Source organism: Cupriavidus sp. 21MJTG02-4 (genome assembly GCF_057798975.1).
Genome location: NZ_JBYOJP010000002.1, coordinates 57,136 through 112,001, shown reverse-complemented (window position 1 = coordinate 112,001; position 54,866 = coordinate 57,136). Strand labels below are relative to the sequence as shown.

Below are 54,866 nucleotides of genomic sequence, written 5' to 3'. Positions count from 1 at the left end.
GCTCCGTGAACGGGCGCTGCAGCTTGGGATGTTTCGCTTGCGCCAGCCATGCACGGATGGTGCGGTCGTATTCCCCCACCGTCATGCCGCTGTTGGCCACGGCGATCAGCGACAGCAGCGCCTTCTCGTTGCGCATCAGGGCCTGCATGTCGTTGGCCATCAGCGCCTTGAAGGCGGGATTGTTCTTCCATTCCGGATGCTGCGGCGCGGCCGCCCTGACCTGGTCGAGCAGGAAGAAGAACTGGAAATAGAGCGGCTGCTCGCTCCACAACGTGCCGTCGTTGTCGAACACGGCGACGCGATCGTCGGGCGCCACGAAGGTCGGCGAGCCCGGACGCGTGATATCGGCCACGAACTTGATCAGCGCCTGCCTGGCCGCGCCCTCGCGCCAGGAAGGCAGCGCTTGCGCGGCGGCCTCGGGCGCCTGCGCCGATTGCGCGCCCGCCGCGGCGCCGCCCTCGGCCGGTGCCGCGCATCCGCCCACGCCGGCACCGGTGAACGCCAGTGCAGCCAGGCACAGCGCGGCCAGCGCGGGACGCAACGCATTGCGCGCGGGCGGCTTGAAGGTGGAGGGTTCCATCACGCGTACTCCGGTCATCGGGAAGGGGCGCAGGGGGGGCGCGGCTATCGCGCCATGGCCAGCGGCTGCTGCTTGCGCTGTTCGGCCCAGCGGCTGTCGTCCATCACCAGCCGGAAGCCGAGATGCGACATGCTGTTGTACGGGTCGGTGCCGCGACGGGCGCTGGGCCGGTAGCTCAGGCAATAGTCTTCGTTGCAGAGGAAGGAGCCGCCGCGCGTGACGCGCTTGGGCGCGGTGACGGGCACGCCGGGCTCGCTCGGATCCCACGACGCCACAGGGCCCGCCGGGTCCGCGATCAGCTTGCCCAGCGCGGCCTCGCGCCGGAACTGGTCCGCGCGGTACCAGTCCGCGACCCACTGCCACGCGTTGCCGGTCATGTCATAGAGGCCGTAGCCGTTGGCCGGGAACGTGCCGACCGGGCTGGTGCCGAGCGCGCCGCCCGCCTTTGCGCTGACCACCGGAAACGGCTGGCCCTGCTGGCCTTGCCAGACATTGGCCATCTGCTTGCCGTCCGGCGCGAATTTCTCGCCCCAGGCGTAGGTGGCCTGCTCCAGGCCGCCGCGCGCGGCGAACTCCCACTCGGCCTCCGTGGGCAGGCGCTTGCCGGCCCACTTGGCATAGGCCTGCGCATCTTCATACGAAACCTGCACGACGGGGTGGTTGTCCTTGCCTTCGATCGACGTGCCCGGGCCGCCCGGATGACGCCAGTCGGCACCGGGCACGTAGCGCCACCAGCGCGAATAATCCTGCAACGGCACGGGGCGCGCGGTGCCCACGAACACCATGCCGCCCGCGACCATCGCGCTGTCGGGCGGGCGCGGCGTGCCGGGCGGCAGCTGGACTTTCAGGGTTTCCCAGTCGGGCGCTTTTTCCGCGGTGGTGACGTAGCCGGTGGCCTCGACGAACTTGCGGAACTCGGCGTTGGTGACGTGGCGCTGGTCCATCCAGAAACCGTGGATGCGCACCTGGTGCGCAGGCTTCTCGTTGGCCTGCGCCATCTTGCTGTCGCTGCCCATGAGGAATTCGCCGCCGGGGATGTGGACCATGCCGGCCGGGCCGCGCACGCCATCACCGACCACGATGTCCTGCGGCTGGCCGCCGTCGCGGCCATGCATCGTCCACCAGGTCGCGCCAAAGCCCGCCGCGACACCGGCGCACACGAGCATCGCGATCATGGCCCCACGCCAACGGCGCGGCGCGGCGGCGACCGCTGTTGCAGCGGAAATCCCGCGCTTCTTGCCCATGGCTCTTCCTCCGCAAAGCACAAGTGGTGCGTAAAGCGCACCGCGAAGCTATCGTTGCAGAAGGAAAAGCGAAACGGAATTCAGTTTTCTTGGCACGTGATTTTAGATATTTCGCATCGACAATCACGCGAGTCTCTGCCAGGCCCGACGCGCCACCGAATTCAACGCTGTGTGCAGCAATTCGGCGAGGCGGCCCGAATTCTTGCGCGGCTGCGCATGCACGTCGGTTGATATGCTGCGATCTGCACACAAACGCCAGGTATGGGACAGGAGCATTTGTCCCATCAACGGGCCGTCGACAGGGCCACGTGGAAAGGGCGCGACAGACAAAGGTCGCGCCCCGAAGCCTGCATTGGCCTTGCCAGTTTCAGTTCGTGCTGGCGTCCAGCGCGCCGGCGCGCGCCGTCATGGTGCGCTTGGCGATATTGAGCTGGTGGATCTGCGTGGTGCCTTCGTAAAGCCGGAACACGCGCACGTCGCGGTAAAAGCGCTCGGCAACCGTGCGCGCCATGTAGCCGCTGCCGCCGAATACCTGGACTGCCCGGTCCGCCACGCGCCCGGTCATTTCGGAAGCAAACATCTTGCACATCGATGCTTCCATGGTCACGTCCTCGCCGTTGTCGCGACGGCGCGCGGTTTCGAGCACCAGCGCACGCGCGGCGTGAAGTTCGGTGTTGCTGTCGGCAATCATCTGCTGCACCAGTTGGTACTCCGAGATCGGGCGTCCGAACTGTTCGCGCGCGCGGGCATAGCGCACCATCTCGTCGACCAGCCGGATCGCCGGGCCGATGCACAGGCCGGCCAGGTTGATGCGTTGCTTGTTGAGCGCCTTCATGGCCGTGGTGAAGCCGCGCCCCGGCTCGCCGCCCACAATGGCGCTGGCGGGAACCCTGCAGTCCCTGAGGATCACGTCACCGACGGGCGAGCCGTGCTGCCCCATCTTGCGCTCGGGCTCGCTGGTGTCGAGGCCCGGGGTGCCGCGCTCGACGAGGAATGCACTGATGCCGTGCGCGCCAGGCGTATCCGGCTCGGTTCGCGCAAAGACGGTGAACAGGTCCGCCAGCGGTGCATTGGTGATGAAGCATTTGGTCCCGTTGAGCACATAGTGGTCGCCGTCGCGCGTCGCGCTGGTGCGCAGCGACGTGGCGTCCGAGCCGGCCTCGGGCTCGGTCAGCGCAAAGCACCCCGTGATCTCGCCGGAGGCCAGGCGCGGCAGGTAGCGCGCCTTCTGCGCGGCCGTGCCATCGACGACGAGCGACTCCGAGGCAATGCCGGTGTTGCCGCCGAAGCGGGCGCGGAACACCGTGGCGGCCTGCGACACCTCGATGTTGACCAGCGTAAGTTCTTCCGATGTCAGCCCCGCGCCGCCATAGGCTTCGGGGATGCTGTGCCCGAACAGGCCGAGCTGGCGCATGGCGTCGACCAGCGGTTCGGGAATGCAGTCGTCGTGATCGATCTGTGCTTCCTGCGGAATGCAGGTTTCAAGGACAAACTGGCGCAGGGTGGCAAGCAGTGCCTGCAGGCGGGCGGGATTCTGGATCATGGCGGTAACAGGATGGGTCGGAAGATAGGGGGACAGCGGGCTTACTGCGAGGCAATGCCGGCCGTTTTCAGCACCCCGGTCCACTTGCGGGACTCGCTGGCGATGTAGCGGTCGAAGGCCGGCGCCGATTGCGGCGCGACGTCCATGCCCAGGTCTGCCAGGCGCCGTGCGATGTCCGGATTGGCGACGGCCTGGGCGACGGCATCGGCAAGCTTCTTCACCAAGGCATCCGGCGTCTTGCGCGGCGCCACCAGCCCGAACCATGCGCCGACCTCGTAGCCGGGAATGCGGGCCGCCTCCGCGACCGTGGGGACGTCCGGCAGCGCCGGCGAACGGCGCGCCGACGTGACGGCGAGCGCGCGCAGCTTGCCGCTTTGCACCTGCTGCCTGGCAATGGCGATGGTCAGCGCCATCATCGACACGCGCGCGCCGAGCAGGTCCGACAGCGCTTCGGGCTGCCCCTTGTAGGGCACGTGCGTCAGGCTGACGCGGGTCATCTGCGCCAGCAGTTCGCCGGAAAGATGGTTCGAGGTACCAACACCCGCGCTCGCATAAGTGACCGCGCCGGGCTGGTTGCGCGCGGCACTGAGCAAGGCATCAAGGCTCTTCGCCGGCGACGCGGCCGGCACGACGATCACGTTGGGGATGAACCCTAAGCCGGCGATGGAACGGAAATCCCGTTCCGCATTCCAGGTGATGGCGCTGTTCAGCAGCGGTCCCACCACGTGGCTCGGACTGACGGCGAGCAGTGTGTAGCCGTCCGGCGCGGACTTGGCGACGAAGTCGGTGCCGATGGCGCCGCCCGCGCCGGTCTTGTTCTCGACGATGACCGGCTGCCGCAGGATCTGCGCCACGCGTTCGGCGACGATGCGGGACACCGAATCCACCACGCCGCCGGCGGAGAACGGCACGATGATGCGGACCGGGTGCTCCGGAAAGCGTGCGGCGGCCGGCTCCTGCGCGGCGGCCATTCCGGCGGCGCACAGGCACAAACCCGCCGCCATGCGTGCGATTGCGCCGGCAAAACGGTGCCGGCTCCAAGCCTTGCTGCTGTGCATCACGTCTCCTTGTCGGGTGCCCGCCGTCTTCGTGAACGACAGGTCAGGTTGCCGTCGCGGCGCCCCGGGGACGTGGCTCCACGACTGCTATCGTGCGCAGGCCAGTTCGATCTGCCGAACGGCCTCGGTCAGCTTTGGCGCCACCTCGCGAACCAGCAGGTCGCCGGCATCGCGCATGGCCGACACCGTGCAGTTCAGCGCGAACGCGTCCTGCTGGAGCGACTGCCGGATCGGGGCGGCAATCGCATGGATCTCGCGCCGCCATTCGCCGCGGCTCACGCAGAAGCCGTGTTCCGCGAAATGCTTCTGCTCGGCGACCCACATCGGCTTCTCCGCGGCGAAGCGCTCCGGGTCTTCGACCCGCAGCCGGTTCAGCACGGCGGTGCGCTCTTCGCGCTCGCAAGCCAGCAGCAATGCGCGGCCGATCGAACTGCTCAGCAGCGGGCGCGTGCTGCCGATGTCGGGCTGGTAGAAGTTGGCCGGGTCGAGCCGGCAGCTATCCACGTACACCACCGACAAGCGCTCGCGCATGCCGAGGTTGACGGTGCAGCCGGTCTCGCGCGCCAGCGCTTCCATGTGCGGCCTGGCCACCTGCCGGATGGCCAGCCCCGCCAGCATCGGGTACGCCAGCGCCAGCACGCCCGCGCCCAGCCGGTACTTCTGGTTCGACGCCACGCGGCTCAGGAACCCGAGCAGGCACAACGTGTACGTCAGCCGGGACACTGTCGCCTTGGGCAGCCCGGTGCGTTCCACGATGTCCTGGTTGCCCAGCACGGGACGGTCCGGCGAGAACGCCCTGAGCACATCCAGGCCGCGCGCCAGGTTGGTGGCGAACTGGCGATCCACGGAGAGTTCATCGGAACTCGCGAGGCCTGGCAGCGGGTGGCGTTCCATTTCCGGTTGGCGTTGCGTGCTTTCCATGCTCGTGTCCGCAAGGGGGGAAGTCAACGTTGTATCACGACGGTTTCGCTGTGCGGAACCGTGCTTGCGCACAGCGCCGAGGGCTGCCACCTTGCCTGGAAGCCCAACCACAGGTCATTCCCATGCAGGCATCTCAGGCAGTACCAACGCCCCGTTCCACGCCCTCTTCCGCAGACTGTTCCGCTTCCACGCAAGGCCCGCTGGCCGGTGTGCGCATCCTCGACATGGCGACGGTGGTGGCCGGCCCGTTTGCCGCGACCTTGTGCGCCGACATGGGCGCCGAAGTGGTCAAGCTGGAACTGCCCGACGGCAGCGATCCGCTGCGCACGCTGGCGCCGGTCAAGGACGGCAGCCCGCTCTACTGGAAGGTCACCAATCGCGGCAAGCGCGGTATTTCGCTCGATGTGCGCACGGCCCGCGGCCGCGAGATCTTCCTGCAACTGCTGCCGCGGTTCGATGTGCTGGTCGAGAACTTCCGCACCGGTACGCTGGACCGGTGGGGCCTGGACATCGGGACGCTGCGCGCGGCGAATCCGCGGCTGACCGTGCTGCGGCTGACCGGCTTTGGCCAGACCGGCCCCGCCGCCACGCGACCCGGTTTCGCGCGCATCTTCGAAGCCATGAGCGGTTTTACCAACCTGGCCGGCACGCCCGAAAGCGGCCCGCTGCACATGAACTATCCGGTTGGCGACATGATCGCCGGCCTGTTCGGCGCCTTCTCCATTGCCACCGCCGTGGCCGAGCAGCGCAGCGGACGCGACACCGCGGCGCGCGAAATCGACCTGGCCGCCACCGAGGCCGTGTTCCGCCTGCTCGACCCGCTCGCGGTCGAATACGAACAACTGGGCCAGTCCCGGCAGCGCGCGGGCAATCGCACGACCTATGCCGCGCCATCGAATATGTATCGCACCGCGGATGATGTGTGGGTCACGGTGGTGGCCTCTTCCGACGCCACCTTCGCGCGCCTGGCGCAAGCCATGGATCAGCCAGAACTGGCCGCCTGCGCCGACTACGCCGGCAACGTCGAAAGGGTGCGCAACATCGACAGGCTCGATGCCATCGTCGCCGGATGGTTCGCGCAACACGACCATGCCGCGGCCAGCGTGGCGCTGGAGCGGCACGGCGTGCCGTTCAGCAAGGTTTTCGGCATGGCAGACATCCTGGCCGATCCGCACTTGCGCGCCCGGAACGTGGTAACGCGGCTGCCCGACCCGGATTTCGGCTCGCTCCCCGCCCCGTGCGTCGTGCCGAGGTTCTCCGGACATATCTCGCCCGCGCCCCGCACCGGTCCGTCCGTGGGGGAACACAACGCGTCGATCTACGGCGAACTGGGTCTTGGCGCGGAAGAACAGGACGCGTTGCACCAGGCGGGGATTATCTGAACGCCCCCATATTGCATACAATTATGGAATACAATGACTCTTCTTGAACCATGCCCGGACAGGAAGAGACCATGACATCGCACCAAACCAGCCCGACCACCCAGCACGTTGCCGCACTGGAGCCAGTAGAGAGCTACCTGAAAGGCCATGCGACCGGCAAGGGCGAGTACATCCGCAAGGCGTTCCACGCCGATGCGCGCATCCAGTCGTTCCGTGAAGGTGTGTATTACAGCCTGAGCGTCGAGGAGTTTATCGCCGCCCGATTCCAGGGCGAGCCCGCCGCGGACGAGGCGCAGCGCAAGCGCTTCATCACGCAGTTCGATGTGACCGGCAACGCCGGCACGGCCAAGGTGGTGCTGCAGTATCCGGGCGTGACGTTCACCGACTATTTCACGCTGCTGGAGATCGATGGCGTATGGGGTATCGCCAACAAGACGTTCAGCGCAGCGACGCCGGCGTAAGCCACGTGACTGTCGCCAGGCGCGTGCCGGTGGCGCGCGCCTCGGGCCGCGCCAGACGGGCCTTGAGTTCGGCGCGTTCGCTGAAATGTGGCGCGGCCAGCCACGCGCCGAGTTCATCGCGCCAGTTCTCCCAGGCGTTTTCGTCGAACTCGAATTCCTCGTCGAGCCGCCCGCCGTCGCGCAAGTAGAAGCCCGCCACGCTGGTGCCGTTCCAATAGGCGACGGCCACGTCGGAGAAATCCGCGGTGGTTCCCGCTGGCATATCGCGCAGCAGCATTGCCAGGGTTGCCTTGAACGGTTTGAATTCGACGGTGGGCATGGCGGCCTCCGCTGCATGGTAGGACGATACCAACAGGGTGCTCCTGTTCTCCTGGCCCGTCAATTTACTGAGTGGCCTCGGCCACGCGCTGTCGATGTCGTGCATAACCGCTGCGCGATGATTCGCAATGGCCTGACGACGCCCGCTTGCTGTTGACACATTCCTCGTCAAGAATGGGGCAATGCCCCTCTTCCACCTGGAGTTGCCGACCATGCCCGAAGCCAGCATCACCGCACATCTTCCGACGATGGATATCGAACTCATGCGGCACAGGCTGCCCGAAGAGAATACCGATGTCATTTCCGTTCTGATCCGCGCTACGCCGTCGTTCGCCGCCATGGAGCACTGGCTGGCGCAGTCCCCGCCGCTGCCCTTCGAAGATGTCATGCAGTGGTGGGCCGACATGGTGCGCGCGACATGGCAGCCCTGGCTGGCGCTCAATCCCGCGCTGGCGCTGATGCTGCCGCCGCCGCAGCCGGACGCGCTGGTGGACGCTCCGTCGGACAAATAGCCGTCCCGCCACCGGGTCTTTGAGCTTGATCCGGCACTCGGGCTGACCTAGACTGAACTCCGGCGTTCTGCGCCGTGCACCTTCCGCGGCCGTCGCACAGCCAGCGTTCCGTCACCGGGCTGGCGTCCGGCCGCGCCCTGCCAGGAGACAAGCGATGCTGCAAACATCCATTTCCGAGCGGGCGCTGTCCCGCGGGTTGCTGGACGTGCTGATTCGCGCGGGGCTGATCGCCACGCTGGTGATCTTCTGCTTCGAGATCTTCCACCCGTTCTTCGACCTGGTGGTCTGGGCGCTGATCCTGGCCGTCACGATCTATCCGCTGCAGGTGCGGCTGCGCGGGCGCATGGGCCTCAGCGAGGGGCACATCGCCACGCTGATCATCGTGCTGTCGATCCTGATCATCCTGGTGCCGGCGTACCTGCTGGGTCTCGCCGTGTTCGAGTCCGTGGAGCGCGCGATCGAGGTCGTCAAGGGCGGAAACCTGCGTATCCCACCGCCGTCCGACGCGGTGTCCCAGTGGCCGCTGATAGGCCAGCAGCTTTACGGATTCTGGCAACAGGCCGCCAACGACCTGAGTGGCCTGCTGATGAAAGTCGCGCCGCAACTGAAGGAGTTCAGTGTCCTGATGCTGGGCAAGCTCGCGGGCGTCGGCACGGGGCTGCTTGTCTTCGTGTTTGCGTTGATCATCGCCGGCATCATCATGGCGTACGGCGAAATGGGCACGCGCAGCGCGCAGCGGATTGCGTCGCGCATTGTCGGGCCGGACCGTGGCCTGCGCATCGTGGAGTTGTGCACCGCGACCATCCGCGCCGTGGCGCAGGGCGTGGTGGGCATCGCCTTTATCCAGATGCTGCTGATCGGCGTCGCGTTCATCATGAAGGGCATTCCCGGCGCCGGCCTGCTCGCGCTGGCCGTGCTGCTGCTAGGCATCATGCAGCTGCCCGCGACGCTGATCACGATACCGGTCATTGTCTACGTCTTCGTCACGGAAGGCGCCAGCGTCACGACGATCGTCTTCGCCGTCTATGTGTTCGTGGCCGGTCTTGCCGACAACGTGCTCAAGCCGCTGCTGCTGGGGCGCGGCGTCGACGTGCCGATGCCGGTGGTGTTGATCGGCGCGCTCGGCGGCATGATCAGCGGCGGCATCATCGGGCTGTTCATCGGGCCGGTGATGCTGTCGGTCGGCTACCGCCTGTTCTGGCTGTGGGTCGACGAGCCTGCCGCGGCGCCGGTCGAAGCCGTGGAGCCCCAGCCGGCCGAGACGCTGTCGCCAGCGCCGCCGCGCGTGAGCTGAAGCCGGCCGCCGCCCGGCGGCCGCATCAGCGTTGTTCCCCGCCCTGGCGTGCCAGCAGGTCCGCCATGTCATCGGCGTGCTCTTCCTCCACGGCAAGGATCTCTTCCATCATGCGGCGCGAGGTCGGATCGCGATCGCCGAGGAACTTGACGATCTCGCGATAGCTGTCGATCGCAATGCGCTCGGCCACCAGGTCTTCGCGGATCATGTCGGTCAGCGTCTTGCCTTCGACATACTCGGCGTGGGAACGGCTGGTCAGCCCGTTGGGCGCGAAATCGGGCTCGCCGCCGAGCTGCACGATGCGCTCGGCAATCTGGTCGGCATGGCCCTGCTCTTCATTCGAGTGCGCGAGGAATTCATCGGCCACACTCTTCGAGTTCGGCCCCTTGGCCATGAAGTAGTGGCGCCGATAGCGCAGCACGCAGACCAGCTCGGTGGCCAGCGCGTCATTGAGCAGCTTCAGCACGGTGTCGCGATCCGCCGCATAGCCGGCCGTCACCGCGCCATCGTCGATATGCTTGCGCGCGCGCTCGCGCAGGGTCTTTACGTCTGTGAGGAAGGGTGTTGTTGTCGTCATCACGGGCTCCTGTACGGATGGCGCGCAGGGGGACGCGCAGTCCGGGGTGGGATGAATGGGAGTGTGACGCGAAAAACATGCCAAGCGGGCGACCCTGGTTCATCAACGTCGTAGCGGCCACGCGGCATCGCGGCGTGCAAAAAATGCACGCTACGCGACGGGAAGGGTGACGAGAAATTGCAAACCGTCGCGCGTGCCTTATGCCGCCACGCGCATCCGCTCGACTACGTTGGTGTAGAACTTCTCGCCCAGCGCCGTGAGGCACGGCCGCGGCCGTGTGATGCCGCGCTCTTCCCACTGGATCATGCCCTTGCTCGCGAGCTCTTCGAGTTCCAGCGTATTGGTCGCCTGGTATGGCGCGTTCCGCACAAGAATCAACGCCGAAACTTCGTGGTGAGTGAGCATCTTGTCTCCGATTCTGCATCCTGGCCTGCACCACTGGGGGTGTGCGGCCTGATCCTCGATCTTCTCGCTGCGTCGGCCGCTTTCGCGCACCGGCAACTGCGGCGGCGCATCGACACGCCCCGGGCCGTGTCGCCCAGACAGCGCCGTCCGGACAGGTTGCTATTCTGGTAAGGGAAGGCGCCTGCGCAAAGCAATGATTGGCGATGCCGCCATAACGAAAATTCAAGGCAAGACCGGGCGCCACGGACGAGTGCTGCGGACGACATGAGCCAGCTTGACCCGCTTTCCCTGCAACTCTTCATCCATGTGGTGGAACAGGGAACGATTGCCGCGGCGGCCGAGCGCGAACACATCTCGGCCGCTGCCGTCAGCAAGCGTCTCAGCGAGCTGGAAAGCCAGTTGCGGACCCAGTTGCTCGTGCGCACCAACAAGGGCGTGGAAGCGACGCCCGCCGGCCAGGCACTGCTGACGCTGGCGCGCAGTGCGTTGCATGAGCTCGATCAGGTGTGGGCGCAGATGCAGAGCTTTGCGGCCGGCGTGCGGGGCGTGGTCCGTATCTGCTCGAGCCTGTCGGCGATCCTGCAGTTCCTGGCGCAGCCGCTGCAATCGTTCTCAGCGCAATACCCGACTGTCCAGCTCGAGCTTGAAGAGAGGACCAGTTCGCAAGTCCCGAAAGCCATTGCGGAGAATGCGGCCGATATCGGCATCTATGTGCCGATCCTGCCCGTGCCGGGACTGCAGACCTTTCCTTTCCGCCGGGACCGCCTCGTCGTGATTACGCCGGGGGGACATGCCCTGTGCGATCGACCTCATGTCACGCTGCGCGACCTGCTCAAGCATGAGCTGGTCAGCATGCACACCGGCAGCGCCATCGATGTCGCCCTGTTGCGCGCCGCACAGGACCTGCACTGCCCCCTGAAACTGCGCATCCGCGTGACCAGCTTCGACGCCTTGTGCGTGATGGTCAGCGCCGGGCTTGGCATCGGCATCCTGCCGGAGGCGATCGCCGAACGTAACCGCGCGACCATGCCGCTTTGCATCGTGCCGATCGCCGATGCGCTGGCCATGCGCGAGTTCCTGCTGGCCGTGCGCAGCATGGATGCCCTACCCGTGGCCGCGCAGTTGCTGGTGCGGCACCTGCTGGAGTCGGGAGGCGGCACGGGTACTGACTGATCCCTTTCCCTCGCGCCATCGCAAGCCTGTTGTGCGCGAGCAATACCGGCGCGTCCTAAACCATCGGAATTCTCCTAAAACACTAGTCCGTTGATCTGAAATCAAGTTTGCTTGCAGCCCTCTCCCTAGGATCGGTCCGCCTTACCAAGACCACCCAACCAGGAGAATTCGATGCGAGCCATTCCATCCCAGATCGCCATTGCCGCGCTTGCGGCGTGCGCGTTGCTGAGTGCCTGCGGAGGCGGAGACGATAGCGGCAATAGCGGAGGCGCCACGCCTGCGCCGAGCACAACGCCAAGCCCGTCGCCCACCCCGTCGCCCACCCCTTCGCCAGCACCTTCCCCCGATCCTTTGCCTGCACCGCGCAAAGGCGAAGCATTACCGAGCCTTTCCGCCCCTCAGACCGGCTCCACGGCCGCGGTGGGCAATGGCAGTGAAGGCATCTGGTCCGAGTCCATGGGTGCAACATTCATCGACAATGCCGGTCGCTTTGTCCGTGGCGATCGGCTTGGTGCGATGAGCGGAGGCTTCCGGATCGCCGGGGCAACCTGGAATTTCACGCCGGATACGTTGGCCAATCTCGGCTCGATCGACTACGTCACCGGCTCAGGCACCATCACGCCGAAAAACAGGCTGGACGGCTTCTATCAGGCGACTGGATCGGACGCGCAAACGCCCATCCATCTCATCTACGATGCGGCAAACGCACTGGCCGTGGAACAAGCAAGCATTCAGGGAGACTGGAAACAGAATGACTTCGATATCTCGGTTGACGACCAGGGGAATGTCAATGGCACCTACACAAATGACACCAAAAATTGTGTGTTGACGGGTACCGCCGTGCTGGCGGAGCCTGGCTCGGCCAAGAACTTCTACCGTGTCAGCTTGACCGCGTCCCTTCCGACACAGCCCGCTGGCGCCATCTGTCCCATTGACGTTGGCGTCCCCCTCCAGGGCTATGCAGCGATCCGCTTCGTGCCTGCCGATGGCAGCAACCTCATCACCAGCAAAACGTTGTACAGCCGCTCTCTGACTATGGTCGCGACCACTAAGGACGGTGGCTACCTCAGAACCCAGATGCTCAAGAAGTAACTGTGCAGACACTGGGGGAGGCGCGCATTGCGCCTTCCCCCCGATTGGCAGCTCGCATCTTGCCGCAGGCCTTGATGCCCCCGCGCAGCAGCGCTCGGCGATAAGGCACTATCTCGCACCCCGTTTCAACACAGCCTTGCCGAGACTCCTCTCCATCGCGCCCGACCCCGCAGCCCTGACCAGCTTGCGGAACGTCGGACACTCCGCATGGCTCGGCGCCGGGCACTCCGCCGCGTGCCGCAGCCCGTGGCTCATTGCCCGCAGCCGCTTGATCAGCGCGTCGATCTCGTCGGCCTTGTCCCGCAGCAACTGCCGGTCGATGTGCGGCCGGCCATCGGGCGAGAACATCGAGCGGATCTCGTCCAGCGAGAGCCCCGCCGTCTGTCCAAGGGAAATCAACGCCAGCTGATCCACCACGCCATCGGCAAACCTGCGCCGCGCGCCTTGCGGACCCAGCGACACGATGAGCCCCTTCTTCTCGTAGTAGCGCAGTGTCGACGCCGGCACACCGGTGAGCTTTGCGACTTCGGATATATCCATGAGACGGCCCTTGACTTGAAGTTGACTTCAACTTCTATAGTGGCCACATCGTTTCCGCAAGTCAATCGCAAGGGGCTCTCATGACACGCCTGCCAGAAATCGCAACAATCATTGCCATCGGGATCGGCGCCACCGCTTTCATGGACGTCTGGCTGACGTTCCTCAAGCGCATAGGCGTGCCGACACTCAATTTCGCATTCATTGGCCGGTGGGTCGGGCACCTGTTTCACGGCACTTTCGCGCATGCATCCATCGGGCAGGCGCGGCCGATTCCCGGCGAACGCGCGCTGGGCTGGCTCACGCACTATGCGATCGGTATCGCTTTCGCGGGGCTGCTCATGGCAATCCGTGGGATGGACTGGGCGCAAAGCCCTACGGTGCTGCCGGCAGTGCTTGTCGGCATGGCCACCGTCGCGGCGCCGCTGTTCGTGATGCAGCCGGCAATGGGATCGGGCTTTGCAGCATCGCGGACGCCGACGCCACTCAGGAACTGCCTGCGCAGCTTCGCCAACCACACCGTCTTTGGCTTCGGCCTGTACCTTGCCGCGCTCGCCGTCGCCTGGGCGCAATGAGCGCAAGCCCGCCGAAGCCCACACAACGCCAACTGGAGTGATCCAATGAAGAAACTCGCCATCATCTATCACAGCGCCCACGGGCACACCAAACACATTGCTACTTGTGTGCAGGAAGGCGCAGCAGGCGTGGCCCACACCGAAGCCAGGCTACTCCCGGCCAGGGACCTCACCGAAGCTCCGGAGGAACTGCTCGGGTATGACGCCTATATCCTCGGCACGCCAACCTACCTCGGCGGTGTCTCCGGTCCCTTCAAGACCTTCATGGATGCCACCGGGGGCCTGTGGCGAACGCAGCAGCTCAAGGGCAAGCTCGCCGCCGGCTTCACCGTGTCGTCGCTGCCTGCCGGCGACAAGCAGTCGACGCTGATGTCGATCTTCGTGTTCTCCATGCAGCACGGGATGTTATGGGTCGGCAACCCCATCCTTCCCGAGCAGCACGCCGGCGTTCCCTATGACGAGGCCGCCAACCGGCTGGGATCTTGGTCCGGACTGATGGCCCAGTCCGCGCACTCGGCCGCGCCGGATGCGTTCGCTCCCGGCGATGTGAAGACCGCCCGGATGTTCGGCAGGAACTTCGCCGAGACGCTGCACCGCATCCTCTGAAGCTGCGCATGCTTCGTCATGAACAGGAGGAACTTCGATGATCCCGAGGAAATACAGCGCGCCGCTATTCAGCCTGGTGCTGTCCGGGCTGATGTCCCTGATCGTTGCCGGCATCTCGACGTATCGCGCTGTCGGCCTGGTGCCGGACTTTGCCGGCATGTGGGCCAGCGCATGGCTGACGGCATGGCCCGTTGCGTTCCCGGCCGTTTTGCTGCTCACGCCGGTTGCGCGCAAGGCTGTGCAAGCCCTTGTCGTGAAGGAGTAGCAATGCAACGGCTGTTACCAGCCGTGCCCACCTTTCACTTGCCTTTCCACCGCGGCGGCCGCTTGCCCACGAAGGCTTCCACCCCTTCGCGGAAGTCTTCGCTGCCATAGCACTCCCGCACCAGGTCATCCGTATCCGCCACCGCCTCCACAGTCTGGCGCCGCAATGATTCCTTCACGACCCGCTGCGTGACCGGCGCCAGTGCTGCGAGCCGGTCGCACAGGTCCCTGGCCGCGCCGTCCAGCGCTTCAGGCGCATATACGCCCTCCAGAAACCCGCACGCCAGCGCCGCATCGGCATCGAGTATCTGCGCGAGCAGCAGCATGCGGCGCACGGGCTGCAGCCCCCATGCCGCACGCAGCTTGGCGAGATTTTGCGCGGACAACGTATTGCCGAGCGTCTTCGCAATCGGCACGCCGAAGCGCGCTTTGGGCGTCGCCACGCGGAAGTCGCATGCGGTGGCAATTGCCAGTCCGCCGCCGACTGCCCAGCCTTCGATAACTGCCACGGTCGGCATCGGCAATCGCTCGACCAGCCCGATGCCTGCGTCGATGCGCGCTTCGTAGCCCACCCCATCGTCACCGCCGGAGAACTGCTGGAACTGGGCGATATCCGTGCCCGCGACAAAGGCTTCGCCGCCCGCGCCGCGCATGACCACCACGCGCGCGCCAGCGTTGCCCTCGGCGGACAGCGCGCGGCAGTGCGCGGCGAGTTGCTCGTACATGGCCCACGTCATCGCGTTGCGTGCTGCCGGGCGATCGAAGGTCAGCGTTGCAACCTGCCCTTGCATCGCGAGCGTGACCCGCCCCTCATCTGACTGGGCGGTACTCATGCGCCGAACGCGCCGGCCGCCGCCAGCGACTGCTGTTGATCGCGCGAAATGCCAAGCTCGGCCAGGATTTCCTCCGTATGCTGGCCCAGCAGCGGCGGCGGGCGCCGTACCTGTTGCGGCGTGCCGCCCATCTTCACGGCGAAGCCGATATTCGGCACCTTGCCCTCGATCGGATGATCGATCTCGATGCGCATCTGGCGGTGCCGGCCATGCTCGCTGTCGAAGGCCTGCGGATAGGTCAGGATCGGCCCCGCCGGGATGCCGACCTCAAGCAGGTGTTCGATCCAGTAGTCGCTACCCTGCGCGGCGAAGCTCTCTTCCAGCGCCGCGATCAGTGCCTTGCGGTTGTTCAGCCGCAGCGCCACGGTGGCAAAGCGCTCATCGGCCAGCAAATCCGGACGGTCGATGGTCTTGCACAGCAGCTGCCACAGCTTCTGGTTGGTCGCGCCCATGACGAAGTAGCCGTCGGCGGACTTCATCGCCTGGTACGGCGCACTCATGCGGTTGGCCGTGCCCAGCGGCTCGGGCTCGCGGCCGGTGCCCCAGTATTCGCAAGTGTCCCAGATCGAGAACGCCAGCGCGGAATCGAACAGCGACGCATCGACATACTGCCCCTTGCCCGTTGCCTTGGCCCCGATATACGCGGACAGCATGCCGTAGGTCGCGAACAGCGCGCAGCCGATGTCGGCCACCGGCACGCCCGCCTTGACCGGCGCGCCGCCCGGATAGCCGGTCACGCTCATCACGCCCGACATGGCCTGCGCCATCAGGTCGAAGCCCGGCCGGCTGGCCCACGGGCCGCTCTGGCCGAAGCCGGAGATGCTGCAGTAGACCAGTTTCGGATTGATCTGGCTGAGCGTCTCGTAGTCGATGCCGAGGCGCTTCATCACGCCCGGGCGATAGTTCTCGACCAGGATATCGGCCGTCTGCGCCAGGCGATACAGCACCTCGCGGCCCGACTCGGTCTTGAGATCGAGCGTGACGCTGCGCTTGTTGCGGTTCATGTTGAGGAAGCCCATGCTGTCCGGCCCCTTCATCTTGAACCCCATCGATCCGCGCGTCTGGTCGCCACCCTCGGGCGGTTCGATCTTGATCACGTCGGCGCCAAGGTCGGCCAGCAGCATGCAGGCATAAGGGCCGGCCATGACCTGGCTGACGTCGAGCACGCGCACGCCGGCCAGCGGCAATGGGCGCGCGGACGCCTGGTCGCGAGGTTCGCTGAAATCTGTCATCGGGTACTTCCTGGAGAGATAGTTGGAGCGGCGTGCGAGGTTTCGGCGCCGCGCGGCCATCAGGCCTCTGCCTTGACGCCGGCGTCCTTCACGACCCTGGCCCACTTGGTGGACTCGGACGCGATGAAGGCGGCGAATTGCTGGCTGGTTCCGCCGGAATCCTCGGCACCAAAGCTCTTGAGGCGTTCGACCACATCGGGCATGGCCAATGCGCGGTTGACGTCCTCGTTCATGCGCTGCACCAGCGCCGGCGCCATGCCCTTCGGGCCCACCAGGCCGTACCACGAGGCTGCATCCAGCCCGGGAAAGCCGGACTCCGCCAGCGTCGGCACATTGGGGTGGCTGGCCGCGCGCTTCAGGCGGGTCTGCGCAATCGCGATCACCTTGCCCTGCTGGATAAACGGCGTGGCGGCGGTCATCGTGTCGAAGGCATAGTCGATCTGGCCGCCGAGCAGGTCCGCCACCAGCGGGCCCGAGCCCTTGTACGGCACATGCACCACATCGAGCTTCGCCTGCATCCGGAACATCTCCAGCGCCAGATGCTGCGCCGAGCCGATGCCCGAGGAGCCGAATGAAATCTTGCCCGGGTTCTTGCGGCACAGCGCCACAATGTCCGCCACCGTGCGCACCTTCTGCTCCGGACGGCAGGTCAGCATATTGGGCGTGACGCCGACCATCGAGATCGGCGAGAAATCGGTGCGCGGGTCGTACTTGACGTCGAGCAGCGCCGGGGCAATGGCATGGCTGTTGACGTGGGCCATCAGCAGCGTGGTGCCGTCAGGCGGCTGCTTGGCCACATAGGCGGCGGCAATCGCGCCGGTGGCGCCCGGCTTGTTTTCGACCAGCACACTGGTGTTCCACATGACCCCGAGCTTCTGCCCGATCACGCGCGCCAGCACGTCCGTGCCGCCGCCCGGCGCAAAGCCGACCACGATCCGTACCGGACCATGCACCTCGACTGCGGCCCGAGCAAGGCCGGGCACCGCCAATCCGGCCGCAGCCGCGAGAATGAATTGCCTGCGCTGCATTGCGTGTCTCCGTCCTGTGTCTGGTCGTTATGGAGCCCATGATGCGCAATGCGCCCGCCGCGGGCTATCGCTATTTGGACGATCCAGGTTTCGCGTTTTGCGCAAGCACCGCCAGCACGCCCCGCGCGGCCGACGACAGCGCGCCTTCGGGCCGGTGGCACAGCACGAACTGCCGCGCCGCCCAAGGCCCGGCGATGGGCAGCCGCAGGAACCGGCTGCCGGCAGCCACCTCGGCCGCGATCGCTTCCGGCATCACGCCACCGCCGAGGTTCTGGGCGACCAGCGCGGCGATGCTATCGAAGCCCCCTACGCGCATGCGCATCCGCAGCACGCGGCCGGCCTCCTCCGCCAGCCGCTCCAGCCCGATCGAGATCGCCGAACTCTCGCCGAGCACGATCAGGTCGCAGTCCAGCACATCGTCCGTCGTGACTTGCTTGCGCCGCGCCAGCGCATGGCCGCGCGCCACCACCAGCACGAGCCGGTCGGCGCGGTACGGCTCGGTCGGCATGTCGATCACGCCGAGGCTGCTTTCGTAGATGCCGATATCCACCGTGCCACGGCGCAGGCATTGCTGGACCTCCTGGCTGTTCATCTCCTGCAGGTCGATGCGGACACCGGGGCAGGCGGCGGCGCAGCGCTGGATATCGAACGGCAGGAACTGGATCACGGCCGACTTCGGCGCCGCCACCCGCACCACGCCGAGATCGCCGCCGATGAACGAAGACGCATCGTCCTGCATCCGCTGGACCGTGTGCGTGATGCCGCGGGCGTGGGCCAGCAGCGCGCGGCCGGCTTCGGTCAGGGCCATGCCGTGCGGCAGGCGTTCGAAGAGCGAGACGCCGAGCTGGGATTCCAGTTCGAGGATGCGGCGCGACGCGGCGGCGGCGGCCAGGTGCAAGCGCTCCGCGCCGCGCGTGATGCTGCCCTGGTCGGCCACGGCGATAAAAAGCTGGATGGTGGTGAGGTCGAAATGGAGGCGGGGGTTGCGCGAGTAGGCGGAGGACGTCAAGGTGATCTGCGCGCGGTGGGGCGCCGTTACAGGGGCGAGCTATGGATGAAGGTTAGTAAAGCCACCATGCATCCTGCGAAAGATTGCGTTGGCCGCCGATTATCGGCTTGCGCCCCGGCTCCGGCAATTGCGGATTTCCCGCGGCCCATGCGCATGTCTGGGCGGCATGGAACGGGGCCAGTACAACAGCCGCCGCTGCCTTGCTTTTGTTCCTCGGCGAATTGCAGGGACGTCGTGCTTGGCAGACGCGGCTGTTTCACCAGGCTCTCTGGCAATGATCGGGTTGCCGTGCTTGGCAAGCGCCGCTGTTTCGCCGGCGTAGCCGGCGACCTACTTTCTTGTCCGAGCGACAAGAAAGTAGGCAAAGAAACGCGTCGCTTACCCTAACGGGCGAATATTGATCGTAGTGTGCGAGAAATTTCGTACGGGTATTCGCTTCAGAGTCTGCCCCGCTGCCTGCCGCGTGGAGCGCGTCCGCATGCAGGCTCTCCGGCAATGATTGAACCAGCCCCGAAACTGTCCGTGGCCCGACACTGCCACCGTTATCGCATCATCGCCTTCGGCTGCTGCGCGGCTCAGTAGTCGGCAAGCGGGACGATATCAACAGCGCAGATGCTGGTGCTTCCGTTTCCTTCCTTGCCTTCCCTTCCCTTCCCTCGGTTTCACTGAATGCGCGCAGCGCAGCCGTCCCGGCTACGCCGGCGAAACAGCAGCGCCTGCCAAGAACTACATCCCCGCAATTCAGCGACGAACTCTATTGCTTCGAGTAGTCGCCCCGAATCGTCGCCACATAGCGCTGCACCGCCACAACCACCGCATGGACCATGCGAGCCTGGTTCCCCGGATCACTGACATAACCCTCGTCAGTCGGGTCCACGATGACCCCCGCCTCCAGCAGCACGGCCGGCATGACGGTTTGCCGCAAGACAACCAGATCATCGAAGCGATAAATGCCGATATCCGGCGCCAGCAGTTCCCGCGATTCCCCGGCGATGGGCTCCGCATGGTGCAGCGTCGGCGCCCGGCCCAGCTTGCGCATCTCCTCGCCCAGCATCTGCGCAAACGCATAGCTCTCGGCGAAGCGTGGATTGCGTTGCGACACGAAGATCGAATAGCCGGCGATGGGCCGCGTAGTCCGATACGCGTCGAGATCGCCCGCCTTGATTTTTTCGAGGTACTGCAACTGCGCCGAGTCGTGGTGGATCGCCAGGAACAGGGCCGCCTGCCGCGCATTCGCGTACTGCGCCCGCCCTTCGAGCGATACGTTCTCGGTCGGGCCACGGGTCAAGGCGACATCGAAGCCCGCCAGCGAAAGCGCCTGTACCAGCCGCGCTGCCAGCCGGTCGTTGTATTGCACCTCATGGACACCGCGTACGCCCAGCGCGCCGCCCAGCGACGGCGTGTGGCCGGGATCAATGACGATGCGGACCGGGCGCGGGCCAGCCGGCGACTGCGACGCGCAGGCGACCGCAGAAAGACCAGCCACCAGCCCCGCCACCACCGCGCGGCGGCCACGAGAGATCGCCCGCGTCATCGGATCAGTTCCAGGACTTCTTGCTGATCATGTCGTTACGGCAGGTGCCTGCCTTGCACTCGCGCACGCGGTCGCGCAAGTACTCGGCGCGGTCGCGGTTGACGCGATAGTTGCAGTCAACATCGATGGCGCCGCTCGCTTCGCAGGACGCGTTGCGGTACTTGATCCATTCCAGCTGGGTATCCTTCAACTGCTGCTTCACGCTATCGCCGACCAGGCCGCGCAGGTCGTTGTAGCTGGTATTCAGTTCCTTGTCGGATTCGAGGAACAGTTTGGCGAAGCAATACGTCTTGTCGTAGCTGGTGCGGTACTTGTCGCATTCATTGGCGGCGTGGGCGGCAACGGGGGCCAGCAGGGCGAGGGCCAGGGCGGAGAGGATGGCTTTCATGGGTTCCGGATAGGGCAGGGAAAAATCGACTGCCGGCGGCCAAGCCGCCGACATGCATCGCGAAGCACAGCGCAGCAGTGTATCTGTGGAAACCGACGCCCGCATTTCTTTTCTCGGACAAAGAGGCGCGCTTCGCCGGGGGCTTCGGTGCAAGGCGCGGGGGCACAGATGAAAGATTTACCCGCCAGAGCTCATCTGATTCTCGAAATTACTTGACCATCACAATGCTTCCAGCCGCGCTGAGGGAGCTAAGCCCCAAATGCCGCCTGTAGAAGCCATGGAGAGCCCGCGCTGGCAATCCAGGCACAAGTAGTGCTTCCTACCTGTCGGCTGACGGAGGGCAGCATGCCCGCCGCGTAAGGGTCCGGCGCTAACCCGTAGACAGGAGATCCACATGGAAGAATTCGGAGACACCCGGCGCCGCGCCATCCTGGAAGAGCCACCATCGGCGTCGTCACTTGGCAGCGCAGTATCGTGGGGGGCGATTCTCGCGGGCGCGGTCGCTGCTGCGGCGTTTTCCCTCATCCTCCTCATGCTCGGATCCGGGCTTGGCCTGTCGGCAATCTCGCCCTGGGCGCCCCGGGGGGAAAGCGCCGCACGATTCGGCATCGCGGCTGTTGTCTGGATTTGCGTGACGCAGATCCTGGCTTCCGGACTTGGTGGCTACCTGGCCGGCCGGTTGAGAAAACGCTGGGTCACGGTCCATGCGGACGAGACCTTTTTCCGGGATACCGCGCACGGCTTTCTGAGTTGGGCAGCGGCAACGCTCGTGACGGCGATCCTGATCGCGTCTGCCGCGTCGGGGCTTTTTCACACCACGGCGCAAGCGGCGTCGGCCGGTGCAGCGGGTAGCGGACTGGGCACCATGAAGGACCGTGGGAATGCGTCCGCCGCGGTCGATACATGGCCGATGGGCTATCTCGTCGATGGCCTGTTTCGCGAGCCAGACGCTGCGGCGGCTACCCCCAATGCCAGCCCCGAAGGAAGGGCTGCAGACCGGGAAGAAGTCGTACGCATATTCCTGAACAGTCTGGCATCGGGCGGCCCGTTGTCGTCCACGGACACTCGCTATGCCGCGCGGCTGGTTGCCAGGCGAACAGGGTCCTCACCGGACGCCGCGCAGACCCGTGTCACGACCACCTATTCGCAGCTTCAGCAAAGACTGGCGGACGCCAAAGCCGCCGCAAAGGCTGCAGCCGACAAAGCGAGAAAAGCCGGTATCTACGCATCACTCTGGCTTTTCGTTTCGCTGCTGATGGGCGCGTTCGCGGCAAGCCTTTTGGCCACGATCGGCGGCCGGCAACGCGACCTTTGAATTCCATCTATCCAACGGGAGACAATCATGCGTTCCATCCTCCTCTTCCTGCTTGGCGTACCCATTCCTCTCATCATCCTGATCGCGCTGTTCTCGCATTAGCCAGAAGTTCAAGGCGCCTTGAACCCTTCGAATGAGGATCCCTTGCGTCGAGCAAGGGTATCCGCGATGGGCAAGAACCGACCTGAATGGCCCACAACGAAGGTGGCGCCCGCGGACGCTCCTACGCTGCGGGAGCTGACCTCGCTCATCACCGCGGTTGTGGTCATCTGCGCCCTGGATCTTGGCCGTGATGTGTTGATGCCCGTTACGCTCGCGGTGCTGCTCAGTTTTCTTGTCGCGCCGCTGGTGGACATTCTGGCGCGGCTCAGATTTGGACAAGTCCCTTCGGTTGTCATTGCGGTGTTGCTGGCGCTGGCAGTCATGGGCGGAATCGGGACACTGATCGGCGCGCAGGTCGCGCAGCTCGCCGCCGACCTGCCGCGTTACCAGGCTACGATCGAGAAAAGAGTCCAGTTCGTCCAGCAGGCCACGGTCGGGCGGCTTGACGATCTCCTGGCGAGTGCATCAAACCTCATCAAACGGCCGGTTCACGCTCCGCATATTGCTGGCGGCGCGGGCGTCCCAAGTGCGACCGTCTCAGGCCGCAAACAGGAAGAGCGGGCACCGATGCCCGTCGCTGTCCAGGAACCCCCGGCATCACCGCTCGCCCTGATGAGGGAATATCTTTCGCCCATCGTCGGCCCGCTCCAGACTACAGGCATCGTGCTGGTGGTGGCGATCTTCATTCTCCTGCAGCGCGAAGACTTGCGCGACCGGCTGATCCGACTGTTCGGGTCTCGTGACCTGCATCGCGCCACGACGGCCATGAACGAGGCCGCCCACCGCTTGAGCCGCTACTTCCTGACGCAGCTCGGGGTGAACGTCGGCGTGGGCATCGTCATTTCGGCTGGCCTGGCAACCATCGGGGTGCCGGGTGCCATCCTGGTCGGCGTGATCACGGCGCTGCTTCGGTTCGTTCCGTATGTCGGCACGTGGATCGGGGCGCTGCTCGCGCTCGTGCTGGCGGCCACGGGCCCTGACTGGACCATGCTGCTCTGGACGATTGGCCTTTTCGGCGCTGTGGATCTCCTCACCGCGCAGGTCATCGAGCCTCTGCTATACGGCCGCAGCACGGGGCTTTCTCCCGTCGCGGTAGTGGTTGCCGCCATCTTCTGGAGCTGGATCTGGGGACCGGTGGGGTTGATCCTTTCGACGCCGCTCACGCTGTGCCTGGTCATCCTTGGACGGCATGTCGACAAGCTGGAGTTTCTTGAAGTCCTGCTGGGGGACCGACCGCCGCTATCGCCGCCGACCAACTTCTACCAGCGCATCCTTGCGGATGATCCGGACGAGGCGTTGCGACAGGCCGAAACCCTGCTGAAGGACATGACCCTTGCCGAGTACTACGACACGGTCATGCTCGAGGGATTGAAGCTCGCGCACAACGACATGATGCGGGGCGTTATCCAGCCCGAACAGCTTGACCGCATCCGCGAAGCGCTGCTCGATATCATCGACGGCCTCGAAGATATCGATGAGCCGGTCAGGGACGCACCAGTATCCGGCGGTGATGACGGACCGGTCCCAGGCCTTCCACCTGCCCGCGAAGCAGCCGGAATCGCCGCCGTGGCGGCCGCGTCCGGCGCGCCGGTTGTCGGCCCTGTGCTCTGCGTTGCCGGTCGCGGGGGACTCGATGAACTGGTCGCCGCGGCCACCGTACAACTCCTGTCCAGGGCAGGTATTCAGGCAGAGGCCGCCAGTTATGAACAGTTCTCCCGCACGCGATTTTCCCCGGACAATCTGCCGGCGATGGGGACAATCTGCATCACGTCGCTCGATGCGGGACAGTCGAACGTCTATCTCCGTGTCCTGCTGCGCCGGCTTCAGCAGCGAGCGCCTGCCGCGAGGCTGATTCTTGGGTTCGTGTCAGAGATGTCGCGGGACACCCAGGAGCATCGCGGCACGACAGCATTTGCCGCGTCGTCCTTCAGCCAGGTGATAGCCCTGGTCCGTTCGGAGCGCGCGGCGGAAGCCGCCGGGGAAGCCGGGAGTGCGGCTGGCGCCGACTTGCCCCACCCTGCCGTGACGCAAGGGGTGATAACGGCGCCGCAATCCAGCTGACGCCTTTTCCATTGCGTTGCCGCTACGCCACCATTGCGCGCGGCGCGCGGTCGATGCGCAAGACATGTCTTTCGCAAGGCGTTCTACGCTCAATCGATCAGCTTGCCCTGCGCATCGAAGAACGGATGCTCGGCGCCATACTCGCCGATTGCGGCGGCGTGCGTGACCAGGCCGTGCTGCGGATGCCACCAGTGCAACAGGTAGCCGGGCGGCTCCATGCGGAAGCGCGACGGTGCCCGCGGGTCCAGGTCCAGCGCCACCTGGTGCGCGGGACCGGGCGCGGTGATCGCGATGGTGCCGGCGAAGCGTCGCGTGATATGGCGATGCAGGTGGCCGCACAGTACGCGCTCGACCTGCGGGTGCTGCCGCACGACGGCCTCGAGCGCCGCCGCATTGTCCAGCCCCTGTTCATCCATATGCCCGATGCCCGTGTGGAACGGCGGATGGTGCAGCAGCAACAGCGTCGGCGTGGCCGGCGCTGCGGCGAGCGCGGCCTGGAGCCATGGTAGCGCGGCAGGATCCACACGCCCGCCCGGCTTTCCGGGCACCGTGCAGTCGAAACCCACGAGGCGCAGCGGCCCCGCGTCGACGGCATAGTGGACGGGCGCCTCGCCGTCGCCGTTCTCGAACAGGTAGCGGTGATCGGCAAAGACGGCGCGCAGCTGGCTACGGCTGTCGTGATTGCCGGGTAGCAGCCGGTACGGCATCGGCAGGCGCTGCAAACTATCGCGCAGGAAACGGTACTCGGCCTCGGCGCCGAAGTCGACGAGGTCGCCCGTGATGATGACGAGGTCCGGGCGTTGCGGCAGGGCCAGCAGCGTGTCGATCCAGCGGTTCAGCGCGCCGGCGGTATCGACCATCCGGTAGGACAGCTTGCCGCCGGCCTTGATGTGCAGGTCGGTGACATGCGCGACGAGATATGACGTGTTCATGCTGCCTCGGCCTCCGCCAGGGTGATCATGTGCGCGGTGTCGATGCGCAGCCCGATGCGCTCGCCGGCCGGCCAGCGGTCGCGCCGCGTGGTGTCGACGATCAGCGGCGCGCCGGCGCCGACGTCCACCAGCAGCCGCGTGCAGTTGCCGAGAAACAGCGCGGTAACGACGGCACCCTGCACGTGCGCATTGTCGGCAGGTGCGAGCGCCACGTCTTCGGGCCGGAACATGAGTTCGGCGCGGGGGCCGGCCACGGTCGCGCCGTTGCGCGGCACCACGCCGCCCGGCACGCGCCACGCGCCGCCGTGCTCGGCCGTGGCGGGAAGGCGGTTCATCGTGCCGATGAAGTCGGCGACAAACGCATTGGCCGGCGCACGGTAGATTTCCTGCGGCGTGCCGGCCTGCGCGATACGGCCGCGGTCCATCACGACGATGCGGTCGCCAAGCGCCATCGCCTCGGCCTGGTCATGCGTCACGTAGACGGCCGTGATGCGAAGGCTGCGCAACAGCTGGTTGATGTCGGCGCGCAACGCGTCGCGCAGTTTGGCGTCGAGCGCGGTCAGCGGCTCGTCCAGCAGCAGCACGCGCGGCTGCACGGCAATGGCGCGTGCCAGCGCCACGCGCTGGCGCTGGCCGCCCGAAAGCTGGTCGACGCGGCGGTCGGCGAACGGCCCGAGATGCATCATGCCGAGCATGTCGTCGATGCGCCGGCGTTGGGTGGCGGCGTCCACGCGGCGCACGCGCAGGCCGTAGCCGATGTTCTCGGCAACCGTCATGTTGGGAAACAGCGCATAGTTCTGGAACACCATGCCGACGCCGCGTTGCTCGATCGGCAGCGCCGTCACATTGGTGTCGCCGAACCAGACTTCGCCGCCGGCGTCCGGCGACTCCAGCCCCGCGATGATGCGCAGCGTGGTGGTCTTGCCGCAGCCCGAGGGACCGAGCAGCACCAGCGTCTCGGCCGCGCCGATGTCCAGGTCCAGCGGCTGCAGCGCCAGTGCGCCGTCGGCGAAGGTCTTGCCGCAGCGGCACAGGCGGATGGTCGTGGATTCATGCATGGCGGGTCTCGGTGGAAGTGGCGGGCGCGGCGGTCATGGCCGGCACCTTGGCGCGCACGTGCTTGCGGGCGCGCGCGCCCATGGCGGCCAGCGCCTGCATCAGCACCAGCAGTGGAATGATCATCACGAAGAAGACGATGGTGTAGGCCGAGCCGATCTCGAGCCGCATCGACGCATAGCTGTCGGCCAGTCCCACGGGCAGCGTCTGCGTGGTCGGCGTATGCAGCATCCAGGTCAGGTTGAACTCGCCGACCGACAGCGTGACCACCATCAGCGCGCCGGCCAGGATCCCCTGGCGGCAATTCGGCAGGATCACCGTGAAAAAGCGCTGCATGCGGCCGGCGCCAAGGCTGGCGGCGGCGTCCTCGAGCGTGCGGATGTCGATGGCCGACAGAATCGCCAGCACGGCGCGCACCATGAACGGCAGCGTGAACAACACGTGGCCGATCAGGATGAACACCCAGCTCGTGCGCAGCGCCTGCCACTGGCCGTAGAGCAGGATCAGGCCGAGCGCGGTGGCCAGGCCCGGGATCGCCACGGGCAGCATCAGCAGCTCCTCGATCAGGCGCGTGACGCGGTTGCGGCGCAGCGCCATGTAGTACGCGGCGGGTACGCCGAGCACCAGCGTGCAGGCGAGGCACGCGAGCGCGATGCCGAGCGACAGGAAGATCGTGTTGCGGTACAGCGACCAGACCTCTTCGAGCCAGCGCGTGGTGAGGCCGCTGGCAAGGCCGACGAAGATATTGTTGGTGAGGCCGGCCAGCACGGAGAGCACGACCGGCACGATCATGAACAGGCAGACCGCCAGCGTCAGCGCGAGCTGCAGCCAGTAGCGAAGGCCGGGGCGAACGTTAGACATGATCGGGCTCCTACGCGGTGGCGGCGACGGCATCGCCGGAGAACCAGCGCGCCACCGCGAGCAGGGCCCAGGTCACGCTGCCCAGCAGGATGGAGAGCGCGGCGGCCATGCCGAAGTTGGCGTAGTTGGTGAATTCGTTGTAGATCGTCAGCGGCAGCACGTCGAGCTGCGTGGCCAGCGTGAATGCCGTGCCGAACGCCCCCATGCTGGTGGCGAAGCAAATCGCGCCGCTGGACAGCATCGCCGGCATCAGCGCGGGCAGCATCACGTCGCGCACCACGCGCCACGGGCTCGCGCCCAGCGAGCGCGCCGCTTCCTCGAGCGAGGTATCGAGCTTCTCCACCGCCGCCATCACGGTCAGGATCACGCGCGGAATCGAGAAGTACAGGTAACCGACGAAGAGGCCGGCAAGCCCGTAGGCAAAGGCCCAGCGCTCGCCCGCGAGCCAGTCGCCGACCATCGCCGAGAGGCCGTTGCGTCCGCCCAGCATGATCACCATGAAGCCGATCACGACCCCGGGGAACGCGAGCGGGAACGTCAGCACCGCGACCAGCGCGGACTTGCCTGGCACGGGGTTGCGCTGCAGAAACGTGCCGGCGATGCCGGCGATAACCAGCGTCGCCAGCGTGACCGCGCCGGACAGCAGCACGGTCACCATCAGGCTGTGCAGATAGCGCGGGCTCGTCAGCACGGTCCAGTACACGCCGGCGCCCTGCGGGCCGTTGACGCTGACCGCGACCAGGCGCGCCATCGGCAGGCAGAAGAACGCCAGGAACACGACCAGCGCCGGCAGCGCGAAGCCGAACAGGAGGAGATTTCGCTTTGTCATGGGAGGGGGCCTTGCCGTGGCGTCGTCCCCGCGCGAACGGCGCGCGGGAACGACCGACCATCGCCAGCGCGTGCTCAGCGCACTTCCTTCAGGTACTGATCGCTGAAGGCCTTCTGCACGTCCGCCATGCGGCCGAAGTCGACCGGCTTGGCGCGCGCATACTCGGAAGCCGGCAGGAAACGCGCCTGGACTTCCTTCGAGACCGCGCTGCTGCGCACCGGGCGCAGGTAGGCATTGGCCCACAGCGCCTGGCCGGCATCCGACAGCACGAAGTCCAGCACCTTGCGGCCCTCGGCCTCATGCGGAGCCTTGTTGACCAGGCTCATCACGTAGGGCACCACGACCGTGCCTTCCTTCGGGATCACGAAGGCGACGTTGGCGTGGTCCTTGTAGCGGGCGCGGTAGGCGTTGAAGTCATAGTCGAGCAGGATGGGGATCTCGCCGGAGAGCACGCGCGCGTAGGCGGTCTGCTTCGGCACGATCGGCTGGTTCTTCTGCAGGTCCTTGAAGTACTTGAACGCGGGGCCGAAGTTGTCGAAGGTGCCGCCCAGCGCCTGGTTGACGGCGACGGCGCCGACGTAGCCCACGAACGCGCTGGCCGGGTCCAGGTAGCCGACCAGGCCCTTGTACTCGGGCTTCTGCAAGTCGGCCCACGACTGCGGCACGGGCTTGCCGCGCAGCGCGTCGACGTTGACCATGAAGCCGAGCGTGCCCGAGTGGATCGCGAACCAGTTGCCCTGCGGGTCTTTCAGGCCGTCCGGGATGTCGTTCCAGTGCGCGGGCTTGTACGGGGTGGTCACGCCGTCCTTCTTCGCCTGGATGCCGAAGGTCACGCCGTAGTAGACCACGTCGGCGACCGGGCTCGCCTTCTCCGCCACCAGTTGCGCCAGCGACTGGCCGGAGTTCTTGTTGTCCAGCGGCACGGTAACGCCGGTCTTTTCCTTGATGGCGCGGATCTGCGCGGCCCAGTCGGCCCATTCGGGCGGGCAGTTGTAGCAGATGGCGGTCTGCGCGAAGGCTCCGTGGCTGAAGGCCGCGGCGGCGAACATCAGGGCGATCCGGCGCAGCGGGCGGCGCCAGGCGGAGAACGGTTGCATGAGAGGCTCCTTGGTTGGCAACAGTCGGTGTGGGAAACGCTGGGTTATGGGGTACGCCGGATACGCACGGCGGCGATACGTGGGTTCGCACGCTCCGGCGGCGCCGCGATGGTGCCGGTCACGCGCAGCGCGTGCGGCAGCAGCGTCACGCGCGCGGGCGCCGGCGCGTCGTCGGGCGCGGCCGTCAGCCGCGCCAGCAGATGGCGCACGGCGCGGGCGCCGATATCGGTGTTGGGCTGCACCACGGTCGCGAGCGTCGGCTCGACCACGCTGCCGAGTGCGATGCCGTCGTAGCCGAGCACGGACACGTCCGCTGGCACGCGCAGGCCGAGCCGGCCGAGGTCGGCGATCACGCCAAGCGCCAGCAGGTCGTTGGTGCAGAAGAAGGCGGTGGGAGCGTCGTTACCGTCCATCAGCGCGCGGATCTGCGCCGCGTTGCTGGCCGTGTGCGACGGCAGGCACAGTGCCGGGACCGGCTCCAGCCCGTGTTCGCGCATCGCGTCCTGGTAACCGGCAAAGCGCTGGCGCGCGCGGTCCGAGGCGACGAAGGCGCCCGAAACCACGACGATGCTCCGGTGCCCGGCCGCGATCAGCGTCTCCACGCCCGCGCAGGCGCTGCCGCGGTTGTCGACGGAAACCGAATGCCGCCGGCCGCGCGCGCTGGCCTGGTTGTACGCGAGCACATAGGGCACGCCTTCGGCGTCGAGTTGGTCCAGCACCGCGCTGCGGGCGGCATCGGCCACCGTCAGCACCAAGCCGTCGACGCGATGGCGCAGCAGGTACTCCACGCGCTCGCGCTCGCGCGCCGGGTCGTAGCCGCTCGTCACCAGCATCAGCGAGTAGCCGGCGGCGAGCGCCGCCTCCTCGATCCCGCGCCAGCATTCGGCGAAAACCGCGTTGTCCATCGTCGGCAGCATCACGCCGATCATCCGCGACTGCTGGGCGCGCAGCTTGCTGCCGAGCAGGTTCGGGCGAAAGCTCAGCTTATGCGCCGCGTCGAGCACACGCTGTGCGGTGCTGTCGCGCACCATGGCGGGCGTACTGAAGACGCGCGACGCAGTCGCCAGCGACACGCGCGCGGCCTGGGCCACGTCCAGCAGCGTCGCGCCGCCGCTGTCGGGCCTGGCTTCAGGCTTGCCATCGATGAGGTGTCTTCGCGTTCTATTGCGGCAGATACTGGAGGACGACCCTATGGCACAAATCCTCGTCACGGCCAAGGATCATGCCGCAGTGGACGTGCTGCTCGACAAGGTCATTCGCCAGGCATACAAGGATGCTCCGGCAGAGGAGCACCCACTAGCCATCCGGTTGAATCGTCGCGATGGAAATGACCACGCCAGGGAACTTGTCGACGAGTTGATGCGTACCGCTATCAACGCAATCCGCAATCGGACGCAGCAGGCGGTTGGTGATCCGTATGAGAGTAACCGTGACAGGTGGCTCCGGTTGCTTGAGGAAGCATCCAATGAAGGCGATGCGTGGCCGGAAGACCTTCAGGCATTGCGATACTCCCTACTGGAACTGGTTCAACGCGGGGCAAGTATCACGTATTGCACGACTAGTTCCGGCGACCTAGAGGAACTAGCAAAGGGGGCGCACTCGTTTGATTGGTCCATCATTGAGGAGGCGGGAAAAACTCACGGCTTCGATCTTGCCCTGCCGCTCCAAGCGGGCCATCGCTGGCTACTGCTCGGCGATCACAAGCAACTGCGTCCCTTCCTATACGGGGAGTTTTCCGATTGCTTCAACCGTCTAACGGGAAGCGACGCAATTAACGAGGGTGTCATCAACACACTAGAACAGCTGGGAAATCGGCCTGGCAATGCTCGCCTTATCGACATCGAATGGCTAAAAGCGAAATTTGATTCTGATCCGGACTGGGTAAACTCATTTGCGAATTTTGCCCGCAGCTGGCTCGCCAGCTTCGCAAAAGTCTTTGAAGATCGCCGTAAGCTCAATGATGTCACCCAAGGCAAATCCATCGGCGCCTCGGCAGGCTTACTGACACGCCAATACCGGATGCCGCCAGTCATTGGCGACTTGAACTCCACCGTCTTTTACGACGGCGAGGTGGGCAATGCGACCGCCGATGCGGAAGGCCGCCCCGACGCGGACCATTGCAATCCCTTTGTTGCACCATCCTGGCTTGCCGAAAAATCTCTGATCTGGCTGGATACACCCTGGGCGGAAGAGAACAAGGAGACCAAGAGAAAGGGCTACTCCAACAGCAGCGAGCAGCAAGCCATTTCTCGCCTCTTGCAAATGGCGAAGGTGGCGGATGACTCCCCATCGAAGCCTTACACCATTGCAATTCTCACCCCGTACAACATGCAGAAGAATGAGATAAACAGAAGCACCATTCCGGCGCCGGCAGGTTGCCAGTTCGGCAGTGCGCAGGGCCTTGATCCGGGCAAGTACAAAGCGTACTCGGTCGATTCTTTCCAGGGCGACGAGGCAGACATCATTGTGGTCAGCCTTGTGCGTAACAAACTTCGGGCGCAAGGCGTGCCGGCAGCAACCGACATCAAGTTCATTACCCAACCAGATCGGTTGAACGTAATGCTTTCCCGCCCGAGACGCATGCTGGTTGTCGTTGGGTGCTGGGATTACATTTCTGCCTGTGCGGATGCGGTTTCATCTGAGACGGATGCGCAGGGGAATTACAACGACCCCGATTACGGGCCTTTCAAGAAGACGCTCGAAGAGCTCAACGTTATGTTCAAGGATGGTCGAGCCTTGAAGATTTCTGTGGAGGAGGCACTGCGATGACACGCACGGAAATACGAGTTCCTCTTACCGAAATTCGGGTCAAATTCCGGGCTGGTACCCTGCGCCCCGTCACGGAACTGGACCGCATGGTGATGCAGGCAATCACCTCTGGTGCCAGCTCCGTCGATAGCCTAAAACCCATTTTCCAACTTCCCGAAAGGTTGTTGGTCGAGTGCTTGGTGGACCTAATGGATATGGCCTTGCTTGCGCTGGACACCAGTGGCAGCGGGTTCCGACTCACTGAATTTGGAGAGCGAAGCTTGGCCCAGGGCATGACCTCCTTCGGAGAGCGGGTGGATGGCACCGACGAAATGACTTTCCTGCGTGAGGACCTGACAGGGCGTATAGCTCCAGGGCAAATAATTCGTTACAACCGCGAAAAGGCCGACGTGCAATCTGCAGACGTTCGAGGCGGCATCCCACATGGAGAGATCGAGCAATTCCTTATTCAGAGACTCAGGAAGGACCGCAAGCATCTTCACTCGGTGGAATCCATCGTCCCCGTACGCGATGGCATCAGTTTCAAGGTGACGGTTGACAAGGGATCCGTCTCCGGTCTGCCGAGTCAGTGGAGCCACCTTAAGCAACTACTTCAGGCTGAGGCTGAAACGCGCACGGGCATCAGCTATGCGGCACCGGAGCTCGACCGCAAAAGTGAACAAGATGACTCACTCTGGACCGAGGTCAGCGTCGACGTATCTCAGCTACTACTTAAGGCTTCAGCCCATGAAGAGGTGCTAGCCCAAGCCATCGAGCAGGCCCACAGCCGTTTACTCATCTTGTCGGCACATGTTTCGGAAACGGTCCTGACCAAGCTGAAGGAGCCCATCAAAGCAGCGATTGATCGCGGCGTGCGCGTAGATGTTCTTTGGGGTCTTCCTTCCCTTGATGAAGTCGGAGAATCTCATGCAAAAACGACTAGAAAGTGGCTGCAGGAGATGCGTAAGTCATTATCCGACGGCTCGGGTGATTACCTGACTGTCAATGAAGAAGCACTCAATTCGGACGCCAAGATTCTGGTGTGGGATGCTCAGGACGGCTCTTACCAAGCTATCGTCGGCAGCTACAATTGGCTTTATGGATTGAACGGCTCTTCGGCCGAATGCACTGGATCAGAGGTCGGCGCCCGACTGAACGATCCACGGTTAGTCGGTAACATCTGCACGACCTTATCAGGGTGGCTCGACGCCCGCGGCCAACAGTTGAACGGTGTCGCCCTTCGATGGCGCAACATTGGGCTAAGCCTTGCTCAAAAGGCCCCATGCTCCCCAACGGGCGATGATGTCGCAGTGCTGAAGGTACGTGTACTCTACGATGAAAGTCACGCCGAGCTTCTCCGAGAGGGACTTGTGAACGCCGCTAAGCGACTTCTTGTGACTAGTCACAAGCTCAACCGTAGTGCCACGGGGAACCCCAGCAGCGGTGGTGGAAAGCTCGATTGGCTGGCCAAGAGAAACCCGGTGCCTGAATTTCAGTTTTCCCTCGTAACCGGCAGGACCCCCAAGGCAGATTGCTGGGCTACCGAAGATCAAAGTCGACTTGAAGCATTGGTCGAAGGTGTCGATGGCTCGCTTCGCCTCGGGGAAGGGACGCATGCCCGGGTTTTGGTCTATGACGACGTAGCTGTCGTATCGAGCTACAACTTCCTTTCCACGACACACGATAAACGCCAGATCGGTGTGATGTTCCGAGGGCCTACCGTTGCGAACGCACTCTGGGATGCGTTCAATACAATAGATACCTGAAACCAGCGCTGGCGGCGAACGTGATCGACATAACCTTGCCGGCCCCGTAGCCACTTGCAACGCTACCGTCTAACGGCTATTGGACGGCAGTGACTGAATTCCTACCGATACAGTCGGCCGTCGTCTCGGAGGGCGCCGAGCACGGCGATAAACGCGTGCGCTGGAATTCAATGCTGAATCGCTGAATCCGCAATCGATAGCTGCCACTTTGATTTTTCTGAGTCCGTAGCAAAAAAATGGGAGCCTCGGCTCCCATTTTTCGTCCTTAAAAACAGCAGAGCGAGCTCAATCCCAGCTCAACGCCCCACCCGTCTGATACTCAATAACGCGCGTCTCAAAGAAGTTCCGTTCCTTCTTCAAATCGATCATCTCGCTCATCCACGGGAACGGGTTCTCCTCGTTCGGGAACAGCTGATCAAGACCAATCTGCTGGCACCGACGATTGCAGATGAACCGCAGATACGACTTGAACATCGGCGCATTCAGCCCCAGCACCCCACGCGGCATCGTGTCCTCAGCGTACCGATACTCCAGATCCACCGCCTTCTTGAACAGCTCCGTGATCTCGGCCTTGAATTCAGCCGTCCACAGATGCGGATTCTCCAGCTTGATCTGATTAATCAAATCAATCCCAAAATTGCAGTGCAGCGACTCATCCCGCAGGATGTACTGATACTGCTCCGCAGCCCCAGTCATCTTGTTCTGCCGCCCCATCGCCAAAATCTGCGTGAAGCCCACATAGAAGAACAGCCCTTCCATGATGCAGGCGAACACGATCAGCGACTTCAGCAGCTTCTGGTCGTTTTCCGGCGTGCCGGTCTTGAACGACGGGTCGGTCAGCGTGTCGATGAACGGGATCAGGAACTCGTCCTTGTCGCGGATCGACTGCACTTCGTGGTACGCGTTGAAGATCTCGGCTTCGTTCAGGCCCAGCGATTCAACGATGTACTGGTAGGCGTGCGTGTGGATGGCCTCTTCAAAGGCCTGGCGCAGCAGGTACTGGCGGCATTCCGGCGCGGTGATCTGGCGGTAGGTGCCCAGCACGATGTTGTTGGCGGCCAGCGAGTCGGCGGTGACGAAGAAGCCCAGGTTGCGCTTGATAATGCGGCGCTCGTCCTCGGTCAGGCCGTTGGGGTCCTTCCACGTGGCGATGTCGCGGGACATGTTGATTTCCTGCGGCATCCAGTGGTTGGCACAGCCGGCCAGGTACTTTTCCCACGCCCACTTGTACTTGAACGGGACGAGCTGGTTGACGTCGGTCGAGCCGTTGATGACGCGCTTGTCGGCGGCGTTGACGCGGCGGTTGCTTTGCGCGGCGGCGGCGTTGGGGTTGTTGCCCAGGATGCCGGCTTGCGTGGCGCTCGGCGGCAGGACGCCTTGCTGGTCAGCGGTGGCAGCCGATGCAGCGGGTTGCAGGGCAGGCTGCGGTGCGGCCTGCGGGGTGGCTTGAACGTCGTCGTCCCAGCTCAGCATGATGTTGTTCTCCGTGATTCGATTGGGGGGCGCGGTGGTCAGAAATGACGGCTCACCCTGTGGTGGCGCCGGCCCTCTCCCCCGGCCCCTCTCCCGCTGGCGGGAAAGGGGTGCAAACCCCGGGGGTGGTTGGTTACTGCGTTAGGTCGCTACTGCGTGATTACTGGCAGGCTTCGCACTCTTCAAAGCCGGGATCACCCGGGCGCATCGTGCAGACCGCGCCTTCCGCTTCCGGCATGGCCGGGGCCGATGCGGCGGCCGCGTCCAGAGCCGAGCCGCTGTCGCTGCCCGACGACACCGCGTTCAGCGAGCCGCGCGACACGGTGGACTTCTCCACGTGCGTGGCAGCCATGGTGCGCAGGTAGTACGTGGTCTTCAGGCCGCGCAGCCAGGCCAGCTTGTAGGTGTCGTCCAGCTTCTTGCCCGAGGCGCCGGCCATGTAGATGTTCAGGGACTGGGCCTGGTCGATCCACTTCTGGCGGCGGCTGGCGGCTTCCACCAGCCAGGTCGGCTCGACTTCGAACGCGGTGGCGTAGATGTCGCGCAGGTCTTGCGGAATGCGGTCGATGCGCGACAGCGAGCCGTCGAAGTACTTCAGGTCGGCAACCATCACTTCGTCCCACAGGCCGCGTTCCTTCAGGTCGCGCACCAGGTAGTCATTGACCACGGTGAACTCGCCCGACAGGTTGGACTTGACGTACAGGTTCTGGAACGTCGGCTCGATGCAGGCGGACACGCCGATGATGTTCGAGATCGTGGCGGTCGGCGCGATCGCGATGCAGTTCGAGTTGCGCATGCCGTGCTGCTTGATGCGGGCGCGCAGGCTGTCCCAGTCCATGCTGCTGGACAGATCCACGTCCAGGTAGCCGCCGCGCTCTTCGGCCAGCAGCTTGAGCGAGTCCTGCGGCAGGATGCCGCGGTCCCACAGCGAGCCGGTGTAGGTCTCGTAGCGGCCACGCTCTTCGGCCAGCTCGGTGGAGGCCTGGTAGGCGTAGTAGCACACGGCTTCCATCGAGGTGTCGGCGAACTTCACCGCGGCGTCGCTGGAGTACGGCGTGCGCAGCACGTGCAGGCAGTCCTGGAAGCCCATGATGCCCATGCCGACCGGACGGTGGCGCAGGTTGGAGTTGCGGGCCTTCTCGACAGCGTAGTAGTTGATGTCGATGACGTTATCCAGCATCCGCATGGCGGTGCGGATGGTCTTCTGCAGCTTGGCGTGGTCGAGCGCGTACGAGCCGTCAGCCTGCTTGGCCAGGTGGGCCACCAGGTTCACCGAACCCAGGTTGCACACGGCGATTTCGCTGTCGTTGGTATTCAGCGTGATTTCCGTGCACAGGTTGGAGCTGTGGACGACGCCGACGTGCTGCTGCGGGCTGCGGATGTTGCAAGGATCCTTGAAGGTGATCCACGGGTGGCCGGTTTCGAACAGCATGCCCAGCATCTTGCGCCAGAGCTGCATGGCCGGAACCTTCTTGAACAGCTTCAGTTCGCCGTTGGCGGCCTTGGCTTCGTAGCCCAGGTAAGCCTTTTCGAACTCCTTGCCGACCTTGTCGTGCAGGTCCGGGCAGGTGGACGGCGAGAACAGCGTCCATTCGGCGTTTTCCATCACGCGCTTCATGAACAGGTCCGGAATCCAGTTGGCCGTGTTCATGTCGTGGGTGCGGCGGCGGTCGTCGCCGGTGTTCTTGCGCAGCTCCAGGAATTCTTCGATGTCCAGGTGCCACGTTTCCAGGTAGGCGCAGACGGCGCCCTTGCGCTTGCCGCCCTGGTTCACGGCCACGGCGGTGTCGTTCACCACCTTCAGGAACGGGACCACGCCCTGGCTCTTGCCGTTGGTGCCCTTGATGTGCGAGCCCAGTGCGCGCACGTTGGTCCAGTCATTGCCCAGGCCGCCGGCGAACTTGGACAGCAGCGCGTTTTCCTTGAGCGCTTCGTAGATGCCTTCCAGGTCGTCCGAGACGGTGGTCAGGTAGCACGACGACAGCTGCGAGCGCTGGGTGCCCGAGTTGAACAGGGTCGGCGTGGACGACATGAAGTCGAACGACGACAGCAGCTGGTAGAACTCGATGGCGCGCGCTTCGCGGTCGGTTTCGTTGAGGGCCAGGCCCATGGCGACGCGCATGAAGAATGCCTGCGGCATCTCGATGCGGGTCTCTTCGATGTGCAGGAAGTAGCGGTCATACAGCGTCTGCAGGCCCAGGTAGTTGAACTGGAAGTCGCGGCCGGCGTCCAGCGCGGCGCCCAGGCGGGCCAGGTCGAAGGTGGCCAGCTTCTCGTCCAGCAGCTCGGCGGCGATACCGCGGGCGATGAACTTGGGGAAGTACTCGGCGTAACGCGTGGTCATTTCGGCCTGCGTCACTTCGGCGCCCAGGATTTCCTTGCGGATGGTGTGCAGCAGGATACGGGCGGTGACCTGGCTGTAGTCCGGGTCCTTTTCGATCAGGGTACGCGCGGCCAGGATGGCGGAGTCGTACACCTGCGTCATCGGCACGCCTTCGTACAGGTTCTTCAGCGTTTCCTTGAGGATCGGCTCGGCGCTGACGGCCTTGCCCAGGCCGGCGCAGGCGTTATCGAGCAGCGCGTGCAGCGCGACGATGTCCAGCGGCTTGCTCACGCCGGCGTCGCTCACGTTGAACTGGATGCCGGCTTCCTGCACGCGGGCGACGGCCTGCGCGCTGGCACTGGCACGCTCCTGGGCGCGCTTTTCGCGGTACAGCACGTAGGAACGGGCCACTTCGTGCTCACCCGAGCGCATCAGGGCCAGTTCGACGTGATCCTGCACGTCTTCGATATGGATCGCGCCACCGCTCGGGCGGCTGCGCACCAGCGCGCGCACCACGGCGTGCGTCAGTTGCTCGACGATCTCGCGCACACGCGCGGAAGCCGCGCCCTGCCCGCCGTTCACGGCGAGGAAGGCCTTGGTCATGGCGACGTTGATCTTGGACGGCTCGAACGCCACCACGGCGCCGTTGCGGCGGATGATCTTGTAATCCTGGTAGTTCGTCGTGCCGGCTTGGGTCGCGGGGGCCTGTTGCTCGGTACCTGCAATACCGGCGGCGCCCGCTGCGCCCGTGGTGATTTCGTTCTGGGCCGTCTGCATAAGAACTCCTGTCTTTTTAGCCTGTTTTAAGAGACAAAAGAGTCCCTGGCGAAATGGGCTGCGAAAGTGTCCTGCCGCACAGGGTTGGCGGTGGGACTGACTGCCGTTTGCTAAACATTTCGCCAGGGACTCTTGTGATGCGCTGACCCCACATCAGGGTTTCAACCACTATCGCCACGTCTGCGACAGCAACCCTTCACTGCTAGGCCAGCTCCCCGGTTGAACTACTAGATATAGTGGTCACTGCGGAAAACTGGGCTAAGTATAGTGAAAGAAATCCGGATGACCAGTCTTGACAAGCGTGGTTGCGACACCCCGATGACAAGTGCGGCAGCGCCACATTCCCGGGAACCGCGCTACGACAAGGGATCGCGCCAAGTCGTTCGCAGACGCACATTTTTTGGAAATTTTTTTTATCCGGGCGGCGCGTCCGATAGCCCCACACCGACGTGGGGATTTGGCATGTGACATCGTGCCGACATGGTGCTGTGGCAACAGCTTGGCGGCCCCGCAAGCACCTTAACTGTGCGAGGGGCGGAAGGGTAACAGGTTTTCCGGAACGTCGGCGAGACGCGCGAAACGGTCCCAGTCGAAGTGGGGTCCCGGGTCGGTCTTGCGGCCCGGGGCGATGTCGCTGTGGCCGGCAATCGCCTGCACCGGCAATGTGGCGCGCAGGGCCTTCACCAGCGTGGCGGTGGTGGCGTACTGGGCGGCCGTGAACGGCTGGTCGTCGGCGCCTTCGATCTCGATGCCGACTGAAAAATCGTTGCAACGGACCCGGCCGAAGAAATCGGACAGCCCGGCATGCCACGCACGCTTGCCGCAAGGCACGAACTGCACGAGTTCGCCATCGCGCCGGATCAGGAAGTGCGCGGACACCTGCACCTGGTGGATCGTGGCGAAAAACGGGTGGCGGTCCGGGTCGAGCCGGTTCTGGAAGAAGGCTTCAATGTCATCGCTGCCGAACTGGCCCGGCGGCAGGCTGATGTTGTGCAGCACGACCAGGTCGACGGGCATGCCCGTAGGCCGCTCGTCGTAATTGGGCGATGGCACGCGGCGCGCGGCCGGCACCCAGCCTTCGGCGTCCGGCAGGAAGCTGGCTGGGACGGGGCCGGAAACCGGAGCCGTCATGCCGCGCCCTCCCCTTCGTCGCGTTCGTCCCGCCCATCGCGGATACCAAGCTGCTGGATGCGATAGCGAAGCTGGCGCAGGTTCAAACCCAGCAGCGGCGCGGCGGCCGTGCGGTTGAAGCTGGTTTGCGCCAGCGCCTGCAGGATGATCTCGCGCTCGACATTCTCGAGCCGGGCCTGGAGATCGATCGGGAACGCCACGCCGCGGCAGGCACGCTCGGCGGCATCGGGCGCGTCTTCAGCCACGGCCACGGCTTCCGCCTCGGGCGTTGCTGCAGCCTGCTGCGGCACGATCGGCATGGGGACCGGGGCGGGCTCGGCCGGCATGATGCCCGCCGGCACCCCGCCGAAGGCCCACGGTGTGTACGGGGTCAGCGGCGACGGTGCCGCACGCAGCGCCGCGCGTTCCATATTGGCGTCGAGCGGGCCCAGGTCGGCCACCTGGATATCTTCGGACTCGGCAAACGCGTAGGCGCGTTCGAGCAGGTTTTCCAGCTCGCGCACATTGCCCGGGAACGGATAAGCCACCAGCCGCTCCAGCGCGGCCTGCGACAGGCGGCGCGGGCGCGGATCGCCATAGCGCACGGCCAGGTGCTCAAGGATGGCGCGCGCGAGCACGGGGATATCCTCGGCACGCTCGCGCAGCGTCGGCATGCGCAATTCGAGCACATTGAGCCGGTAGTACAAGTCCTGCCGGAACTGGCCAGCCGCGACCATGGCGGCGAGATCCTTGTGGCTCGCGCACATCACGCGCACATCGACGGCATCTTCGCGGCTGGCGCCGATCTTGCGCACGCGGCGCTCCTGCAGCGCGCGCAGCAGCTTGACCTGCATGGCCAGCGGCAGGTCGGCCACCTCGTCCAGCAGCAGCGTGCCGCCGTTGGCCGACTGGAAGAAGCCGCCGCGCTCGCCGTCGGCGCCGGTGAACGCGCCCTTGACGTGACCGAAGAACTCGGACTCCATCAGGTTTTCCGGGATGGCACCGCAGTTCACCGCCACGAACGGATGCGCGGCACGCGCGCTGGTAGCGTGGATGGCGTGTGCGGCGCGCTCCTTGCCGCTGCCCGATTCGCCGCTGATCACCACCGGCGCCATGCTGCGCGCCAGCCGCGAGAGCGAGCGCCGCACCTCCTGCATGGCCGGCGAGTGGCCGGGCAGCAGCGCGGCGGCGCGGTCGGCGCCCTGGCTGGCATCGGCACTGGCGGCGGCGTCCTGGTCTTCGCGCGCCTGCTGGCGGCCCAGCGCGTTCATCACCAGGCTGCGCAGCTGGTCCAGCGACACCGGCTTGGCGATGTAGTCGAACGCGCCGGCCTTGAGCGCTTCGACGGCGTTGTCGGCGCTACCGTAGGCCGTGATGACGGCCACGGGCACGCGTTCCGGCGAAACCGACAGCTGCCGCACGATCTCGATGCCCAGGCCGTCGCCCAGGCGCATGTCGGTCAGCACCAGGCTGTAGCGGCGCTGCGCGAGCTTCTCGCGCGCTTCGGCCAGCGAGCCGGCCAGCACCACGTCATGCCCCATGCGGCGGATGGAAATATCCAGCAGCTCGCGCAGGTCTGCCTCGTCATCGATGACGAGGATCGGGTCAGGGCCGGGCGTTCTGGGTGGCATGGAGCGGCGTGTCAGGTGCGGAAGTTCAATGGATCTGCGTGTCTGCCTGCATTGCATCGCCGGTGTCGATGCGCAGCGTCAGCACGAAGGCCTTGGCGGGCAGTGTATCGCGCGGGGCAGCCAGCAGGCCGGTGCGCGCGAGCAGGTCATCCAGCGCGATGGTGCCGTAGCGGACCTGTGCGTCGTTGGCGCCGCACAGCTCGCGCGCCATGAACAGGCCCAGCCCGGTGCCCTGGGCATTGCTGGTAAAGAACGGCTCGAACAGGCTGCGCTGGTGTTCGCGCGGAATCTCGGTGCCATCGTTCCAGACGATCAACTCGGCATGGTGCTGGTCCAGCGCGTGCGCGAGCAGGCGGATGGCGCCCGGCAGGCGGCTGCAGTAGCGCCACGCGTTGTCGAGCAGGTTGCCGAGCACCTGCTGGAGCTGCGAGGTGTCGAAGACCACCGGCTGTGCCACGTCGACCGTGAGGCGGACCGCATTCGGGTTGATCTCGCCGCGGCCCGGCTGGCGCGTGTCGCCGGCACGCGGCCGGCGCGAGCGCATCTCCAGCCGCCAGCGCTCGACGATCTCGGGCAGCGCCTGCGCAAGCTGCGCGGTGCTGCGGCCCGTGCGCGGGCGGCGCGACAGCTGCAGCACGTCGGACACGACCTGGTCCAGCCGCCGCACGTTGTCATGGATGATGCGTAGCAGACGTGCATCGACATCCGACTCCACGCCACCATCGCCGCCGATGCCCGCCCCGTCGCCCAGCAGCTCGCTGGCCTGGCTGATGGCCGCCAGCGGATTGCGGATCTGGTGCGCGACGCTGGCCACGAGCCGGCCCATGGCGGCGAGCTTTTCCTGCTGGACCTGCTCGGCGATGCGCTCCCAGCTTTCGATATGGACCAGCACGGTGTCGCGCATCTCGCTGCGCAGCAGGGCCTCGTCGTCGGGCGACCAGGCCATGGCTTCCTGCTGGGCGATGGCCAGGCGCAGGCGCGCCGCGACTTCGGGCGTCAGCTCGTTCCACGCGGCGGTGTCGAGGCTGGATGGCAGGGTCGACGTGCTGGCGATGGTATTGCGCAGCCCGGCCAGGCCCGGCAGCACAAAGCGCAGACGCAGCCGCGTGTGCCGGTTGCCGCCCCCCGGCGGCGCGGAGCGCGAGACGATGGGCAGCAGTTGCAGGATGCGCGGCACGTCGTCCTTGCTGCGCACCCAGTCGCGCAGCATTTCCATCAGCGGCTGCAGGCGCGGGATGCGGCGCAGGTCGAACAGCACCGACTGACTCCCTTCCACGCCCATGCTGTCGCGCGTGGTGCGCGAATAAACGCGTTCATGCGGCTGTACGCCAAGCAACACCACGGCGGCAGGGTTGGCCGCCACCACCATGCCGTTGGCACGCACCAGCATCACGCCGTCCTGCATGTCGTTGACCATCAATCGGTTCACGAGCTGCTGCAGCCGCAACTCCTGCTCGCGCGCGAGCGCCAGTTTTTCCTGCGCGACCTGCCGGTACGCCAGCATGTACATCAGCAGCGCCGCGATCATGAACACCAGCCCATACAGGCCCGAGCCGAGCAGGCCGCCATCCGCCTGGCGTTGCAGGATGGTCAGCGCGAACGGGTGCGCCATGACCACCAGGGCCGAGACCGAGGCGGCAAACAGCGCGAACAGCAGGCTGGTGAGCGCGCCGGCCTCGAGCGCCGGCAGCAGGAAGATCATCGCCAGCCCGTCGGCATGGCCGTTGCGGCCGAGCGCCTCGTAGATCAGGCCGAGCATGGCCAGGTCGGCCAGCACCTGCAGCCGCACGCGCAGGTGGAAGCGCCGCCGCCACAGCGTGCCGGCCAGCATGGCCAGCGCGATGCCGAGGTAGGGCAAGGCAAGCTGCATGGCCGCCGTCTTGTAGGCGGGCAAGGCGAGCTGGAACGGCAGCACGAGCGACGCGCCATGCGACTCTGCGCCGCGCTGCATGATGGTGAAGGCCAGCAGCAGTAGGCCGACGGCGATGCGGGTCCAGCAGAAATAGCGCAGCAGGCGCCAGTGGAAATCAGGCGGCTCGGGCGCGCGCCACAGTTGCGCGAAGCCGGGCCATGCGGCGAGCCGGGCGGTATGCGTCGGCCGCGCCGTGATCATGCGCGGTCGCCGCTGTCGTCCGGCAGGTGGCTGCGCCGGCAATAGTGCAGGCCGCGCCAGGCAATGGCTTCGCTGCCCGGCAGGTGAACGCCGCAGTGGGCGCACTGGACCATGGCCTCGGGGTTGCTCTTGCCGTTGCCCGAGGCGTCGGCCGGTCGGGATGGGTGGGATGCACGGAGGGCTTCGTCATGGCGGGCTTCGGCGCGCGACCGCAGCCACCAGAAGACCCCCAGCACCACGGCCAGCAGGATGAAGATTCTTGCCATGGCGGTCTCAGAGCCGGTGCAGGATCACTTCGATCACGAAGCGGCTGCCGACATAGGCCAGCAGCAGGATGCCGAACGATGCGATGACCCAGCGCAGCGCCACGCGGCCGCGCCAGCCGCGGAAATGCCGTCCGGCCAGGATGCCGCCGAACATCGCCCATGAAATAAAGGCGAAGACGGTCTTGTGGTCGAGCCGGAAGGCGCGGCCGAACAGTTCCTCCGAGAACAGCAGGCCGGAGGCAATGGTCAGCGTCAGCAGGACGAAGCCGGCGCCGATCAGGCGGAACAGCAGCTTTTCCAGCGTCAGCAGCGGCGGCAGCAGGTCCAGCCAGCGGCCCAGCCACTGCTCGGCCGGGCCCTTGGGCTTGACGTTGCCGGGACGCGACGGCGCATGCTTGAAGCCGTGCAGGCGGCGCTCGGCCAGCAGCATCAGGAAGGCGTGGAAGGCGGCCAGCGTGAACAGGCCATAGGCCACGTTGGCAATGATGAAGTGCAGCTTGAACAGCGGCCGCGCGGCATAGCCCAGGATCTGCGAACCCGGGAACGCCAGCGGCATCAGGCTGGCGACGAGCGCCACCGGGATCACGATCAGCCCCAGCCCGGCCAGCGAGAAGAAGAAGCTCTCTATCCAGTAGATGCCCACGCCCAGCCACAGCATGGCCGACAGCGCAAAGGCGAAGCCGAACATCATATGGTCGGCCGGGAAGATGGTTTCGTGCAGCAGCAGGCCGTGGCTGGCCAGCACGGCCGCCATCAGCAGGTGCCACCAGCCCGGCTGGGCGTCGCTGCCGCCCGCCGGCCCGCCGTTGGCGGTCAGCACGGCCGAGGCCGCGCCGTTAGCCCGGCTGCCGGCCGCGGCCAGCCGCGGATTGCGCGTGGCCCAGCCGTGGAAAGCCAGGCCGCAATAGAGAAGTGCCGTCAGGGCATACAGTACAATGACCATTTGCGCAGTTTACCTTAGTGCCCCCTGCCGGTGGCGGGCGGCTGATCCGGTAACAGAGGCCGCAACACAGCCCTTTCTTCCCCCATTCCTGCCATGCTGGACAATCTCACTCAACGCCTGGCGCGGGTCGTCAAGACCATGCGCGGCGAGGCCCGTCTGACCGAGGCCAATACCGCCGAAATGCTGCGCGAAGTGCGCCTGGCCATGCTCGAAGCCGACGTGGCCTTGCCGGTCGTGCGCGAGTTCATCGCCCGCGTCAAGGAAAAGGCATTGGGCGAGGATGTCGTCGCCAGCCTGACCCCGGGGCAGGCGCTGGTTGGCGTGGTCCAGCGCGAGCTGACCGCGGTGATCGGCGGCGAGGAAGCCGTCGCCGGCGCCAAGAGCGCCGAGCTGAACCTGGCCGTGCAGCCGCCCGCGATCATCCTGATGGCCGGCCTGCAGGGCGCCGGCAAGACGACCACCGTCGGCAAACTGGCCAAGTGGCTCAAAGAGAACAAAAAGAAGAAAGTGCTGACGGTCTCGTGCGACGTGTATCGCCCGGCCGCTATCGCCCAGCTGAAGACGGTGTCCGAACAGGTGGGCGCGGAGTTCTTCCCGTCGCAGCCCGAGCAGAAGCCGGTCGACATCGCCCGCGCCGCGGTGGACTGGGCGCGCAAGCATTACCACGACGTGCTGATCGTCGATACCGCGGGCCGCCTGGGTATCGACGAGGCGATGATGCAGGAAATCGCCGCGCTGCACGCCGAGCTGAAGCCGGCCGAAACGCTGTTCGTGGTCGATGCCATGCTCGGCCAGGACGCGGTCAACACCGCCAAGGCCTTCAATGACACGCTGCCGCTGACCGGCGTGGTGCTGACTAAGCTGGACGGCGATGCGCGCGGCGGTGCCGCGCTGTCGGTGCGCCACGTGACGGGCCGGCCGATCAAGTTCGTGGGCGTCGGCGAAAAGCTCGACGGCCTGGAGCCGTTCTACCCCGACCGCATGGCCCAGCGTATCCTGGGCATGGGCGACATCCTCGCGCTGGTCGAGGAAGCCCAGCGCGGCGTGGACATGGACGCCGCCGAGAAGCTGGCCAAGAAGATCAAGAAGACCGGCGGCTTCGACCTGGAAGACTTCAAGGCCCAGATCGGCCAGATGAAGAAGATGGGCGGCCTCGGTAGCCTGGTGGACAAGCTGCCGGCGCAGTTCGCGCAGCAGGCGCAAGGCGCCAATATGGATCAGGCGGAAAAGCAGGTGGCCCGCATGGAAGGCATCATCAACAGCATGACCGCGGCCGAGCGCGCCAAGCCCGAGCTGATCAAGGCCAGCCGCAAGCGCCGCATCGCCGCGGGCGCGGGCGTGCCGGTGCAGGAAGTGAACCGCCTGCTGAACCAGTTCGACCAGATGCAAGGCATGATGAAGAAGCTCAAGGGCGGCGGCATGATGAAGATGATGCGCCAGATGGGCGCGATGAAAGGCGGCATGAAGGGCCTCTTCAACCGCTGATCCGCGCCAGGCGCCCTACCCCCGCAAGAGACAAGAACAGGAAAGACATCATGATGACCGCTGAACAGGCCCGCGAACTGTGGTCCAACTCCGAGGAAATCGTCAGCGCCGAAGAAGTCCAGCTGTCGCTGGACCGCATGGCGAAGGACATCACCGAGAAAATGGGCGATGCCTTCCCGCTGGTGCTGTCCGTGATGGGCGGCGCGGTGGTGTTCACCGGCATGCTGCTGCCCAAGCTGCAGTTCCCGCTGGAATTCGACTACATCCACCTGTCCCGCTACAACAACAAGACCGTGGGCGGCGAGATGCAATGGCGCGTGGCGCCGCGCGAATCCGTCAAGGATCGCGTGGTGCTGGTGCTGGACGACATCCTGGATGAAGGCGAGACCATGGCGGCGATCCGCCAGCGCATCATGGACATGGGCGCCAAGGAATTCCACGCCGCCGTGCTGTGCGAGAAGACGCTGACCAAGCTCAAGCCGATGCACCCGGATTTCTGCGGGTTCCAGGTGCCGGACCGGTATGTGTTCGGGTGTGGGATGGATGCCAAGGGGTATTGGCGGAACCTGGGGACGATCCGGGCGCTGATGTAAGCGCCGTCAGCCGGCGTGGTGCGCCCCCAGAATCGGCCACAACGACGCCAGCAGCAGCAACGCCATCCCCACATTGAACACGCGCAGCACCCGCGGCTGCGCCAGCCAGCGGCGCAGGGCCGAGCCGAATACGGCCCACATCGCCACGCTCGGCAGGTTGATGACGGCGAAGATGCCCGCCAGCATCAGCACGTTCAGCCACACATTGCCGTGCAGCACATAGGTGCTGCACGCGCCCACCGCCATCACCCACGCCTTGGGGTTGACCCACTGGAACGCCGCCGCCTTCAGGAAACCCATCGGGCGCGCGACCTGGCGGTCCTGCATGCCGCCTGAAGTGGCGAGCTTCCACGCCAGCCAGACCAGGTAGACCCCAGCCACCACGCGCAGCACCTGCCAGGTCCACGGCCAGTGCGAGAACATCGACCCAAGCCCCAGCCCGACCAGCGCCACCATCAGCGCAAACCCGCCGCTGATACCGAGCAGGTGCGGAATGGTCCGCGCAAAGCCGAAATTCACCCCCGACGCCAGCACCATGGTGTTGTTGGGGCCGGGTGTGATGGAGGACACGAGCGCGAACGCCGCAAACGCAAGAAAGACGCCGGAACCGGAGGCAAGGTCAGGAAAAGCCATGGCAGTAGCACCAGAAGAAGCAGCGGGAATGCTGCCAGTCTAGTCACAGCGAACGGTACAGTACCGGTACAGTTCGCCGGAATTCTGCCGTGACGGAATGCCGTGGTCTGGCGGGACAGTTTCTACGCAATGGCGCGATATGGGCGCTCGCGCAGCCATTTGGTGGCAATCCACTTCTCGCCGGTTTCCACCGGCAGGCCGGCGTGCAGGGTGCGCTCGTCCAGTCGGCCTTCGGGCAGCAGGTAGCTGAAGTACACAGCGTTGCCCTTGACCGGCGCCACCTCCAGGCCGATGCGCGGGAACGCCGTGGCGCCGCCCGCCTGCGGCGTGTTCAGGTAGATCACCAGCGTGGCAATGCGCTGGCCGCCCACGCGGAGTTGGCGCGCCTCGCCGGGACGCTTCGGATTGAAGAAATCGAAATGCGGCTGGTATTCGCCGCCGGGCTTGTAGTTGAGGATCTGCAAACCCTCGCCGTGATCGGCGGGCACGCCCGTCACCCGGGCGATGCGGGTCTCGATGCGGTCCAGCAGCGCATGCTCGCCGACCTGGAACATGGCGCCCATGCTGGTCCGCGCCTCGATCAGGTTCTCGTCGCCGGTGTCGGGGTTGATGACCGGCGATCGCTCCAGCCGTCCGCGTGCGAGATCGACCAGCGCATCGCATTCGACATCGCTGAGCAGTTGTTGATACAGGCGGATAGCCGGTGCTTGCAGCGAGAACAGCACGTGAATCTCGCGCTCGCCCTGGTGCTGTGCGGGACTGGGTGTAGGAGTGGCCGGCGCGGCACGCCGCTGCCCCATGGCCGTGGCCACCGCGGCGCGGGCAAAGACGGTGTCATAGCCGGAGCGCAGCATCGACAGGACCAGCGACTCGGCGCCAAATCCCTCGGCGATATGCCGGGCCAGCCAGCGTTCCAGCTCCGGCGACGAGGTGGCGTAGCCCGGCGACCCCACGGCCGGACGCGTGTCGGTGCTCATGACGGATTGGCCACCCGCTGCGGGGAGAACGGGTTGCGCGCCGGCGCCTCGGGCAGCAGCTTGCGCGGCCGGGTCGGGGCGACTTCCGGATCGCCCGCGACGGTGACCGTCGCCTCGGAGTATTGCCAGCGCTTCCACGCAGCCAACACCGCGTTGGGATATTCGGCGCGGCCGCGGCTGCCGTTGTAGCGCCCCAGTGCCAGGAACAGGTCGCCCTGCTCGCGGTCCAGGTAGTGGCGCAGGATGGTGCAGCCGTAGCGCAGGTTGCTTTGCAGGTGGAACAGCTTGCGCGGATCGTTGTCGCCGATGGTGCGGGTCCAGAACGGCATCACCTGCATCAGCCCGCGCGCCCCGACCGAACTCATGGCGTACTTGCGGAAATTGCTCTCCACTTGCACCAGGCCCAGCACCAGCGCAGGCTCCAGTCCGGCACGCTTGGCTTCGTAATACGCGGTTTCGATCAGCTCCACGCGCATTTGCGGCTCGGGGATGCGCCCTTCGAGCCGGTGAGACATCTCGCCAAGCCACTTGAGATAGGCCAGGCGCTCGCCGCCCGATGCAAAGACCGGGCGTATCGGCCGCGAGTCCGCAATGGCTGCCGCCAGCGCGCCGCGCACCGAGTCGGCCAGGTCCTCTTCCTTCTGCGCGCCGGCCTGCGCGGCCGCGGCGGCCAGGGCCAGCAGCAGGCTGCCGGCCGTGCGAACCAGGCGGGCCGCGCGCATGGGCTTACTTGCCGACCTGGCTGCGTACATGGCCGACCAGGTCAGCCACGGCCACCTGGGTCGCCTGGGCGTCGCGGCGGCCCTGGTATTCGACCTTGCCTTCCTTCAGGCCACGGTCGCCGACCACCACGCGGTGCGGCACGCCGATCAGTTCCCAGTCGGCGAACATCACGCCCGGGCGCTCGCCACGGTCGTCGAGGATGACGTCGACGCCGGCGGCCAGTAGCTCGGCGTGGATGCGGTCGGCCTCGGCCTTGACGGCCTCGGAGCGGTCATAGCCGACCGGGCACACCACCACCTCGAACGGGGCGATGGCGGCGGGCCAGATGATGCCGCGCTCGTCGAAGTTCTGCTCGATCGCCGCGCCGAGGATACGGGTGACGCCGATGCCGTAGCAGCCCATCTGCATCGGCTGGGTCTTGCCGTTTTCGTCGAGGAAGGTCGCGTTCATGGACTCGGAATAGCGCGTGCCGAGCATGAACACGTGACCGACTTCGATGCCGCGGCAGATTTCCAGCGTGCCCTTGCCGTCTGGCGAGGCATCGCCGGCGACCACGTTGCGCAGGTCGGCCACGACGGGCTCGGGCAGGTCGCGGCCCCAGTTGACGCCGGTGAAGTGGTAGTCGCGGTAGTTGGCGCCGCAGATGAAGTCGCTCATGTTGGCGACGGTGCGGTCGGCCACGACCTTGACCGGCTTCTTCATGTCGATCGGGCCCAGGTAGCCCGGGGGCGAACCGAAGGCTTCGACGATCTCGTTTTCGGTGGCGAAGCGGAACTCGGCCAGGCCCGGCACCTTGGACGCCTTGACCTCGTTCAGTTCGTGGTCGGCGCGGATCAGCAGCAGCCAGATCTGGACGCCGGCGTCGCTTTCCGTGGCCAGCACGATCGACTTGACGTTGCGCTCCAGCGGAACGTTCAGGAATTCGGCTACCTGCTCGCACTTGACCTTCTCCGGGGTGAAGGTCTTGACCAGCTCTTCCTTGGGCGCTGCGCGCTCTGCCACCAGCGGCAGGGCCTCGGCGGCCTCCATGTTGGCGGCGTAGTCGGACGTCGGGCAGTAGACGATGGCGTCTTCGCCGGTGTCGGCGATCACGTGGAATTCATGCGAGCCCGAACCGCCGATGGCGCCGTTATCGGCCGCCACGGCGCGGAATTCCAGGCCGAAGCGCTGGAAAATGCGCACATAGGCGTCGTACATGTTCTGGTACGACTGCTTCAGGCCTTCGGCGTCGCGGTCGAAGGAATAGGCGTCCTTCATCGTGAATTCACGGCCGCGCATGATGCCGAAGCGCGGACGGCGCTCGTCGCGGAACTTGATCTGGATCTGGTAGAAATTGACCGGCAGCTGCTTGTAGCTGCGGATTTCCGAGCGGGCGATGTCCGTGACGACTTCCTCGGACGTCGGCTGCACGGCGAAATCGCGCTCGTGGCGGTCTTTCAGGCGCAGCAGCTCGGGGCCCATCTTGTCCCAGCGGCCGGTTTCCTGCCACAGCTCGGCCGGCTGGATCACGGGCATGGACAATTCCACGGCGCCGGCGCGGTTCATTTCCTCGCGAACGATATTTTCCACCTTGCGGATCGTGCGCAGGCCCACCGGCATGTAGTTGTAAATACCGGCGCCGAGCTTCTTGATCATGCCCGCGCGCATCATCAGCTTGTGCGACACGATTTCCGCGTCGGCGGGGGCTTCTTTCAGGGTGGAAATGAAAAATTGCGAGGCTTTCATCCGAATGTCTTCTCTGGAAACCGGGAATCCCGGTGAATTGGCGGCAGCCATGCCGCGCATAAGCGACTGGAACGCGCCGGCAACTGCCTGAAACTGCCCTTCCCGCTCGGGGAAAACCAGCAGGGCCCCGCCTGAGCCGGGCCGCGCGCATCCTTTATAATCGACGTAATTCTAAAGGATTCGAGGTGCAGTCATGCTCGATCGTGAAGGCTTTCGCCCGAACGTCGGCATCATCCTCATCAACGCACGAAACGAGGTTTTCTGGGGCAAGCGAATCGGCGAGCATTCCTGGCAGTTTCCGCAAGGCGGCATCAAGTACGGCGAAACGCCGGAACAGGCCATGTACCGCGAACTGCATGAGGAGATCGGCCTGCTACCGGAGCACGTCAGGATCGTCGGTCGCACGCGCGACTGGTTGCGCTATGAGGTGCCGGACAAGTTCATCCGCCGCGAGATCCGCGGCCACTATAGAGGCCAGAAACAGATCTGGTTCCTGCTGCGCATGGCGGGCAGGGACTGCGATATCCACCTGCGTGCCACCGACCATCCGGAGTTCGACGCCTGGCGGTGGAGCGACTACTGGGTGCCGCTGGACGCGGTGATCGAGTTCAAGCGCGACGTCTACCAGCTGGCGCTGGGCGAGCTGTCGCGCTTCCTGAACCGGAACTCGCGCGTGCCGCTCAGCCCGTATGGCGTCCATCATGGCCGCCATGGCGGCGGGCAGCGCCGGCCGCCGCAAGCCGTCACGCAGGGCATGCCCGAGGTGCCGGCCGAAGCGGGCGCAGCGGAAGATGCCGCCGTTTTGCCGGCCGCGCCGGCTTCCAACCACACGGAGTCCTGATGAATCGTGTTACCGGCCAGGGCCGCCGCGGCGGCCTGACCGCTGTCGGCCTGTTGCTCGCCGCCGCCTGCCTGGCGCTGGCAGGCTGCAAGACCACCGGCAAGCAAATGCCCGAAGAAGAATCGAAGTGGATCAATCCGTTCGAGCCCAAGACCTTCAAGGAGGAAGAGGCCATCCTGCCGGCACCGCCGCAGGATGCGAACCTGATCCCGTTCTCGGTCAATGGCACCGGCAATCTCACGTTCGCGGTGGACAGCAAGTCGGTGTCGGTCGGCGCGGACAAGGTGGTGCGCTTTACGGTGGTGATCAGCAGCGCCAGCGGCGCACGCAACGTGAACTTCGAAGGCCTGCGCTGCGACGCGTTCGAGCGCAAGATCTACGCGACGCTGCCGGTCGGCGCCAAGGAATGGGTACTCAACCGCGGCGATACACGCGAAGATTGGATCCGCATGCAAACCAGTGCGCGCAACGCCTACGCGGCGACGCTGGCGACCGATTTCTTCTGCGAGGGCCGCACCGTGGCCGGCACGCCGGATGCCATGGTCCGCGACCTGAAGGACCACGCACCGCGGCGCTGAGCCTCTGCAGGCAGAAGGAAAAAAGGGCGATGCCACGGCATCGCCCTTTTCATTTGCACCGTTACCGTATCGCAGACTCAGACCAGTACGAGGTTGTCGCGGTGGATCAGCTCGGGCTCGTTCAGGTGGCCCAGCACCGATTCGATCTCTGACGACGGCTTGCGCGCGATCAGCCGCGCTTCGGCGCTCGAATAGTTGGTGATGCCGCGCGCCACTTCGCGCCCATCGGCGCCGACACAGGCCACCACCTCGCCGCGCGCGAACTCGCCCTGCACTTCGACCACGCCGATCGGCAGCAAGGATTTGCCGCCGCTGGTCAGTTTTTCCACGGCGCCGGCATCGATCATCACGCGGCCGCGCAGCTGCAAGTGATCCGCCATCCACTGCTTGCGCGCGGTCAGACGTCCGGTCGGGGCCAGCAATTGCGTGCCGATGGCCTCCCCGGCGGCCAGGCGTTCGAGTACGTTGGCCTCGCGTCCCGAGGCAATGGTCGTATGCGCGCCGGACTTGGCCGCGCGCTTGGCGGCCAGGATCTTGGTCAGCATGCCGCCGCGGCCGATCGACGTGCCGGCGCCGCCGGCCATCGCTTCCAGCTCGGGCGTGCCGGCCAGCGCCTCGTCGACGAACTCGGCATTCGGGTCCTTGCGCGGATCGGCGGTGTAGAGCCCGCGCTGGTCGGTCAGGATGACCAGCGCGTCGCCTTCGATCAGGTTGGTCACCAGCGCGCCCAGCGTGTCGTTGTCGCCGAACTTGATTTCGTCGGTGACCACGGTGTCGTTCTCGTTGATGATGGGGACCACGCCCAGCGACAGCAGCGTCAGCAACGTGGAGCGCGCGTTCAGGTAGCGCTCGCGGTCGGCCAGGTCGGCGTGGGTGAGCAGGACCTGCGCGGTGCGGATGCCATAGCGGCCGAACTGGCTTTCATAGACTTGCGCCAGGCCCATCTGGCCGACGGCGGCGGCGGCCTGCAGTTCGTGGATTTCACGCGGACGGCGTACCCAGCCCAGGCGCTGCATGCCCTCGGCAATGGCGCCGGAGCTGACCAGCACCACTTCCTTGCCGATCGAGCGCAGCTTGGCGATCTGCGCCGCCCAGCGCGCAATGGCGTCGTAGTCCAACCCCTTGCCGTCGTTGGTAACCAGGCTGGAGCCAACCTTCACGACGATACGTTTTGCCTGGGCAATGACCGATTGCATGGCGAGAAATCCTGTCTCCGGGGGCATTTCTTTGCGTCCCCAATTGTGGTTCCTCGCCCCGCATGGGCGAGGGGAAAAAGCTGGCTTACTGCTCGTGACCTTCCTGGTCGACGTTGTGCCGGCGATCGTCGAGCCGGATGTCGGGCTCGGCCAGTGCGGCAGCTTCTTCGGCCTTGATCGCGGCCAGGTGGTCCTTGATCGCGTAGATCAGCTCGCGGCAGCCTTCGCCGGTGAGCGCCGAGATCTGGAAGACCGGGCCCTTCCACTTGTAGCGCTTGATGAAGTCCTTGGCGCGCGTGGCGCGCTCGTCTTCCGGCACCACGTCGAGCTTGTTCAGCACCAGCCAGCGCGGCTTGTCGTAGAGCGTTTCATCGTACTTCTTCAGCTCGTTGACGATGGCCTTCGCTTCCGCCACCGGATCCACCGCCTCATCGAACGGCGCCAGGTCGACGATATGCAGCAGCAGTCCGGTACGCTGCAGATGGCGCAGGAACTGGTGACCCAGGCCGGCGCCTTCGGCCGCGCCCTCGATCAGGCCCGGAATGTCCGCCACCACGAACGACTGCTCGTGGTCGACGCGCACCACGCCCAGGTTCGGGTGCAGCGTGGTGAACGGATAGTCCGCCACCTTCGGGCGCGCGTTGGAAATATGCGAAATGAATGTCGACTTGCCCGCGTTGGGCATGCCCAGCAGGCCGACGTCGGCCAGCACCTTCAGTTCCAGCTTGAGCATGCGGCGCTCGCCGGGCTTGCCATCCACCTGCTGGCGCGGCGCGCGGTTGGTACTGGACTTGAAATGCAGGTTGCCCCAGCCGCCCATGCCGCCTTCGGCCAGGCAGACCTTCTGGCCGTGCTCGGTCAGGTCGGCGATCAGCTCGCCCGTGTCCATGTCTGTGATCAGCGTGCCGACCGGCATGCGCAGCGTGATGTCCTCGCCGGCGGCGCCGTAGCAGTCGGAGCCCCGGCCGTTTTCACCGTTCCTGGCCACGTGCTTCTTGGCGTAGCGGAAGTCGATCAGGGTATTGATATTGCGGTCCGCCATGGCGAACACGCTGCCGCCCCGGCCACCGTCGCCCCCATCCGGACCACCGAAGGGCACAAACTTCTCGCGCCGGAACGAGGCGCTGCCATTGCCGCCGTTGCCGGCGATGGCTTCGATTCGGGCTTCGTCGATGAACTTCATAGTGGGTTTCCGTGGTGGACCGGGCTACCGACCGGCATTGGCAACTTGCATTGTCGCCAAAAATGAAAAAGCCCCGCAAGCATTGCGGGGCCTTCGTGCTGCAAAGGCTGTTATCAGGCCGCCGGAACGACGCTGACTTGCTGCTTCTTGGCAGGGCCCTTGACAGCGAATTGCACGTGGCCGTCGACCAGTGCAAACAGGGTGTGGTCCTTGCCCACGCCCACGTTGTCACCGGCGTGCACGCGGGTGCCGCGTTGGCGGATGATGATGCCGCCGGCGTTGATGGCCTGGCCACCAAACACCTTCACGCCCAGACGCTTCGATTCTGAATCACGGCCGTTCCGCGTGGAACCGCCGCCTTTTTTCTGTGCCATGTCTTACTCCTGTCGCTTTACCGGGTTACGTTCGAATGATCAGGCGTTGATCGCTTCGATGCGCAGCTCGGTGTAGTTCTGACGATGGCCTTGACGCTTCTGGTAGTGCTTGCGACGGCGCATCTTGAAGATCTTCACCTTGTCGTGACGACCTTGGGAGATAACGGTAGCTTTGACGGAAGCCCCGCTCACCAGCGGCGTACCAAACTTGATTTGGTCGCCGGCGCCCACTGCGAGCACCTGGTCGAGCGTGATTTCTGCGCCAATGTCTGCCGGTATCTGTTCTACTTTAAGTTTTTCGCCAGCAGCAACCTTGTATTGCTTGCCGCCGGTTTTTACGACCGCGTACATTGTCGAACCTCTCGGATGTGAATAAAACGCCGAATGCCGGCACGTCGCGCTTGCATGCTGCCAAGCAGCCCGCCAACGCCTGTGCGGCCCGGTTATCTCCCGCCGGTCGATACCCGCAAGACGGGCAAAACCACCGGAGGAAACCGAGAACTATAAACCAGGCTGGAGAAAAACGCAAAGAAAACAGGCACATAGCCTGTCCGGCGACGCCTTGCGCACTTCTGCGCACGCGTGGATC

Annotated in this window: 54 protein-coding genes (2 of these 54 only partly in view); 17 read left to right on the top strand and 37 right to left on the bottom strand. The window is 65.4% G+C overall.

Annotated features, from left to right (window positions below):
- From AC3FKH_RS03755 to AC3FKH_RS03735, 5 genes are all read right to left on the bottom strand, one after another.
- A protein-coding gene (locus AC3FKH_RS03755) for an HAD family hydrolase (protein WP_488673053.1) crosses the window boundary here: on the bottom strand, positions 1-580 show its 5' portion. The gene continues 512 nt to the left of window position 1, outside the view; the window shows 580 of its 1,092 coding nt (coding positions 1-580); its start codon is at positions 578-580; its stop codon lies beyond the left edge, outside the window.
- A 44-nt stretch (positions 581-624) separates the two neighbouring features.
- A complete protein-coding gene (locus AC3FKH_RS03750) occupies positions 625-1,755 on the bottom strand; it encodes a formylglycine-generating enzyme family protein (RefSeq protein ID WP_488673051.1) in 1,131 nt (376 codons plus the stop codon).
- A 436-nt stretch (positions 1,756-2,191) separates the two neighbouring features.
- Positions 2,192-3,367, bottom strand: coding sequence for an acyl-CoA dehydrogenase family protein (locus tag AC3FKH_RS03745; protein WP_488673049.1), 1,176 nt, complete (start codon positions 3,365-3,367; stop codon positions 2,192-2,194).
- A 41-nt stretch (positions 3,368-3,408) separates the two neighbouring features.
- The gene (locus AC3FKH_RS03740; RefSeq protein ID WP_488673047.1) at positions 3,409-4,425 is read right to left on the bottom strand and encodes a tripartite tricarboxylate transporter substrate binding protein; all 1,017 of its coding nucleotides are present in this window, start codon (positions 4,423-4,425) and stop codon (positions 3,409-3,411) included.
- A gap of 87 nt (positions 4,426-4,512) precedes the next feature.
- A complete protein-coding gene (locus AC3FKH_RS03735) occupies positions 4,513-5,319 on the bottom strand; it encodes an IclR family transcriptional regulator (protein ID WP_488673830.1) in 807 nt (268 codons plus the stop codon).
- A 149-nt stretch (positions 5,320-5,468) separates the two neighbouring features.
- Between AC3FKH_RS03735 and AC3FKH_RS03730 the strand changes: the two genes are divergently transcribed.
- Both AC3FKH_RS03730 and AC3FKH_RS03725 read left to right on the top strand, forming a co-directional pair.
- Entirely contained in the window at positions 5,469-6,728 is a 1,260-nt protein-coding gene (locus tag AC3FKH_RS03730) for a CaiB/BaiF CoA transferase family protein (protein ID WP_488673045.1), read from the top strand.
- Positions 6,729-6,799: 71 nt separating this feature from the next.
- Entirely contained in the window at positions 6,800-7,189 is a 390-nt protein-coding gene (locus tag AC3FKH_RS03725; protein WP_488673043.1) for a nuclear transport factor 2 family protein, read from the top strand.
- Here the strand turns inward: AC3FKH_RS03725 and AC3FKH_RS03720 are convergent.
- Complete coding sequence (locus tag AC3FKH_RS03720; RefSeq protein ID WP_488673041.1) at positions 7,167-7,508, bottom strand: hypothetical protein; 342 nt, start codon at positions 7,506-7,508, stop codon at positions 7,167-7,169. The two genes, AC3FKH_RS03725 and AC3FKH_RS03720, sit on opposite strands and share 23 nt — an antisense overlap.
- A gap of 211 nt (positions 7,509-7,719) precedes the next feature.
- On the opposite strand from AC3FKH_RS03720, the gene AC3FKH_RS03715 reads away from it, so the two are divergent.
- Together AC3FKH_RS03715 and AC3FKH_RS03710 are read left to right on the top strand one after the other, a co-directional pair.
- Positions 7,720-8,019, top strand: coding sequence for a hypothetical protein (locus AC3FKH_RS03715; RefSeq protein ID WP_488673039.1), 300 nt, complete (start codon positions 7,720-7,722; stop codon positions 8,017-8,019).
- Positions 8,020-8,173: 154 nt separating this feature from the next.
- The gene (locus tag AC3FKH_RS03710; RefSeq protein ID WP_488673037.1) at positions 8,174-9,313 is read left to right on the top strand and encodes an AI-2E family transporter; all 1,140 of its coding nucleotides are present in this window, start codon (positions 8,174-8,176) and stop codon (positions 9,311-9,313) included.
- A 25-nt stretch (positions 9,314-9,338) separates the two neighbouring features.
- On the opposite strand, the gene AC3FKH_RS03705 is transcribed toward AC3FKH_RS03710, so the two are convergent.
- Together AC3FKH_RS03705 and AC3FKH_RS03700 are read right to left on the bottom strand one after the other, a co-directional pair.
- On the bottom strand, positions 9,339-9,890 hold the full coding sequence (locus AC3FKH_RS03705; RefSeq protein WP_483709340.1) for a ferritin-like domain-containing protein: 552 nt from the start codon (positions 9,888-9,890) through the stop codon (positions 9,339-9,341).
- Positions 9,891-10,088: 198 nt separating this feature from the next.
- Positions 10,089-10,295 carry a hypothetical protein gene (locus AC3FKH_RS03700; protein ID WP_488673036.1) on the bottom strand — a complete coding sequence of 69 codons (207 nt, stop codon included), beginning with the start codon at positions 10,293-10,295 and terminating at the stop codon, positions 10,089-10,091.
- A gap of 264 nt (positions 10,296-10,559) precedes the next feature.
- Between AC3FKH_RS03700 and AC3FKH_RS03695 the strand changes: the two genes are divergently transcribed.
- Together AC3FKH_RS03695 and AC3FKH_RS03690 are read left to right on the top strand one after the other, a co-directional pair.
- Positions 10,560-11,468: a LysR family transcriptional regulator gene (locus AC3FKH_RS03695; RefSeq protein WP_488673035.1), complete on the top strand. Its 909-nt coding sequence runs from the start codon at positions 10,560-10,562 to the stop codon at positions 11,466-11,468.
- A 171-nt stretch (positions 11,469-11,639) separates the two neighbouring features.
- Positions 11,640-12,560, top strand: coding sequence for a hypothetical protein (locus AC3FKH_RS03690; RefSeq protein WP_488673034.1), 921 nt, complete (start codon positions 11,640-11,642; stop codon positions 12,558-12,560).
- Positions 12,561-12,668: 108 nt separating this feature from the next.
- On the opposite strand, the gene AC3FKH_RS03685 is transcribed toward AC3FKH_RS03690, so the two are convergent.
- Positions 12,669-13,100, bottom strand: a complete 432-nt coding sequence (locus AC3FKH_RS03685; protein WP_488673033.1) for a helix-turn-helix domain-containing protein — start codon at positions 13,098-13,100, stop codon at positions 12,669-12,671.
- 80 nt (positions 13,101-13,180) lie between these two features.
- On the opposite strand from AC3FKH_RS03685, the gene AC3FKH_RS03680 reads away from it, so the two are divergent.
- Genes AC3FKH_RS03680 through AC3FKH_RS03670 form a run of 3 tightly spaced genes read left to right on the top strand, consistent with a single transcriptional unit; the run spans position 13,181 to position 14,543 of the window.
- The gene (locus AC3FKH_RS03680) at positions 13,181-13,672 is read left to right on the top strand and encodes a DUF2938 domain-containing protein (RefSeq protein ID WP_488673032.1); all 492 of its coding nucleotides are present in this window, start codon (positions 13,181-13,183) and stop codon (positions 13,670-13,672) included.
- Positions 13,673-13,717: 45 nt separating this feature from the next.
- On the top strand, positions 13,718-14,278 hold the full coding sequence (locus AC3FKH_RS03675; RefSeq protein ID WP_488673031.1) for a flavodoxin family protein: 561 nt from the start codon (positions 13,718-13,720) through the stop codon (positions 14,276-14,278).
- A gap of 37 nt (positions 14,279-14,315) precedes the next feature.
- Positions 14,316-14,543, top strand: a complete 228-nt coding sequence (locus AC3FKH_RS03670; protein WP_488673029.1) for a DUF2798 domain-containing protein — start codon at positions 14,316-14,318, stop codon at positions 14,541-14,543.
- Positions 14,544-14,577: 34 nt separating this feature from the next.
- Here AC3FKH_RS03670 and AC3FKH_RS03665 read toward each other — a convergent pair whose 3' ends face one another.
- The 6 genes from AC3FKH_RS03665 to AC3FKH_RS03640 all read right to left on the bottom strand — a co-directional run bounded on the left by AC3FKH_RS03665 (position 14,578) and on the right by AC3FKH_RS03640 (position 20,566).
- Positions 14,578-15,375 carry an enoyl-CoA hydratase/isomerase family protein gene (locus AC3FKH_RS03665; protein WP_488673027.1) on the bottom strand — a complete coding sequence of 266 codons (798 nt, stop codon included), beginning with the start codon at positions 15,373-15,375 and terminating at the stop codon, positions 14,578-14,580.
- The gene (locus tag AC3FKH_RS03660; protein WP_488673025.1) at positions 15,372-16,607 is read right to left on the bottom strand and encodes a CaiB/BaiF CoA transferase family protein; all 1,236 of its coding nucleotides are present in this window, start codon (positions 16,605-16,607) and stop codon (positions 15,372-15,374) included. Before AC3FKH_RS03660 ends, AC3FKH_RS03665 begins: the two co-directional genes overlap by 4 nt.
- 59 nt (positions 16,608-16,666) lie before the next feature.
- Entirely contained in the window at positions 16,667-17,635 is a 969-nt protein-coding gene (locus tag AC3FKH_RS03655) for a Bug family tripartite tricarboxylate transporter substrate binding protein (protein ID WP_488673023.1), read from the bottom strand.
- Positions 17,636-17,705: 70 nt separating this feature from the next.
- Entirely contained in the window at positions 17,706-18,644 is a 939-nt protein-coding gene (locus tag AC3FKH_RS03650) for a LysR family transcriptional regulator (RefSeq protein ID WP_488673021.1), read from the bottom strand.
- Between the two features lie 754 nt (positions 18,645-19,398).
- Positions 19,399-20,178: an N-acetylmuramoyl-L-alanine amidase gene (locus AC3FKH_RS03645; protein ID WP_488673019.1), complete on the bottom strand. Its 780-nt coding sequence runs from the start codon at positions 20,176-20,178 to the stop codon at positions 19,399-19,401.
- A gap of 4 nt (positions 20,179-20,182) precedes the next feature.
- Positions 20,183-20,566, bottom strand: coding sequence for a lysozyme inhibitor LprI family protein (locus AC3FKH_RS03640; protein ID WP_483730393.1), 384 nt, complete (start codon positions 20,564-20,566; stop codon positions 20,183-20,185).
- Positions 20,567-20,960: 394 nt separating this feature from the next.
- Between AC3FKH_RS03640 and AC3FKH_RS03635 the strand changes: the two genes are divergently transcribed.
- Both AC3FKH_RS03635 and AC3FKH_RS03630 read left to right on the top strand, forming a co-directional pair.
- A complete protein-coding gene (locus tag AC3FKH_RS03635) occupies positions 20,961-21,881 on the top strand; it encodes a hypothetical protein (RefSeq protein WP_488673017.1) in 921 nt (306 codons plus the stop codon).
- Positions 21,882-22,049: 168 nt separating this feature from the next.
- Complete coding sequence (locus AC3FKH_RS03630; RefSeq protein WP_488673015.1) at positions 22,050-24,044, top strand: AI-2E family transporter; 1,995 nt, start codon at positions 22,050-22,052, stop codon at positions 24,042-24,044.
- Between the two features lie 89 nt (positions 24,045-24,133).
- On the opposite strand, the gene AC3FKH_RS03625 is transcribed toward AC3FKH_RS03630, so the two are convergent.
- The 6 genes from AC3FKH_RS03625 to AC3FKH_RS03600 form a co-directional block, all read right to left on the bottom strand.
- Entirely contained in the window at positions 24,134-24,976 is an 843-nt protein-coding gene (locus AC3FKH_RS03625; protein WP_488673013.1) for a phosphodiesterase, read from the bottom strand.
- A complete protein-coding gene (locus AC3FKH_RS03620) occupies positions 24,973-26,034 on the bottom strand; it encodes an ABC transporter ATP-binding protein (protein ID WP_488673011.1) in 1,062 nt (353 codons plus the stop codon). Before AC3FKH_RS03620 ends, AC3FKH_RS03625 begins: the two co-directional genes overlap by 4 nt.
- A complete protein-coding gene (locus AC3FKH_RS03615) occupies positions 26,027-26,893 on the bottom strand; it encodes an ABC transporter permease (protein ID WP_488673009.1) in 867 nt (288 codons plus the stop codon). Before AC3FKH_RS03615 ends, AC3FKH_RS03620 begins: the two co-directional genes overlap by 8 nt.
- Positions 26,894-26,903: 10 nt before the next feature.
- Positions 26,904-27,722 carry an ABC transporter permease gene (locus AC3FKH_RS03610; protein WP_488673007.1) on the bottom strand — a complete coding sequence of 273 codons (819 nt, stop codon included), beginning with the start codon at positions 27,720-27,722 and terminating at the stop codon, positions 26,904-26,906.
- Positions 27,723-27,796: 74 nt separating this feature from the next.
- The gene (locus tag AC3FKH_RS03605) at positions 27,797-28,819 is read right to left on the bottom strand and encodes an ABC transporter substrate-binding protein (RefSeq protein WP_488673006.1); all 1,023 of its coding nucleotides are present in this window, start codon (positions 28,817-28,819) and stop codon (positions 27,797-27,799) included.
- A 44-nt stretch (positions 28,820-28,863) separates the two neighbouring features.
- The gene (locus AC3FKH_RS03600; RefSeq protein ID WP_488673828.1) at positions 28,864-29,964 is read right to left on the bottom strand and encodes a substrate-binding domain-containing protein; all 1,101 of its coding nucleotides are present in this window, start codon (positions 29,962-29,964) and stop codon (positions 28,864-28,866) included.
- A gap of 46 nt (positions 29,965-30,010) precedes the next feature.
- Here AC3FKH_RS03600 and AC3FKH_RS03595 point away from each other — a divergent pair, with 46 nt between their 5' ends.
- Both AC3FKH_RS03595 and AC3FKH_RS03590 read left to right on the top strand, forming a co-directional pair.
- The gene (locus tag AC3FKH_RS03595; protein ID WP_488673005.1) at positions 30,011-31,588 is read left to right on the top strand and encodes an AAA domain-containing protein; all 1,578 of its coding nucleotides are present in this window, start codon (positions 30,011-30,013) and stop codon (positions 31,586-31,588) included.
- The gene (locus tag AC3FKH_RS03590; protein ID WP_488673003.1) at positions 31,585-33,333 is read left to right on the top strand and encodes a hypothetical protein; all 1,749 of its coding nucleotides are present in this window, start codon (positions 31,585-31,587) and stop codon (positions 33,331-33,333) included. Before AC3FKH_RS03595 ends, AC3FKH_RS03590 begins: the two co-directional genes overlap by 4 nt.
- Before the next feature lie 285 nt (positions 33,334-33,618).
- Here AC3FKH_RS03590 and AC3FKH_RS03585 read toward each other — a convergent pair whose 3' ends face one another.
- The 7 genes from AC3FKH_RS03585 to AC3FKH_RS03555 all read right to left on the bottom strand — a co-directional run bounded on the left by AC3FKH_RS03585 (position 33,619) and on the right by AC3FKH_RS03555 (position 43,969).
- Positions 33,619-34,806 carry a ribonucleotide-diphosphate reductase subunit beta gene (locus AC3FKH_RS03585; RefSeq protein ID WP_029048109.1) on the bottom strand — a complete coding sequence of 396 codons (1,188 nt, stop codon included), beginning with the start codon at positions 34,804-34,806 and terminating at the stop codon, positions 33,619-33,621.
- A gap of 160 nt (positions 34,807-34,966) precedes the next feature.
- Positions 34,967-37,906, bottom strand: a complete 2,940-nt coding sequence (locus AC3FKH_RS03580; protein ID WP_488673001.1) for a ribonucleoside-diphosphate reductase subunit alpha — start codon at positions 37,904-37,906, stop codon at positions 34,967-34,969.
- A gap of 519 nt (positions 37,907-38,425) precedes the next feature.
- A complete protein-coding gene (ampD, locus tag AC3FKH_RS03575) occupies positions 38,426-39,037 on the bottom strand; it encodes a 1,6-anhydro-N-acetylmuramyl-L-alanine amidase AmpD (RefSeq protein ID WP_488673000.1) in 612 nt (203 codons plus the stop codon).
- Positions 39,034-40,647, bottom strand: a complete 1,614-nt coding sequence (locus AC3FKH_RS03570) for a sigma-54-dependent transcriptional regulator (protein WP_488672998.1) — start codon at positions 40,645-40,647, stop codon at positions 39,034-39,036. The genes ampD and AC3FKH_RS03570 overlap by 4 nt, the downstream gene beginning before the upstream one ends.
- Positions 40,648-40,672: 25 nt before the next feature.
- Positions 40,673-42,760 (bottom strand): sensor histidine kinase, encoded by a 2,088-nt coding sequence (locus tag AC3FKH_RS03565; RefSeq protein WP_488672996.1) that lies wholly within the window; start codon positions 42,758-42,760, stop codon positions 40,673-40,675.
- Positions 42,757-43,026, bottom strand: coding sequence for a PP0621 family protein (locus AC3FKH_RS03560; RefSeq protein WP_488672995.1), 270 nt, complete (start codon positions 43,024-43,026; stop codon positions 42,757-42,759). The genes AC3FKH_RS03565 and AC3FKH_RS03560 overlap by 4 nt, the downstream gene beginning before the upstream one ends.
- A gap of 7 nt (positions 43,027-43,033) precedes the next feature.
- Complete coding sequence (locus AC3FKH_RS03555) at positions 43,034-43,969, bottom strand: cytochrome C assembly family protein (protein ID WP_488672993.1); 936 nt, start codon at positions 43,967-43,969, stop codon at positions 43,034-43,036.
- Positions 43,970-44,062: 93 nt separating this feature from the next.
- Between AC3FKH_RS03555 and ffh the strand changes: the two genes are divergently transcribed.
- The gene (gene ffh / locus AC3FKH_RS03550; RefSeq protein ID WP_488672991.1) at positions 44,063-45,454 is read left to right on the top strand and encodes a signal recognition particle protein; all 1,392 of its coding nucleotides are present in this window, start codon (positions 44,063-44,065) and stop codon (positions 45,452-45,454) included.
- Between the two features lie 50 nt (positions 45,455-45,504).
- Positions 45,505-46,047, top strand: a complete 543-nt coding sequence (locus AC3FKH_RS03545; RefSeq protein ID WP_488672989.1) for a hypoxanthine-guanine phosphoribosyltransferase — start codon at positions 45,505-45,507, stop codon at positions 46,045-46,047.
- Between the two features lie 6 nt (positions 46,048-46,053).
- Here the strand turns inward: AC3FKH_RS03545 and AC3FKH_RS03540 are convergent, their stop codons facing one another.
- From AC3FKH_RS03540 to AC3FKH_RS03525, 4 genes are all read right to left on the bottom strand, one after another.
- Positions 46,054-46,680 (bottom strand): LysE family translocator, encoded by a 627-nt coding sequence (locus tag AC3FKH_RS03540; RefSeq protein ID WP_488672987.1) that lies wholly within the window; start codon positions 46,678-46,680, stop codon positions 46,054-46,056.
- A gap of 122 nt (positions 46,681-46,802) precedes the next feature.
- Complete coding sequence (locus tag AC3FKH_RS03535) at positions 46,803-47,657, bottom strand: 2OG-Fe(II) oxygenase (RefSeq protein ID WP_488672985.1); 855 nt, start codon at positions 47,655-47,657, stop codon at positions 46,803-46,805.
- Complete coding sequence (locus tag AC3FKH_RS03530) at positions 47,654-48,379, bottom strand: lytic transglycosylase domain-containing protein (protein ID WP_488672983.1); 726 nt, start codon at positions 48,377-48,379, stop codon at positions 47,654-47,656. Before AC3FKH_RS03530 ends, AC3FKH_RS03535 begins: the two co-directional genes overlap by 4 nt.
- A 4-nt stretch (positions 48,380-48,383) precedes the next feature.
- On the bottom strand, positions 48,384-50,105 hold the full coding sequence (locus AC3FKH_RS03525; protein ID WP_488672981.1) for a proline--tRNA ligase: 1,722 nt from the start codon (positions 50,103-50,105) through the stop codon (positions 48,384-48,386).
- 193 nt (positions 50,106-50,298) lie between these two features.
- On the opposite strand from AC3FKH_RS03525, the gene AC3FKH_RS03520 reads away from it, so the two are divergent.
- Positions 50,299-50,946, top strand: coding sequence for an RNA pyrophosphohydrolase (locus AC3FKH_RS03520; RefSeq protein WP_488672980.1), 648 nt, complete (start codon positions 50,299-50,301; stop codon positions 50,944-50,946).
- Entirely contained in the window at positions 50,946-51,524 is a 579-nt protein-coding gene (locus tag AC3FKH_RS03515; protein WP_488672978.1) for a CNP1-like family protein, read from the top strand. The genes AC3FKH_RS03520 and AC3FKH_RS03515 overlap by 1 nt, the downstream gene beginning before the upstream one ends.
- A gap of 77 nt (positions 51,525-51,601) precedes the next feature.
- Here the strand turns inward: AC3FKH_RS03515 and proB are convergent, their stop codons facing one another.
- The 5 genes from proB to AC3FKH_RS03490 all read right to left on the bottom strand — a co-directional run.
- Complete coding sequence (gene proB / locus AC3FKH_RS03510; protein WP_483730432.1) at positions 51,602-52,720, bottom strand: glutamate 5-kinase; 1,119 nt, start codon at positions 52,718-52,720, stop codon at positions 51,602-51,604.
- A gap of 85 nt (positions 52,721-52,805) precedes the next feature.
- Positions 52,806-53,903, bottom strand: a complete 1,098-nt coding sequence (gene obgE, locus AC3FKH_RS03505; protein ID WP_488672976.1) for a GTPase ObgE — start codon at positions 53,901-53,903, stop codon at positions 52,806-52,808.
- A gap of 113 nt (positions 53,904-54,016) precedes the next feature.
- Positions 54,017-54,277, bottom strand: coding sequence for a 50S ribosomal protein L27 (rpmA, locus tag AC3FKH_RS03500; RefSeq protein ID WP_010814747.1), 261 nt, complete (start codon positions 54,275-54,277; stop codon positions 54,017-54,019).
- Between the two features lie 39 nt (positions 54,278-54,316).
- Positions 54,317-54,628 (bottom strand): 50S ribosomal protein L21, encoded by a 312-nt coding sequence (gene rplU / locus AC3FKH_RS03495; protein WP_011299103.1) that lies wholly within the window; start codon positions 54,626-54,628, stop codon positions 54,317-54,319.
- A 236-nt stretch (positions 54,629-54,864) separates the two neighbouring features.
- On the bottom strand, positions 54,865-54,866 hold a 2-nt sliver of the coding sequence (locus AC3FKH_RS03490) for a hypothetical protein (protein WP_488672972.1). Its footprint extends 205 nt past the window's final position; only 2 of the gene's 207 nt are visible here; the start codon falls outside the window, past its right edge; only part of the stop codon is in view: it crosses the right edge, with 2 bases visible at positions 54,865-54,866.

What these genes read in the sequence shown, in the direction of transcription:
- AC3FKH_RS03535 (WP_488672985.1), bottom strand. Translation starts at nt 47,657, where the DNA reads ATGAGCACCGACACGCGTCCGGCCGTGGGGTCGCCGGGCTACGCCACC.
- AC3FKH_RS03730 (WP_488673045.1), top strand. Translation starts at nt 5,469, where the DNA reads ATGCAGGCATCTCAGGCAGTACCAACGCCCCGTTCCACGCCCTCTTCC.
- AC3FKH_RS03700 (WP_488673036.1), bottom strand. Translation starts at nt 10,295, where the DNA reads ATGCTCACTCACCACGAAGTTTCGGCGTTGATTCTTGTGCGGAACGCG.
- AC3FKH_RS03735 (WP_488673830.1), bottom strand. Translation starts at nt 5,319, where the DNA reads ATGGAACGCCACCCGCTGCCAGGCCTCGCGAGTTCCGATGAACTCTCC.
- ffh (WP_488672991.1), top strand. Translation starts at nt 44,063, where the DNA reads ATGCTGGACAATCTCACTCAACGCCTGGCGCGGGTCGTCAAGACCATG.
- obgE (WP_488672976.1), bottom strand. Translation starts at nt 53,903, where the DNA reads ATGAAGTTCATCGACGAAGCCCGAATCGAAGCCATCGCCGGCAACGGC.
- AC3FKH_RS03595 (WP_488673005.1), top strand. Translation starts at nt 30,011, where the DNA reads ATGGCACAAATCCTCGTCACGGCCAAGGATCATGCCGCAGTGGACGTG.
- AC3FKH_RS03750 (WP_488673051.1), bottom strand. Translation starts at nt 1,755, where the DNA reads ATGATCGCGATGCTCGTGTGCGCCGGTGTCGCGGCGGGCTTTGGCGCG.
- AC3FKH_RS03670 (WP_488673029.1), top strand. Translation starts at nt 14,316, where the DNA reads ATGATCCCGAGGAAATACAGCGCGCCGCTATTCAGCCTGGTGCTGTCC.
- AC3FKH_RS03525 (WP_488672981.1), bottom strand. Translation starts at nt 50,105, where the DNA reads ATGAAAGCCTCGCAATTTTTCATTTCCACCCTGAAAGAAGCCCCCGCC.
- AC3FKH_RS03570 (WP_488672998.1), bottom strand. Translation starts at nt 40,647, where the DNA reads ATGCCACCCAGAACGCCCGGCCCTGACCCGATCCTCGTCATCGATGAC.
- AC3FKH_RS03745 (WP_488673049.1), bottom strand. Translation starts at nt 3,367, where the DNA reads ATGATCCAGAATCCCGCCCGCCTGCAGGCACTGCTTGCCACCCTGCGC.
- AC3FKH_RS03555 (WP_488672993.1), bottom strand. Translation starts at nt 43,969, where the DNA reads ATGGTCATTGTACTGTATGCCCTGACGGCACTTCTCTATTGCGGCCTG.
- ampD (WP_488673000.1), bottom strand. Translation starts at nt 39,037, where the DNA reads ATGACGGCTCCGGTTTCCGGCCCCGTCCCAGCCAGCTTCCTGCCGGAC.
- AC3FKH_RS03520 (WP_488672980.1), top strand. Translation starts at nt 50,299, where the DNA reads ATGCTCGATCGTGAAGGCTTTCGCCCGAACGTCGGCATCATCCTCATC.
- AC3FKH_RS03640 (WP_483730393.1), bottom strand. Translation starts at nt 20,566, where the DNA reads ATGAAAGCCATCCTCTCCGCCCTGGCCCTCGCCCTGCTGGCCCCCGTT.
- AC3FKH_RS03665 (WP_488673027.1), bottom strand. Translation starts at nt 15,375, where the DNA reads ATGAGTACCGCCCAGTCAGATGAGGGGCGGGTCACGCTCGCGATGCAA.
- AC3FKH_RS03645 (WP_488673019.1), bottom strand. Translation starts at nt 20,178, where the DNA reads ATGACGCGGGCGATCTCTCGTGGCCGCCGCGCGGTGGTGGCGGGGCTG.
- AC3FKH_RS03590 (WP_488673003.1), top strand. Translation starts at nt 31,585, where the DNA reads ATGACACGCACGGAAATACGAGTTCCTCTTACCGAAATTCGGGTCAAA.
- AC3FKH_RS03630 (WP_488673015.1), top strand. Translation starts at nt 22,050, where the DNA reads ATGGGCAAGAACCGACCTGAATGGCCCACAACGAAGGTGGCGCCCGCG.
- AC3FKH_RS03690 (WP_488673034.1), top strand. Translation starts at nt 11,640, where the DNA reads ATGCGAGCCATTCCATCCCAGATCGCCATTGCCGCGCTTGCGGCGTGC.
- AC3FKH_RS03635 (WP_488673017.1), top strand. Translation starts at nt 20,961, where the DNA reads ATGGAAGAATTCGGAGACACCCGGCGCCGCGCCATCCTGGAAGAGCCA.
- AC3FKH_RS03680 (WP_488673032.1), top strand. Translation starts at nt 13,181, where the DNA reads ATGACACGCCTGCCAGAAATCGCAACAATCATTGCCATCGGGATCGGC.
- rpmA (WP_010814747.1), bottom strand. Translation starts at nt 54,277, where the DNA reads ATGGCACAGAAAAAAGGCGGCGGTTCCACGCGGAACGGCCGTGATTCA.
- AC3FKH_RS03545 (WP_488672989.1), top strand. Translation starts at nt 45,505, where the DNA reads ATGATGACCGCTGAACAGGCCCGCGAACTGTGGTCCAACTCCGAGGAA.
- AC3FKH_RS03620 (WP_488673011.1), bottom strand. Translation starts at nt 26,034, where the DNA reads ATGCATGAATCCACGACCATCCGCCTGTGCCGCTGCGGCAAGACCTTC.
- AC3FKH_RS03715 (WP_488673039.1), top strand. Translation starts at nt 7,720, where the DNA reads ATGCCCGAAGCCAGCATCACCGCACATCTTCCGACGATGGATATCGAA.
- AC3FKH_RS03710 (WP_488673037.1), top strand. Translation starts at nt 8,174, where the DNA reads ATGCTGCAAACATCCATTTCCGAGCGGGCGCTGTCCCGCGGGTTGCTG.
- AC3FKH_RS03695 (WP_488673035.1), top strand. Translation starts at nt 10,560, where the DNA reads ATGAGCCAGCTTGACCCGCTTTCCCTGCAACTCTTCATCCATGTGGTG.
- AC3FKH_RS03655 (WP_488673023.1), bottom strand. Translation starts at nt 17,635, where the DNA reads ATGCAGCGCAGGCAATTCATTCTCGCGGCTGCGGCCGGATTGGCGGTG.
- AC3FKH_RS03605 (WP_488673006.1), bottom strand. Translation starts at nt 28,819, where the DNA reads ATGCAACCGTTCTCCGCCTGGCGCCGCCCGCTGCGCCGGATCGCCCTG.
- AC3FKH_RS03625 (WP_488673013.1), bottom strand. Translation starts at nt 24,976, where the DNA reads ATGAACACGTCATATCTCGTCGCGCATGTCACCGACCTGCACATCAAG.
- AC3FKH_RS03610 (WP_488673007.1), bottom strand. Translation starts at nt 27,722, where the DNA reads ATGACAAAGCGAAATCTCCTCCTGTTCGGCTTCGCGCTGCCGGCGCTG.
- AC3FKH_RS03685 (WP_488673033.1), bottom strand. Translation starts at nt 13,100, where the DNA reads ATGGATATATCCGAAGTCGCAAAGCTCACCGGTGTGCCGGCGTCGACA.
- AC3FKH_RS03705 (WP_483709340.1), bottom strand. Translation starts at nt 9,890, where the DNA reads ATGACGACAACAACACCCTTCCTCACAGACGTAAAGACCCTGCGCGAG.
- AC3FKH_RS03560 (WP_488672995.1), bottom strand. Translation starts at nt 43,026, where the DNA reads ATGGCAAGAATCTTCATCCTGCTGGCCGTGGTGCTGGGGGTCTTCTGG.
- AC3FKH_RS03585 (WP_029048109.1), bottom strand. Translation starts at nt 34,806, where the DNA reads ATGCTGAGCTGGGACGACGACGTTCAAGCCACCCCGCAGGCCGCACCG.
- AC3FKH_RS03615 (WP_488673009.1), bottom strand. Translation starts at nt 26,893, where the DNA reads ATGTCTAACGTTCGCCCCGGCCTTCGCTACTGGCTGCAGCTCGCGCTG.
- AC3FKH_RS03580 (WP_488673001.1), bottom strand. Translation starts at nt 37,906, where the DNA reads ATGCAGACGGCCCAGAACGAAATCACCACGGGCGCAGCGGGCGCCGCC.
- AC3FKH_RS03740 (WP_488673047.1), bottom strand. Translation starts at nt 4,425, where the DNA reads ATGCACAGCAGCAAGGCTTGGAGCCGGCACCGTTTTGCCGGCGCAATC.
- proB (WP_483730432.1), bottom strand. Translation starts at nt 52,720, where the DNA reads ATGCAATCGGTCATTGCCCAGGCAAAACGTATCGTCGTGAAGGTTGGC.
- AC3FKH_RS03725 (WP_488673043.1), top strand. Translation starts at nt 6,800, where the DNA reads ATGACATCGCACCAAACCAGCCCGACCACCCAGCACGTTGCCGCACTG.
- AC3FKH_RS03565 (WP_488672996.1), bottom strand. Translation starts at nt 42,760, where the DNA reads ATGATCACGGCGCGGCCGACGCATACCGCCCGGCTCGCCGCATGGCCC.
- AC3FKH_RS03660 (WP_488673025.1), bottom strand. Translation starts at nt 16,607, where the DNA reads ATGACAGATTTCAGCGAACCTCGCGACCAGGCGTCCGCGCGCCCATTG.
- rplU (WP_011299103.1), bottom strand. Translation starts at nt 54,628, where the DNA reads ATGTACGCGGTCGTAAAAACCGGCGGCAAGCAATACAAGGTTGCTGCT.
- AC3FKH_RS03720 (WP_488673041.1), bottom strand. Translation starts at nt 7,508, where the DNA reads ATGCCCACCGTCGAATTCAAACCGTTCAAGGCAACCCTGGCAATGCTG.
- AC3FKH_RS03530 (WP_488672983.1), bottom strand. Translation starts at nt 48,379, where the DNA reads ATGCGCGCGGCCCGCCTGGTTCGCACGGCCGGCAGCCTGCTGCTGGCC.
- AC3FKH_RS03540 (WP_488672987.1), bottom strand. Translation starts at nt 46,680, where the DNA reads ATGGCTTTTCCTGACCTTGCCTCCGGTTCCGGCGTCTTTCTTGCGTTT.
- AC3FKH_RS03675 (WP_488673031.1), top strand. Translation starts at nt 13,718, where the DNA reads ATGAAGAAACTCGCCATCATCTATCACAGCGCCCACGGGCACACCAAA.
- AC3FKH_RS03515 (WP_488672978.1), top strand. Translation starts at nt 50,946, where the DNA reads ATGAATCGTGTTACCGGCCAGGGCCGCCGCGGCGGCCTGACCGCTGTC.